Origin of the sequence: Thalassospira sp. MCCC 1A03138 (assembly GCF_002115785.1) — a bacterium.
In the GTDB taxonomy this organism is placed as follows: domain Bacteria; phylum Pseudomonadota; class Alphaproteobacteria; order Rhodospirillales; family Thalassospiraceae; genus Thalassospira.
This window is the reverse complement of the sequence record NZ_JFJY01000003.1, coordinates 229,847-287,517: the sequence shown is the minus strand read 5'-3', so window position 1 is coordinate 287,517 and position 57,671 is coordinate 229,847. Positions and strand designations below refer to the sequence as shown.

At 54.1% G+C, this 57,671-nt stretch carries 52 protein-coding genes and 3 tRNA genes (2 of these 55 running past the window's edge); 45 read left to right on the top strand and 10 right to left on the bottom strand.

Annotation, left to right across the window (positions count from 1 at the left end):
- The 4 genes from speB to pgi form a co-directional block, all read left to right on the top strand.
- Positions 1-146, top strand: the 3' portion of a protein-coding gene (gene speB / locus TH468_RS09160) for an agmatinase (RefSeq protein ID WP_007089376.1). 826 nt of this gene lie to the left of the window's left edge; 146 of the gene's 972 nt are visible here — the last part of the coding sequence; the start codon falls outside the window, past its left edge; the stop codon is at positions 144-146.
- Between the two features lie 112 nt (positions 147-258).
- On the top strand, positions 259-843 hold the full coding sequence (locus TH468_RS09155; protein ID WP_085643427.1) for a tyrosine phosphatase family protein: 585 nt from the start codon (positions 259-261) through the stop codon (positions 841-843).
- A 152-nt stretch (positions 844-995) separates the two neighbouring features.
- Complete coding sequence (locus tag TH468_RS09150) at positions 996-1,967, top strand: PfkB family carbohydrate kinase (protein ID WP_085643425.1); 972 nt, start codon at positions 996-998, stop codon at positions 1,965-1,967.
- A gap of 142 nt (positions 1,968-2,109) precedes the next feature.
- A complete protein-coding gene (gene pgi, locus TH468_RS09145) occupies positions 2,110-3,756 on the top strand; it encodes a glucose-6-phosphate isomerase (protein ID WP_085643423.1) in 1,647 nt (548 codons plus the stop codon).
- A 24-nt stretch (positions 3,757-3,780) separates the two neighbouring features.
- On the opposite strand, the gene TH468_RS09140 is transcribed toward pgi, so the two are convergent.
- The gene (locus TH468_RS09140) at positions 3,781-3,978 is read right to left on the bottom strand and encodes a DUF2256 domain-containing protein (RefSeq protein WP_085643421.1); all 198 of its coding nucleotides are present in this window, start codon (positions 3,976-3,978) and stop codon (positions 3,781-3,783) included.
- 6 nt (positions 3,979-3,984) lie between these two features.
- Complete coding sequence (locus tag TH468_RS09135) at positions 3,985-5,010, bottom strand: NAD(P)/FAD-dependent oxidoreductase (RefSeq protein ID WP_085643419.1); 1,026 nt, start codon at positions 5,008-5,010, stop codon at positions 3,985-3,987.
- Positions 5,011-5,182: 172 nt separating this feature from the next.
- Here TH468_RS09135 and TH468_RS09130 point away from each other — a divergent pair, with 172 nt between their 5' ends.
- The 3 genes from TH468_RS09130 (at position 5,183) to TH468_RS09120 (ending at position 9,207) form a co-directional block, all read left to right on the top strand.
- Complete coding sequence (locus TH468_RS09130) at positions 5,183-6,781, top strand: choice-of-anchor I family protein (protein ID WP_168177106.1); 1,599 nt, start codon at positions 5,183-5,185, stop codon at positions 6,779-6,781.
- Between the two features lie 147 nt (positions 6,782-6,928).
- On the top strand, positions 6,929-7,687 hold the full coding sequence (locus TH468_RS09125) for a response regulator (protein WP_240478846.1): 759 nt from the start codon (positions 6,929-6,931) through the stop codon (positions 7,685-7,687).
- An 11-nt stretch (positions 7,688-7,698) separates the two neighbouring features.
- Complete coding sequence (locus TH468_RS09120; protein ID WP_085643417.1) at positions 7,699-9,207, top strand: ATP-binding protein; 1,509 nt, start codon at positions 7,699-7,701, stop codon at positions 9,205-9,207.
- A gap of 90 nt (positions 9,208-9,297) precedes the next feature.
- Here TH468_RS09120 and TH468_RS09115 read toward each other — a convergent pair whose 3' ends face one another.
- The 4 genes from TH468_RS09115 to TH468_RS09100 all read right to left on the bottom strand — a co-directional run bounded on the left by TH468_RS09115 (position 9,298) and on the right by TH468_RS09100 (position 13,565).
- Positions 9,298-10,410 (bottom strand): ABC transporter ATP-binding protein, encoded by a 1,113-nt coding sequence (locus tag TH468_RS09115; protein ID WP_085643415.1) that lies wholly within the window; start codon positions 10,408-10,410, stop codon positions 9,298-9,300.
- A 4-nt stretch (positions 10,411-10,414) separates the two neighbouring features.
- Complete coding sequence (locus TH468_RS09110) at positions 10,415-11,302, bottom strand: carbohydrate ABC transporter permease (protein ID WP_007089385.1); 888 nt, start codon at positions 11,300-11,302, stop codon at positions 10,415-10,417.
- Positions 11,295-12,203: a carbohydrate ABC transporter permease gene (locus TH468_RS09105; protein WP_007089386.1), complete on the bottom strand. Its 909-nt coding sequence runs from the start codon at positions 12,201-12,203 to the stop codon at positions 11,295-11,297. Before TH468_RS09105 ends, TH468_RS09110 begins: the two co-directional genes overlap by 8 nt.
- Positions 12,204-12,302: 99 nt before the next feature.
- Positions 12,303-13,565 (bottom strand): ABC transporter substrate-binding protein, encoded by a 1,263-nt coding sequence (locus TH468_RS09100; protein ID WP_062961449.1) that lies wholly within the window; start codon positions 13,563-13,565, stop codon positions 12,303-12,305.
- A gap of 542 nt (positions 13,566-14,107) precedes the next feature.
- On the opposite strand from TH468_RS09100, the gene TH468_RS09095 reads away from it, so the two are divergent.
- Positions 14,108-14,905, top strand: a complete 798-nt coding sequence (locus TH468_RS09095; RefSeq protein ID WP_085643413.1) for a prephenate dehydrogenase — start codon at positions 14,108-14,110, stop codon at positions 14,903-14,905.
- A 280-nt stretch (positions 14,906-15,185) separates the two neighbouring features.
- The gene (locus tag TH468_RS09090; protein WP_007089389.1) at positions 15,186-15,350 is read left to right on the top strand and encodes a DUF1127 domain-containing protein; all 165 of its coding nucleotides are present in this window, start codon (positions 15,186-15,188) and stop codon (positions 15,348-15,350) included.
- Positions 15,351-15,472: 122 nt separating this feature from the next.
- Here the strand turns inward: TH468_RS09090 and TH468_RS09085 are convergent, their stop codons facing one another.
- Positions 15,473-17,047, bottom strand: coding sequence for a cryptochrome/photolyase family protein (locus tag TH468_RS09085; RefSeq protein ID WP_085643411.1), 1,575 nt, complete (start codon positions 17,045-17,047; stop codon positions 15,473-15,475).
- 282 nt (positions 17,048-17,329) lie between these two features.
- On the opposite strand from TH468_RS09085, the gene bfr (TH468_RS09080) reads away from it, so the two are divergent.
- From bfr (TH468_RS09080) to TH468_RS09060, 5 genes are all read left to right on the top strand, one after another.
- The gene (bfr, locus tag TH468_RS09080; RefSeq protein WP_037991343.1) at positions 17,330-17,806 is read left to right on the top strand and encodes a bacterioferritin; all 477 of its coding nucleotides are present in this window, start codon (positions 17,330-17,332) and stop codon (positions 17,804-17,806) included.
- Between the two features lie 21 nt (positions 17,807-17,827).
- Entirely contained in the window at positions 17,828-18,319 is a 492-nt protein-coding gene (bfr, locus tag TH468_RS09075) for a bacterioferritin (protein ID WP_085643409.1), read from the top strand.
- Positions 18,320-18,497: 178 nt separating this feature from the next.
- On the top strand, positions 18,498-20,984 hold the full coding sequence (locus TH468_RS09070; RefSeq protein ID WP_085643407.1) for a heavy metal translocating P-type ATPase: 2,487 nt from the start codon (positions 18,498-18,500) through the stop codon (positions 20,982-20,984).
- Positions 20,981-21,364 carry a Cu(I)-responsive transcriptional regulator gene (cueR, locus tag TH468_RS09065; protein WP_085643405.1) on the top strand — a complete coding sequence of 128 codons (384 nt, stop codon included), beginning with the start codon at positions 20,981-20,983 and terminating at the stop codon, positions 21,362-21,364. The genes TH468_RS09070 and cueR overlap by 4 nt, the downstream gene beginning before the upstream one ends.
- A gap of 31 nt (positions 21,365-21,395) precedes the next feature.
- A complete protein-coding gene (locus TH468_RS09060; RefSeq protein ID WP_085643651.1) occupies positions 21,396-21,872 on the top strand; it encodes a cytochrome c in 477 nt (158 codons plus the stop codon).
- A gap of 54 nt (positions 21,873-21,926) precedes the next feature.
- Here the strand turns inward: TH468_RS09060 and TH468_RS09055 are convergent, their stop codons facing one another.
- Both TH468_RS09055 and TH468_RS09050 read right to left on the bottom strand, forming a co-directional pair.
- Positions 21,927-23,039 (bottom strand): PAS domain-containing sensor histidine kinase, encoded by a 1,113-nt coding sequence (locus tag TH468_RS09055; protein ID WP_085643403.1) that lies wholly within the window; start codon positions 23,037-23,039, stop codon positions 21,927-21,929.
- 39 nt (positions 23,040-23,078) lie between these two features.
- Positions 23,079-24,329, bottom strand: coding sequence for a D-amino acid dehydrogenase (locus tag TH468_RS09050; protein ID WP_085643401.1), 1,251 nt, complete (start codon positions 24,327-24,329; stop codon positions 23,079-23,081).
- A gap of 159 nt (positions 24,330-24,488) precedes the next feature.
- On the opposite strand from TH468_RS09050, the gene TH468_RS09045 reads away from it, so the two are divergent.
- The 9 genes from TH468_RS09045 (at position 24,489) to TH468_RS09005 (ending at position 34,229) form a co-directional block, all read left to right on the top strand.
- A complete protein-coding gene (locus TH468_RS09045; protein WP_085643399.1) occupies positions 24,489-25,946 on the top strand; it encodes an NAD(P)H-hydrate dehydratase in 1,458 nt (485 codons plus the stop codon).
- A 259-nt stretch (positions 25,947-26,205) separates the two neighbouring features.
- Positions 26,206-26,290, top strand: a tRNA-Leu gene (locus TH468_RS09040).
- 114 nt (positions 26,291-26,404) lie between these two features.
- Complete coding sequence (tig, locus tag TH468_RS09035; RefSeq protein WP_085643397.1) at positions 26,405-27,862, top strand: trigger factor; 1,458 nt, start codon at positions 26,405-26,407, stop codon at positions 27,860-27,862.
- A 46-nt stretch (positions 27,863-27,908) separates the two neighbouring features.
- Positions 27,909-28,538 carry an ATP-dependent Clp endopeptidase proteolytic subunit ClpP gene (gene clpP / locus TH468_RS09030; protein WP_007089400.1) on the top strand — a complete coding sequence of 210 codons (630 nt, stop codon included), beginning with the start codon at positions 27,909-27,911 and terminating at the stop codon, positions 28,536-28,538.
- Positions 28,539-28,840: 302 nt separating this feature from the next.
- A complete protein-coding gene (clpX, locus tag TH468_RS09025; RefSeq protein ID WP_062948550.1) occupies positions 28,841-30,106 on the top strand; it encodes an ATP-dependent Clp protease ATP-binding subunit ClpX in 1,266 nt (421 codons plus the stop codon).
- 130 nt (positions 30,107-30,236) lie between these two features.
- Positions 30,237-32,648, top strand: coding sequence for an endopeptidase La (lon, locus tag TH468_RS09020; protein WP_085643395.1), 2,412 nt, complete (start codon positions 30,237-30,239; stop codon positions 32,646-32,648).
- Between the two features lie 263 nt (positions 32,649-32,911).
- Positions 32,912-33,184: an HU family DNA-binding protein gene (locus TH468_RS09015; protein WP_007089403.1), complete on the top strand. Its 273-nt coding sequence runs from the start codon at positions 32,912-32,914 to the stop codon at positions 33,182-33,184.
- Between the two features lie 110 nt (positions 33,185-33,294).
- A tRNA-Val gene (locus tag TH468_RS09010) sits at positions 33,295-33,371 on the top strand.
- A gap of 189 nt (positions 33,372-33,560) precedes the next feature.
- Entirely contained in the window at positions 33,561-34,229 is a 669-nt protein-coding gene (locus tag TH468_RS09005) for a hypothetical protein (protein ID WP_085643393.1), read from the top strand.
- Between the two features lie 760 nt (positions 34,230-34,989).
- Here the strand turns inward: TH468_RS09005 and fliG are convergent.
- Positions 34,990-36,009, bottom strand: coding sequence for a flagellar motor switch protein FliG (fliG, locus tag TH468_RS09000; RefSeq protein ID WP_007089405.1), 1,020 nt, complete (start codon positions 36,007-36,009; stop codon positions 34,990-34,992).
- 316 nt (positions 36,010-36,325) lie between these two features.
- On the opposite strand from fliG, the gene TH468_RS08995 reads away from it, so the two are divergent.
- The 22 genes from TH468_RS08995 to proS all read left to right on the top strand — a co-directional run.
- Positions 36,326-36,402, top strand: a tRNA-Asp gene (locus TH468_RS08995).
- Between the two features lie 287 nt (positions 36,403-36,689).
- Positions 36,690-37,055, top strand: coding sequence for an NADH-quinone oxidoreductase subunit A (locus TH468_RS08990; protein ID WP_007089406.1), 366 nt, complete (start codon positions 36,690-36,692; stop codon positions 37,053-37,055).
- On the top strand, positions 37,046-37,588 hold the full coding sequence (locus TH468_RS08985) for an NADH-quinone oxidoreductase subunit B family protein (RefSeq protein WP_007089407.1): 543 nt from the start codon (positions 37,046-37,048) through the stop codon (positions 37,586-37,588). The genes TH468_RS08990 and TH468_RS08985 overlap by 10 nt, the downstream gene beginning before the upstream one ends.
- An 18-nt stretch (positions 37,589-37,606) precedes the next feature.
- Positions 37,607-38,236 carry an NADH-quinone oxidoreductase subunit C gene (locus TH468_RS08980; protein WP_085643391.1) on the top strand — a complete coding sequence of 210 codons (630 nt, stop codon included), beginning with the start codon at positions 37,607-37,609 and terminating at the stop codon, positions 38,234-38,236.
- Positions 38,236-39,414, top strand: a complete 1,179-nt coding sequence (locus TH468_RS08975) for an NADH-quinone oxidoreductase subunit D (RefSeq protein ID WP_085643389.1) — start codon at positions 38,236-38,238, stop codon at positions 39,412-39,414. Before TH468_RS08980 ends, TH468_RS08975 begins: the two co-directional genes overlap by 1 nt.
- A complete protein-coding gene (gene nuoE / locus TH468_RS08970; protein ID WP_085643387.1) occupies positions 39,411-40,073 on the top strand; it encodes an NADH-quinone oxidoreductase subunit NuoE in 663 nt (220 codons plus the stop codon). Before TH468_RS08975 ends, nuoE begins: the two co-directional genes overlap by 4 nt.
- 1 nt (position 40,074) lies before the next feature.
- Positions 40,075-41,355: an NADH-quinone oxidoreductase subunit NuoF gene (gene nuoF / locus TH468_RS08965; protein WP_085643385.1), complete on the top strand. Its 1,281-nt coding sequence runs from the start codon at positions 40,075-40,077 to the stop codon at positions 41,353-41,355.
- Between the two features lie 27 nt (positions 41,356-41,382).
- Positions 41,383-43,443 carry an NADH-quinone oxidoreductase subunit NuoG gene (nuoG, locus tag TH468_RS08960; protein ID WP_085643383.1) on the top strand — a complete coding sequence of 687 codons (2,061 nt, stop codon included), beginning with the start codon at positions 41,383-41,385 and terminating at the stop codon, positions 43,441-43,443.
- A gap of 87 nt (positions 43,444-43,530) precedes the next feature.
- The gene (gene nuoH, locus TH468_RS08955; RefSeq protein ID WP_007089413.1) at positions 43,531-44,544 is read left to right on the top strand and encodes an NADH-quinone oxidoreductase subunit NuoH; all 1,014 of its coding nucleotides are present in this window, start codon (positions 43,531-43,533) and stop codon (positions 44,542-44,544) included.
- Positions 44,545-44,575: 31 nt separating this feature from the next.
- Positions 44,576-45,064, top strand: coding sequence for an NADH-quinone oxidoreductase subunit NuoI (nuoI, locus tag TH468_RS08950; RefSeq protein ID WP_007089414.1), 489 nt, complete (start codon positions 44,576-44,578; stop codon positions 45,062-45,064).
- Between the two features lie 81 nt (positions 45,065-45,145).
- Complete coding sequence (locus TH468_RS08945) at positions 45,146-45,754, top strand: NADH-quinone oxidoreductase subunit J (RefSeq protein ID WP_007089415.1); 609 nt, start codon at positions 45,146-45,148, stop codon at positions 45,752-45,754.
- Complete coding sequence (nuoK, locus tag TH468_RS08940) at positions 45,754-46,062, top strand: NADH-quinone oxidoreductase subunit NuoK (RefSeq protein ID WP_007089416.1); 309 nt, start codon at positions 45,754-45,756, stop codon at positions 46,060-46,062. The genes TH468_RS08945 and nuoK overlap by 1 nt, the downstream gene beginning before the upstream one ends.
- A gap of 7 nt (positions 46,063-46,069) precedes the next feature.
- Positions 46,070-48,067, top strand: coding sequence for an NADH-quinone oxidoreductase subunit L (gene nuoL, locus TH468_RS08935; RefSeq protein WP_085643381.1), 1,998 nt, complete (start codon positions 46,070-46,072; stop codon positions 48,065-48,067).
- Positions 48,068-48,073: 6 nt separating this feature from the next.
- The gene (locus tag TH468_RS08930; protein WP_007089418.1) at positions 48,074-49,591 is read left to right on the top strand and encodes an NADH-quinone oxidoreductase subunit M; all 1,518 of its coding nucleotides are present in this window, start codon (positions 48,074-48,076) and stop codon (positions 49,589-49,591) included.
- 11 nt (positions 49,592-49,602) lie between these two features.
- Positions 49,603-51,042, top strand: a complete 1,440-nt coding sequence (gene nuoN, locus TH468_RS08925) for an NADH-quinone oxidoreductase subunit NuoN (RefSeq protein WP_246832273.1) — start codon at positions 49,603-49,605, stop codon at positions 51,040-51,042.
- Positions 51,043-51,044: 2 nt separating this feature from the next.
- Entirely contained in the window at positions 51,045-51,803 is a 759-nt protein-coding gene (locus tag TH468_RS08920; protein ID WP_085643377.1) for a biotin--[acetyl-CoA-carboxylase] ligase, read from the top strand.
- 35 nt (positions 51,804-51,838) lie between these two features.
- Complete coding sequence (locus tag TH468_RS08915) at positions 51,839-52,621, top strand: type III pantothenate kinase (RefSeq protein ID WP_085643374.1); 783 nt, start codon at positions 51,839-51,841, stop codon at positions 52,619-52,621.
- A gap of 84 nt (positions 52,622-52,705) precedes the next feature.
- On the top strand, positions 52,706-54,382 hold the full coding sequence (locus tag TH468_RS08910; RefSeq protein ID WP_210402235.1) for a ribonuclease J: 1,677 nt from the start codon (positions 52,706-52,708) through the stop codon (positions 54,380-54,382).
- A gap of 110 nt (positions 54,383-54,492) precedes the next feature.
- Positions 54,493-54,897, top strand: a complete 405-nt coding sequence (mce, locus tag TH468_RS08905) for a methylmalonyl-CoA epimerase (RefSeq protein ID WP_062948584.1) — start codon at positions 54,493-54,495, stop codon at positions 54,895-54,897.
- Positions 54,898-54,951: 54 nt separating this feature from the next.
- Positions 54,952-55,191, top strand: coding sequence for a DUF1467 family protein (locus TH468_RS08900; RefSeq protein ID WP_062948587.1), 240 nt, complete (start codon positions 54,952-54,954; stop codon positions 55,189-55,191).
- A gap of 440 nt (positions 55,192-55,631) precedes the next feature.
- Positions 55,632-56,177 carry a hypothetical protein gene (locus tag TH468_RS08895; RefSeq protein ID WP_246832272.1) on the top strand — a complete coding sequence of 182 codons (546 nt, stop codon included), beginning with the start codon at positions 55,632-55,634 and terminating at the stop codon, positions 56,175-56,177.
- A 176-nt stretch (positions 56,178-56,353) separates the two neighbouring features.
- Positions 56,354-57,671, top strand: partial view of a proline--tRNA ligase gene (proS, locus tag TH468_RS08890; protein WP_085643370.1) — the 5' portion only. The gene runs 2 nt beyond the window's last position; only the first 1,318 of its 1,320 coding nucleotides appear in the window; the start codon lies at positions 56,354-56,356; only part of the stop codon is in view: it crosses the right edge, with 1 base visible at position 57,671.

Genomic DNA, 57,671 nt, shown 5'->3' with positions numbered 1-57,671 from the left:
GCGGTCTTGCGGGCGGTATCAACCTGATAGGGTCGGATGTCGTCGAAGTTTCCCCGCCTTATGACGTTTCAGATATTACATCGCTTGCCGGTGCGACGATTGCTTGGGAAATGCTGAATATCCATGCGGTGAACCGAAAGCCGTAATAGCAAGATCACAAAGATTTCAAAACGGGCCGGTATTTTAACAATGCCGGCCCTTTGCTTTTTGCGGCTGCTATGATGTTATTGCGCTTAATCAGTGTATTGGAGGAAAGACATGAAACCGGTTTCTATTTCGCTTTTGACGATTTGTGGCATTGATGAACTGCCAACCCATCAGACCCGATCGGTTTCGCATGTGCTTTCCGTTCTTGATCCGGAACGTCCTGACCCGGATGCCTTCGCGGCATATGCGCCGCATGAACGTACCATTTTGCGGTTCCACGATATTATCGAGGAGCTACCGGGGCAGATAGCCCCGACATCAGCCCATGTTGAAGAGGTTCTTGCCTTTGGCGAGGGGCTCAAAAATACGGTTGATGCTCGTAAGGACGGACATTTGCTGGTGCATTGCCATATGGGTGTGTCGCGCTCGACAGCAGCGATGCTTACCCTGATGGCGCAGACCCAGCCCGACGTGGCCGAAGACGAACTGTTTGCCGCTCTTCGTGCCATTCGTCCGATTGCCTGGCCAAATTCGCGCATGATTGCCTTTGCCGATGATCTGCTTGGTCGGGACGGTAAGCTGACGGCTGCCCTTAACCGGCATTATCGCTATCAGCTTGAACATGACGATCATTTCGATGAATGGATGACATCGCTTGGCCGTGCGCGTGAAGTGGCACTTGGAAGAGCTGCCTGAAGTTGCAGTATAATGCCCGGAAATCAGCCACTTTGTTCGCGAAGTGGCTTTTCCTTTGCCTGATGAATTGAATCGATTTAAAAACGTCGCGTCCCACAGCAAATGATAATGCCCGCAACCCGATTGCCGGGCGATATAAACGGAGAAACGCTATGAGCGCAAAAGCAGTTTGCCTTGGGGAATTGCTGATCGATTTTGTTCCGACCGTAACTGGCACCGGCCTTGCCGATGCGCCGGCATTTGCCAAGGCCGCAGGCGGTGCGCCGGGCAATGTGGCTGTGGGATTGCAGCGGCTTGGAATTGAAACGGGTTTTATCGGCAAGCTTGGCGATGATGCATTCGGTCATTTTCTGGTCGATACGCTCAAAGCCGACAATGTCGATACATCGGGCATTGTCCTGACCAAAGAAGCCCTGACAGGGCTTGCGTTTGTTTCGTTGCGGGCCGATGGCGAACGCGAATTTTCTTTCTATCGCAGCCCGTCGGCCGACATGCTGTTGTCGCCGTCCGATCTGAATCAGGACATGCTGAAGGGATGCGCGCTGTTTCACTATGGCACGCTTTGCATGATCGACGATGATCCGCGCGCGGCGACGCTTGCGGCCATCGACATTGCACGTGAAAACGGCGCGATCATTTCATGTGATCCGAACCTGCGCCTGCCGCTTTGGCCCAGTGCGGATGCCGCACGTGATATGCTGCGCCTTGCGATTACCAAGGCGGATGTTGTTAAAATTTCTGACGACGAAGTCGCCTTTATCACCGGCAAGGATGATCTTGAAGCAGGCGTTCGTGAATTGTGGTGCGATCACTGGAAACTGATGATCGTGACGTCGGGCCCGAAAGGCAGCCGGTTCTTTACACCTGATTTCGAAGGTTCGGCCGATCCGTTCAAGGTCACGGCTGTCGACGCGACCGGCGCAGGGGACGGTTTTACTGCCGGCTTCCTGTCGCGTTTGTTGAAAGATCCGCAATTGCTGGAATCTGCGGAAAAGGTCGAGGCAGCCTGCCGTTTTGCCAATGCGGTAGGTGCAATAACAGCCACCAAACGCGGTGCGATTGCTGCCCTCCCGACCGAAGCGCAGGTTTCGGAGTTTCTTTCTGCAAACGGATTAACCGGTTAATATCCGTGGTGATGGCAATCCTGTTCCCGCCGGATTGCCATCAAAATGTCCCACAAACTGTCCCACAAATGGTCGCATCGGCGTGTTAGTGTTTTGACATGACGTCGATACTGTTTGCTATCTGTTTGAAGCCGAGGGTGGAATGTCCACAGAAAATCTGACGACCTGTTGGGAAAAGCTTGATCGACTGGGCGCGGAAGTTTCCAAGAACCTTAATTTACGCAAAGCCTTTGCCGATGATCCGGCGCGGTTTGCGCGTTTCCATGTCACGCAGGACGATCTGTTTATCGATTATTCGAAAAATCTGATCACCGATGATGTGATGGCCGCATTACGTGAATTGGCGGAAACTGCCAATGTTGAAAACTGGCGCGAACGGATGTTTGCCGGTGATCGGATCAATATCACCGAAAATCGCGCTGTTCTTCATACGGCACTTCGCAATCTGGATGGCAATCCGGTGATGGTCGATGGCAAGGACGTTATGCCCGATGTCAAGGACGTCTTGGTACGCATGAAACGCTTTGCCGCGCGTGTGCATACCGGCGACTGGAAAGGCCATACCGGCAAGGCGATCACCGATGTCGTTAATATCGGGATTGGCGGTTCCGACCTTGGCCCGGTCATGGTGAACGAGGCACTCCGTCCGTATCATATCGACGGTATTCGCTGCCATTTCGTTTCCAACGTCGATGGCGCGCATATCGTTGATACGCTCAAAGACCTTGATGCGGAAACGACGCTTTTCATCATTGCATCCAAGACCTTCACAACCGACGAAACCCTGACCAATGCCTATTCGGCGCGCGACTGGCTTGTTGGTTTGCTGAAAGACGAGGGCGCGGTTGCCAAGCATTTTGTCGCGGTATCGACTGCCTTGGACAAGGTTGCTGAATTCGGTATTGATACAAACAATGCGTTCGGTTTCTGGGACTGGGTCGGTGGGCGGTACAGCCTTTGGTCGGCTATCGGCTTGCCGATCATTCTGGCGGTTGGTTACGAGAAATTCGAAGAATTGCTGCGCGGCGCGCAGGCGATGGATAATCATTTTCGTTCAGCCCCGCTTGAGTGCAACATTCCGGTGACGCTGGCATTGATCGGCGTGTGGTATCGAAATGTTCTGGGGGCCTCCAGTCAGGCAATCCTGCCTTATGACCAGCATCTTTCACGCCTGCCAGCCTATTTGCAGCAGGCCGATATGGAAAGTAATGGCAAGTCGGTTACCCGCGATGGCAAGCCGATCTATTACGAAACGGGCCCGATCATCTGGGGTGAACCGGGTACCAATGGCCAGCATGCCTTTTATCAGCTGATCCATCAGGGCACGGAACTGATCCCGGTTGATTTCATCGTTGCGGCGAATGCCCTGCATCCATTGGCAAACCATCATGACAAGTTGGTGGCGAACTGCTTTGCCCAGGCCGAAGCCCTGATGCGCGGCAAGACCGAGGCCGAAGTACGTGACGAACTTGCCGGTGGCAATCTGACCCCGGCGGAAATTGATGTGCTGGCACCGCAAAAGGTCTTTGCCGGGAACAAACCCAGTACCATGATCCTTTACAAGCAGCTTGATCCCTTTACGCTGGGACGTCTGGTTGCAATGTATGAACATAAAATCTTTGTTCAGGGGATTATCTGGAACGTCAATTCCTATGACCAGTGGGGTGTTGAGCTTGGCAAACAGCTTGCCAAGGAATTGCTGCCAATGGTTCAGGGGAATGAAACTGCCGATGGCCGTGACGCTTCAACCGCCGGTCTGATCCATCAGTTGCATGTCCTTCGGGGTTAATTTTGATCCGACAAATCTGTGGATTTATGGGGCGGTGTCAGACTGACTGGCACCGCCCTTGTTCTTTGCGCGATGATCCCGACAACGGGCAGAGCAATATTTGACATCGTCCCAGCAATTACGCCATTTGCGCCTCCAGGCAAACGGTCTATTACAGGTCAGGCAGGTTTTGTGTGGCAGGTCTGATTTTGTCGGCTTTTGACCATTGGCATTTCGGCGCATCCCAAATTACCCGATCAGTGTCTCGATCATGGCATGGGCCGCGCATTTTCCGCTGCGCCATGCGACTTCCACCCTTGCACCAAGACACCAATCGCCCGCGGCAATAACGCGCCCGTTCATGCCGCTAAGATGACTTTTTCCAAGCGGTTTGATCGTGCGGGCATATCGCCAGCGATGCGTGTTTATGGACAACACATCGGGAAGCTTTACACCGCTAGCTTTATGCAGTTTTTCAAGCAGAAGGAATGCGATGCGTTCCTTGTCTTCTTCCAGATTATCACGTGACCATTCCGGACTTGCGTGCAGAACCCAAAGATCAGGTGAAGGTCGATGGATCAGATCACGGTGGTCGCCATTGCGTGCCGCCCAGCTGATCGCAGGATCGGGATGGATCATGGCATCAAATGCAGTGGGCAACGGTTTGGCAAATGCAATCATTGCTGCCCAGCACGGTGCCATTTCCACATCCGCAATGGGATCAAATCTTGGGGCAAGTGGTTGCAGAAGCTCTGCGGTTTGCGGGGCAGGGGCGGTAACAATCACACCGTCAAATGGCCCGAATTCACCATCCAGATCGTCATGCAGGATAAAGCTGCGTGGTCCGGCGGTTTCGATTGAGGTAATACGGTCTTCTTTGCGGATTTCAAACGGATCAAGCAGCGGGGTGATCAGTTTGTTCATTTGCGGTGACCCCTGATACCAGATATCTGCGGCCGTATTTGTACGTTTCAAAGCCGATGCCGGTGCCCCAGCGGTTGCGTTTTCACCACGAAGGAGATGTGGTTGCCATTTCCTAACGGATTTTTGATGTTCGGCCTGTTGCAGGAATGATTGAAATTCCGGATGCAGCGCCGTGACATATTGGGCGCCATGATTGAAATTGCCCAATTCGGTACGACGTGTTGCAAGTCGCCCTCCGGCGCCACGGCTCTTTTCAAAAACCGTCACACAAAAGCCAACTGCGTGAAGTGTGGCCGCCGCCCGAAGGCCGGCCATTCCCGCACCGATCACGGCAATATTCATTGGGGCCATTTTATTGTTCCTGTTCGAACCTTGTGAACCTTTTCCTCCTTACGTCAGAAGTCGTTGTTTGGAGCATCAACACCCCGAAGATATTTATGAAACTGTCATCGTCTGGTCATTAAACCGTTACGCATTGTCCGCAGTTTGTCTGCCACGGTTCATCCAGTTTTCAGGGGGAAATATGCGTTATTCTTTGATGGTCACGGTGGCATTTTCGGTTATGCTCGGTGCCTGCGGCACCTCGACAACGTCAAAAAACATGGTAATGGCCGTTGATACGGCGTCGCCTGCCGCCAAGCCGCTTTCAATCGTGCCTATGGGCGATTATCGCACCGGCATGTTTGACGAAGGGGCCGCGGAAATTCCGGCTTTTGACCCGGTGACCAAACGCATATTCGTGGTCAATGGTGGCGACAAGTCGATTGATATTCTTGATATGTCGGACCCTGAAACACTTGCAAAAATCGGTTCGGTCAAGCTTTCGACATGGGGTAAGGCGGCAAACAGCGTTGCCGTTCATGGCAATATTGTCGCAGCGGCTGTCGAGAATGACGACAAACAGGCACCGGGCAAGGCCGTGTTCTTTAACACGGATGGTGATTTCATTGCGGCTGTAACTGTCGGTGCATTGCCCGACATGATCAAATTTACTCCGGATGGCAAGCACGTTCTGGTCGCGAACGAAGGTGAGCCGAACGACGCATTCGATAATGACCCGGAAGGCAGTGTTTCGATTATCCCGGTATCGGGAAATCTCGCCGATCTGTCAGATGCCAATGTTCGCACGGTAAACTTTGGCTTCCTGAATGATGTGGACCTGCCTTATGGCATGCGGACATCAAACCCGGGAACGTCGACCGTGGCACAGGATGTCGAGCCGGAATATATTGCCGTCTCGAAAGACAGTAAAACGGCTTATGTTTCACTTCAGGAAAACAATGCGGTGGCGATCATTGATATTGAAACCGCAAACGTTGTCCGGGTTGCCGGTCTTGGCTTCAAGGACCATTCGGTCAACGCATTTGATGCCAGCGACAAGGACGGCAAAATCAACATCCGTACATGGCCTGTGATGGGCATGTATATGCCAGACACCATCGATGCGATCGAAATCGGCGGCAAAACCTGGGTCCTGACGGCAAACGAAGGCGACTCACGCGACTATGACGGCTACAGTGAAGAAACCCGCGTCGGAAAACTGACCCTCGATCCGGTCGCCTTCCCGAATGCCGCAACCCTGCAAAAAGATGAAAACCTCGGTCGCTTGAAAACAACCACTGCGCAGGGCGATACGGACGGCGATGGCGATTTCGATGTGATCTACAGCTATGGCGCACGTTCGTTCTCGGTCCTGAATGCGAATGGTGACATGGTCTTTGATAGTGGCGACAAGTTCGAACAGTTCATGGCGGCCAATTACGGGAGAGTTTTCAACGCATCGAACACCGAAAACTATAGCCGCGATAACCGTTCGGATGACAAGGGCCCGGAACCCGAAGGTCTGGCAACCGGCTACGTTAATGGCACACCTTATGCCTTTATCGGTCTGGAACGTCAGGGCGGATTTATGGTCTATGATCTTACAAATCCGACTAATCCGCAATTTGTCACCTATCATTCGGATCGTCGTTTTTCCGGCAATCCGGAAGCCGACACCGCAGGCGAACTTGCCCCGGAAGGCATGCTGTTTGTCGAAGCAAAGGATAGCCCCTCCGGCAATGCCATGCTGATCGTATCAAGCGAGGTATCGGGCAGCACAAAAGTTTATGACCTGAAATAGGTTTTTAAGCTGCTGTATATAAAGAGATTTTACCTGAAAAGCCGGGGATTTTGTCCTCGGCTTTTTCAATTGTGTCCAGTGCTTGGTAAAATGGTTCAATCCTGTGACAATATGCACTAAACTCCGCGCCACGGTCCGGTCACGGGCTTGTCGACCGAAGGGAGGCGGAGACTGAGTACGCGACGTGAACCCCATATTCTGGTTGTTGATGACGATCAGGAAATCCAGAAGCTCCTGAAAAAATTCCTGCTCCAGCACGGGTTTCGTATCACCACCGTTTCCGACGGAGCGGAGATGCATCGTGCGCTTCGTGACTGGAATATCGATCTGGTGATCCTTGATATCATGTTGCCCGGCGAGGATGGTTTTGCGCTCTGCCGCGATGTGCGCCGCAATTCCAAGGTGCCGATTGTCATGCTGACTGCGGTGGGCGAGGATACAGATCGTATTCTTGGTCTTGAACTGGGTGCAGATGACTATCTGACCAAGCCGTTCAATCCGCGTGAATTGCTGGCCCGTATTCGTGCCGTTTTCCGCCGTTTTGAAACCGGTACCGTGACACAGGTCCATCACGAAGAAACCAAAACCCAGAAAATCCTGTTTGCCGACTGGACGCTCGATATCGGATCACGTGAATTGCGCGATCTTGATGATGTGGCGGTGCATTTGTCGACCGGGGAATTTTCTCTGTTGCTGGCGCTGGTCAAGCATAACAAGCGTGCGCTTTCGCGTGAACAGCTTGTTGATATCGTACGCGGGCAAAGCTCTATCCCGTTTGATCGCAGTATTGATATCCAGATCAGCCGCCTGCGCCGTAAAATTGAAAAAGATGCCAAAAATCCCAAACTGATCAAAACGGTGCGCGGGATCGGCTACCAGTTCTGTGCCGATACGAGGACCGTCTAGGAATTCGATCCATGACAGATCAGATTGGTGCGTTTTCCGAATATATGCGGCGGTTCAAGCCCCGCACGCTGGGCGGACGCATCTTTATGATCATGATGGTCGGCGGTGTCATTATCGCGGGCATCAGTTCAATCGCATCGAAATACATCATCGAACGGAGCGAGCGGATCAGCCGAGCCTATACTCTGGGCTTTACCATTCGCGAATTGATCCTGATTGCCGAAAGCCCGGAATTACAGGGAAATATTGTTGATATAGCCGCGCGTGATGGGCTTTCTGTTCGTGTTCTGCCAGCTGACGATATTGGTACCATCCTTTTGTTTTCGCGCCCGGCGCAGCACATCGCAATGCCAGCGCGTCTGGCCGATACAGGCTGGCCGACATCGGTAAAGGTCCATTTTCGGCGCGGGCGTCTCGGCGCGGAACAGCGCGACCTGATTGAAACCGCCGAAAATCCCAGTCTGTTTTTTGCCGGCCTATCGCGCGAAATAGCGCGTCAGGGACTTGAGGCTCGCGTTGAAATCATGTTGCCATCCGGCATGCGAATGCTGCTGTCTCATCCAGTGCTGTGGTCCGACTATGCATCGCCATCCATGGTTTTTCTGATCTTTCTGGTCGGAGTTGTTGCCGTGTTGGCGGTGTTTGCCGCTTTGGCCGATCTTCTGGCAGGTCCCTTCAAGAATTTGACCGAGGCGATCATTCGCCAGGGCGATGAAGTTGAAGGCCCCCCGGTAGAGGAGCGCGGCCCGACCGAAGCCCGGTCAATGGCCGCGGCATATAATGGATTGCGGGAACGGATTTCACGCATGCTGGGGGATAGAACCCGTATGCTTGCCGCAATTTCACACGATTTGCGTACGCCCAGCACGCGCCTGCGTCTGCGTGCAGAATTTATAGACAATGAAGAATTGCGCGAAACCGTGCTGCGCGATCTTGACGAAATGGACGGGCTTCTCAACGATGCACTCGATTTCCTTGGTGACTGGATTAGCAAGGAAGAAGAGCGTACAGTTGACTTCACATCGGTTCTCGAAGCGATTTGTGACGATTACGCCGATCTTGGCCGTCCGGTAAGTTTCGAGGGACCGCAGCCGCTTCGGTTCAGTTCGGTTCATACGGTTTTTGGTGGCGGGGACGAGGCCCATTCATTTGGCGACAAGCGCAGCATCCGTCTGACCTGCCGGCCCGGAACATTAAAACGTGCCTTCACCAATCTGATCGAGAATGCGCTGAAATACGGTTACAGTGCCTATGTCAGTCTGGATGCGACGGCCGATACGGTTCTGGTTTCCATTCGGGACGAAGGACCGGGCATCGCCGCGGAACATCAGGAGGATGTCTTTCTGCCGTTCTTCCGCGTCGAAGGATCACGCGCACGCACCACCGGTGGCAGCGGCCTTGGTCTGTCGATTGTGAAAACGGTCATCGATGCCCATGATGGGACGATACGATTACGCAATCTGCCCCGACGCGGGTTGGAGGTCACGATTGCTTTGCCGCGGCGCGTCGACAAAGGTTGAAAACAAAACGACCCGGGAATTCCGGGCCGTTTTAAGAATCCTATAAAGACAAGAACGGCGGGCGGCCCCCAGAACCGCCCGCCGATCAGATCAGATCCGAAGTTCCGTTACCGGATCAAACAGACTGATCTGAGACATGTCGGCCGAGAATGTCATGATCTCGCCCGGTTGCGGTGCCCGGTCAGGCCGGACACGTGCAACAATTTCCTTCCCGCCGATTTCGACAACGGTCATGGTGTCAGCACCGGTCGGTTCAATAACTTCGACCTTGCAGTCGAAATTGACATACTGGCTGCCCGGTTCATCAGAACCGGTACGCTTGTGCGTCAAACCTTCCGGACGGATGCCGAAAACGACATCTTTCCCGACATAGCTCTGATAGCTTTCTGGCGCATCTTTCAGCGGCAGAATGATCGGGGCGTTATCGCGTTTGATCGATACGGCAAGATTGCCGTTGTCATTGATCAGGGTTGCGTTGATGAAGTTCATCGACGGCGAACCAATAAAGCCAGCAACAAAGATGTTGTTTGGGCGTTCATAGATGTTCTGCGGCGTATCGAACTGCTGCAGGATACCGTCTTTCATGACAGCAATGCGCGAGGCAAGGGTCATGGCTTCGATCTGGTCGTGGGTCACGTAAACGATGGTCGCACCCAGACGCTGATGCAGTTTCTTGATTTCGGTACGCATATCGACGCGCAGCTTGGCATCAAGGTTCGAGAGCGGTTCGTCGAACAGGAATATGTCCGGATCACGAACCAGTGCCCGGCCCATTGCAACGCGCTGACGCTGACCACCCGAAAGCTGGGACGGTTTGCGGTCCAGCAGGGCTTCGATCTGCAGCAGTTTGGCAACATCGGCAACCGCCTTGTCGCGTTCTGCCGCCGAAACACCACGGATCTCAAGACCGAAGGTGATGTTCTTGCGAACGGTCATATTCGGGTAAAGCGCGTAGGACTGGAACACCATTGCGATGTTGCGGTCCTTGGGGTGGACATCGTTGATCACGCGATCACCGATGCGGATTTCCCCGTCGCTGGAACCTTCAAGACCTGCGATCAGGTTCAGAAGGGTGGATTTGCCGCAACCCGACGGGCCGACCAGAACCAGGAACTCGCCGTCTTCAATAGCAATATTGATTTCTTTGAGAACCTCGACAGGACCGAAGGCCTTGCGAACTTTATCAAGGGTGAGTGATGCCATTTGCTTATCCCTTCACCGAACCGGCGGTCAGGCCGCGGACGAAGTATTTTCCGGCCAGAACATAAACAAGTAGCGTCGGCAGGCCGGTCAGCAGGGCTGTGGCCATATCGACATTGTACTGTTTCACGCCGGTTGTGGTGTTGACGATATTGTTGAGTGCGACAGTCATCGGCGCATTATCGCCAGAGGCGAAGGAAGCACCGAAAAGGAAGTCATTCCAGATCTGGGTAAACTGCCAGATGACCGACACCACGATGATCGGTGTCGAAATCGGCAGAATGATACGCCAGAAAATGGTGAAGAAACCTGCGCCGTCGATGGTGGCTGCCTTCACCAGTTCATCCGGGATCGAAACGTAGTAATTGCGGAAGAACAGGGTGGTGAAGCACAGGCCGTAAACGACATGTACGAGAACAAGGCCCGTGGTAGAACTTGCAAGACCAAGTGACCCCAGAACCTGTGACATCGGCAGCAGCACAACCTGGAACGGAATGAAGCAACCAAACAGCAGCAGGGCAAAGACGATATTAGCCCCTTTAAAACGCCATTTGGTCAGGGCATATCCGTTGATCGCACCAAGGAAGGTCGAAATCAGAACCGCCGGAACCGCCATTTTGACCGAGTTCCAGAAGTAAATTTTGATGCCTGAACATTCAACGCCAACACAGGCTTCATTCCAGGCATAGGTCCAGGCATCGAACGTGATGACGCGCGGCAGCGAAATGAGTGAGCCTTCCCGGATTTCATCGAGCGACTTCAACGAGGTCGAAATCATCACGAAAAGCGGGAACAGATAGTAGGCGGCAAACAGGATCAGAACGAGATATAGCAACCCGCGCAGTATGGTATGTTTCCAGCCTGCGTCGTGGCTGTAATGCTGAATATCAGCCATTTTTCTTGCCTCCGCGCAGTTCGGAATACAGATACGGCACAATGATCGCCATCACGGTCGCCAGCATCATCATGGCACTTGCTGCACCAACACCCAGCTGGTTGCGCTGGAAGGCCATTGTGTACATGAAGGTTGCCGGAAGATCGGACGAATAGCCGGGGCCGCCACCGGTAAGCGCAATGACGAGGTCGAAGCTTTTAACGGCCAGATGGGCCAGAACGACAATGGCACTCAGGAAAACGGGGCGGATCGACGGAATGATAATGCCGAAATAGATGCGGGGCAGGCTGGCGCCATCCATATAGGCTGCGCGAATGATGTCCTGATCGACGCCGCGCAATGCCGCAAGGAACATTGCCATTACAAAACCCGATGCCTGCCAGACGGCTGCGATCACGACCGTGTAGATCGCCATGTCCGAATTGACCAGCCAGTCGAACTTGAAGCTGGTCCAGCCAAGGTCATGCATCATGCTTTCCAGACCAAGGCCCGGGTTGAGAAGCCATTTCCAGACGGTGCCCGTCACGATGAAGGACAGGGCCATCGGATACAGGAAAATCGTGCGAAGTACGCCTTCTGCGCGGATGCGCTGATCAAGAAGAACTGCAAGCAGGCAGCCTAGAAACAGGCAGATAACAATAAAGAGACCGCCGAAAATCAGCAGGTTCTCGATGGCAACATGCCAGCGTTCCATTTGCCACAGACGTTCGTATTGCCGCAGACCGGCCCAATCCCAGACCGGAAGCATGCGCGATTTCGAAAACGCCATATAGCCTGTCCACAGGATGAACCCGTAGACGAAAAACAGGGACGCAGCAAAGGACGGTGCAACAACGATCTTGGAAAGATGACGCTGGATGCTGGCCGTCAGGTTGCTTTCGGTGCTTGAAGAAGCCCCCATACCCTTTGCCTCAAACAATTAAAGTAGCGGGAATCCGGCCCCGGATGTATCCGGGGCCGGCGCGTTGTCAGTCAGTGTGACTGCACAGGTCAGATGAGATTAGTCTTTGGCCAGTTCAACTGCTTCGACAAGACGCTCGACGGCTTCGTCGGACGACATATCGGAGTTGAAGTGGGCGGTCACGACGTCAACGATCGCACCCGAAAGGTGACCGCGAAGCGCCATGCCGTGTGCCATGGACGGCAGGAAGCCACCAGCATCCTGTGCTGCCAGAAGGTCAGCTTCGGATTTCTTTGCGCAATCATCGAATTTGTCGAGCGCTACGCCAAGACGTGCCGGAATCGAACCTTTGAGAAGGTTGAAGGTTTCCTGGAATTTTTCACCAACGATCAGTTCTGCAAGCAGTTTCTGACCTTCGACCTTGTCATCGCCGGAAACATTGAACATCGCGAAGCTGTCAACGTTGAACAGGTAACCGTGTTCAGACGGGGTTGCCGAGCAGATGAAGTCTTTGCCCGGGACTTTACCCGCTGCAAGGAATTCGCCTTTTGCCCAGTCACCCATGATCTGCATGGCGGCATCGCCATTCATGACCATTGCAGTTGCAAGGTTCCAGTCACGGCCCGGGAAGTCGGCATCGACATAACCGCGGATTTTGCGCATCTGGTCGAACACGGCTTTCATCGTGTCGGATTTCAGCGCATCTTCGTCGAGATCAACCAGGGCTTGCTGGTAGAATTCCGGACCGCCAAGACCAAGAACGACGGTTTCAAAGACGGTTGCGTCCTGCCACGGCTGACCACCATGGGCGACTGGCGTGATGCCGGCCGCTTTCAACTTATCAGCAAGGGCGTTGAATTCGTCCCAGGTTTTCGGCGCTTCAGTGGCACCAACTTTGGCCAGCAGTTCCGGGTTTGCCCAGATCCAGTCAACACGGTGAATGTTTACAGGAACGGCAACATAATCGCCTTCATACTTCATGACGCTCTGAATAGCTGGCGGAATGACTTTGTCCCAGCCTTCTGCTTCGGCAACGTCATTCAGATCGGCAAGTGCACCCTGTTCCGCCCAATCCTGGATCGCCGGGCCTTTAAGCTGAACAGCGGCCGGGGCATCGCCGGACAGAACGCGCGAACGCAGCACGGTCATGGCTGCGTCACCGCCGCCACCGGCAACCGGGCTATCAACCCATTTGCCACCATGTGCTTCGAAATCTTCTTTAAGGGCTGCCACGGCTTTGGCTTCGCCGCCCGATGTCCACCAATGCAGGACTTCGGCAGTCGGTTCGGCATGTGCAAAGCTTGCAGTCGCGAGAGCAGAGAACGCCACACCGGTGGCGAGAATGGTTTTGCGCAGATTCATTTAGGTTTCCTCCCTGGCTTTAAACCAATTGCAGCGACAACATGCTGCCAAGGGGAACCCTTTGCACTCACAAAACTGTAACAGGGCGTTTCCAGAATGCGAACTGAAACAAACTGTTACAAAAATAGCATCATATCTTTGGATTTTATTGCACGGCAGCAAAGATGATTAGCGTATTTCGCCGCAAGACAGTTATTCCAGTGATGCACAATTCGCTCAAATGTGCTCGAATTTGTAACAGCCATAGAACAAAACGGGCAGGTTTAACTTAATACGGGACCTTTAGGCTGGCCGTCATATACGGGGCAGGAAGAGCCTAGCATCAAATGGATGCCGCTTGAATTGCTGCTATCAAGATGCCTTGACATCAAATGGTTTGGCACTATTAATCGCAATCATGAAAAACGTTATTTGCCTGTTTGCTGATTTCTATTACGGCCCTGCCACATAAGGCGGGAGCGTTTTTCTATGTTCAACCGCTGCGTCGTCGGCGGTTGATTTATAAGGCAAGCACCGGCATCGCAGCTCCTCGGAGACAGACGATGCCTTTTTTATTTCCAGATCACCCGACCATCGGGATTTTCGGGTTCGGTGCCTTTGGCTGTTTGACAGCCCGGCATTTGTCGGATCATTTTCCGGTTTTTGTACATGATGTTAATCCTGATGCTGTTTCGGCATACGTGTTGGAAGCAGAGCATGGAAACATTCGGGCGGCTGATATTCTAAGTGTGGCGAAATGCGATATCCTCATTCTCGCCGTTCCCGTTACGGAAATGAGGTCTGTAATCGCGACGATTTCACCATATTTGCGTACGGGGGCGATTGTTCGGGATGTCGGGTCCGTGAAAATGGAACCGGCGCAGGCAATGCTTGAAGGGCTTCCCGATCATGTCGAGATCATCGGTACCCATCCGTTGTTTGGTCCGCAAAGTGCGCGGGACGGTATTTCCGGGCTTAAGATCGCGATATGCCCTGTGCGGGGATACAAATTTCGCCGGATTGCCGCGTTCCTGCGCCATATTCTGCGGCTCAAGGTTTTTGTTGTTACTCCGGAGGTCCATGACCGCGAGGCCGCGGTCGTGCAGGGTGGAACGCATCTGATTGCTAAGGTTCTTGCCCGGATGGATCCATTGCCTGTGCGCATGACAACGGCAAGCTTTGACTTGCTGGTCAAGGCCACCGAAATGGTGCGTTACGATGCGCCAAGCGTTTTCTGGGCGATTGAAAATGCGAACCCTTATGCCGGTGCGGTGCGGGAACAGTTCTTTGAATTGGCAATGGGCGTGCGTGACCTGCTTGCCGGTGATAAATGTGATGTGGTTGCGGTAACCTCAGAATGAGTGGGAGCTGGTTAGGTTGGTTATGCTGCGTTGCCGCATATGTGGTCCGGACTGAAATGCATGATTTATTTCAATTTTTCTTTCGGCATGGGCTTTAAGTGTCACAGTTGAACCCATTCAATTGTGACGTTTTGGAATAGATGATATGCAATCTTTGGCGGTTGAGATATATGGCACTTGGGATCATATTGCATTGCAGAAAGCGAAGTGATGAACGCGCCGACCAAAAGCGGAAGACCCGCAGGCTAGCGTTCTTATTCTTAAACCAAGGAGGTTCAACATGTTCCTGTCCAGTATTCTCGTTGCTGTTCGCCGTTGGGCCTATGCACGCTCTGTCGCGAACGAACTCTACAATCTCGACAAGCGTGATCTGGATGATGTCGGGATTTCCCACTGGCAGATCAAAGACGTAGCGCGCAAAGCTGCTCGTGACGCGATCGCTTAAGCCAGACTGAATTTCGACAGCGCCAGTTTGTAGGCAGCTGTGTAAGCAGAAGCCGGACATTTCGTCCGGCTTTTTGTTTTTCTGTCTTCTGAACATGCCGCTGTTTTTTTAGAGGGTCCCGGCTACAACAGGCTTGCCTGATGTGATGGCTTGGGGATTTTTCCCGTATCCATCTGTGTCAGGAAATGTTCGGCCTGTTCGATTAGTGCCGTTTTACTGTTCCCATTCATACGCGACCAATTGCGATATGGCATAGCAAGGCGCGGATTTTTGCCGAGTTTATCGACGTTACGATCCAGGAAGTGCCAGTAAAGTGCGTTAAAGGGGCATGCATCGGGCCCTGTGTTCTTATTGGGACTGTATTGGCAAGCCGTACAGTAATCAGACATCCGGTTGATGTATTTTCCACTCGCAGCATAGGGCTTGGACGCCATTTTTCCGCCGTCGGCATAAAGGGCCATGCCAAAGGTGTTGGGAAGTTCGACCCATTCAAATGCGTCGATATAAACTGCCAGATACCATTCACAGACTTCCTTTGGATCCAGACCGGATAGAAGCGCAAAGTTGCCAATCACCATCAATCGCTGAATGTGATGTGCGTAGGCATTGTCCAGCGTTTCGGTGATGGCGTGATGCAGGCAGTTCATCCCAACATTCCCATCCCAGAAAAAGGCGGGTAGGGGGCGTCTGGCATCGAAATAACTGCCTTTTCCGTGATCGGGCCCCATATGCCAGTAAAGCCCGCGCACATATTCGCGCCAGCCAAGGATCTGACGAATAAAGCCCTCGGCGGCGTTGATTGGTATCTTGCCGACGCGATAGGCATTTTCAGCGGCACGGCATACTTCATCGGGGAGCAAAAGGCCGACATTGATATAGCCGCTTAGAAGAGAGTGATAAACAGTGCTGCTTTTTACAGTCATCGCATCCTGATAGTCACCAAATATCGGCAATCGATGTTCTATAAAGTGATCAAGGACTGTAAGCGCATCGCGTCGGGTGACCGCCCAGCCGAAACTTTCGTGATCCCCGCAGGCATTCGGGAAATCCTGTTTAACCCGGTTGAGCAATGCCTGCGTGATGCTATCCGGTTTGAAAGTCAGGGGGCTTGGCGGCCTGTGATCATCGGGAAGGCGTTTGCGATTATCGTGATCAAAATTCCACTGACCGCCAACCGGTTTGCCATCCGGTTCCATCAGGATACCGGTTGTACGTCGCAGTTGCCGATAGAAATACTCCATACGGAGTTCCTTGCGGTTTTCAGCAAATTCCGCAAATACCGAAAGTGGGGCAAAGAAACGATCATCGTCGCGAACATCAAGGACGATACCGAACTTGTCCGCCCATGTTTCGATTTCCGTGCGTATCCGCCATTCGCCGGGCTCTGTAATGATTACCTGTTTTACCGGATGATTTTTCAATGCCAGTTTCAGGGCATCGGTAAAGCTATTGGTCGGCTGGTTCTCATAATCGAAATAACAAACCGCGAGACCCTTTTCACGTAATTCCTGAGCGAAATGGCGCATCGCAGACAGAATGAAGACAATTTTCTGCCTGTGATGGGCGACATAGTTTGCCTCGCTGTTCGGTTCCGCCATTACAATCAAGTCGTGATCAGGATCGGCATCCCTTAAACTTGCCAGTGAAACAGACAGCTGATCACCAAGTATGAAACGGATCGATTTGATGGCAGACATTTAACGGGCGACCTCCGGCAGCGAAAATCATATTTCCGACTCGTACGCGAAAAAAGGTCCCAGAGATTGGTTGAAGCAAACAAAAATAACCGAAAACGGGCGGACCGATTTTCATTCGCAATGGTTGCTGCGCGAATGATTTTTACTTGTGTGCCATGATCTGAAAATTTGCAAAAAAATCGGCTAAATTATTGATAATGGTAATCAAAGGCGCGGTTTTCCCTTGAAAAGGGGAATGGTCGATCCCACTATTTGGACAGCCCAATCATCAGGAGTGCCACCATGAAGGGTGATCCCAAGATCATCAGTTATCTTAATCGCGTGCTGACCAACCAGTTAACGGCGATTAACCAGTATTTCCTGCATGCCCGTATGCTCCGCGACTGGGGCGTGGAAGAAATGGGCGAGTACGAATACAAACTTTCGATCAAGGAAATGAAACGTGCCGATGACACCATCGAGCGCATTCTGTTCCTTGAAGGTCTGCCCAATCTTCAGAATTTGAACAAGCTTATGATCGGCGAGAATGTCGAGGAAATCGTTTCCTGCGACATGAAGTTCGAGTTGGCAAGCCTGCCGCTTCTGCGCGAGGCGATTAGCGCCTGCGAAAAGGCCGAAGACTTTGTAACCCGCGATCTGCTGGTCAAATTCCTTGAAGATCAGGAAGAACATGTCGACTGGCTGGAAACGGAGCAGTGGCAGATCGAAAATGTCGGTATGCAGAATTATATTCAAAGCCGTTCTGGCGACGGCGACTAACACATCAGGAGCTTAAACGCCATGAAGGGTAACAAGAAGGTTATCGACGCGCTGAACAAGCAGCTTACGGCTGAATTGTCCGCCGCCGACCAGTACAACACCCATGCCGAGATGTATCTCGATTTGGGTTTGCATGCACTTTATGCTCGTATGCATCATGAAAAGGACGAGGAACTCGAACATGCAAAACGCCTGATCGAACGTATTCTGTTCCTTGAAGGTGTGCCCGATACCGCGTCGCGCAGTCCGATCAAGATCGGCAAAACCGTGCCTGAGATGATGAAAAACGATCTCGAACACGAATATCATGTGATCGATCTTCTGAAAAAGGCGATTAAACTTGCCGAGAAGGAAGAAGATTATCAGACGCGCAATATGCTGACCACGCTGCTGGATGACAGCGAAGAGGACCATGCATATTGGCTTGAACAGCAGATCCGTCTGATCGATATGATGGGCTTGCCGAACTATATCCAGTTCCGCGCTGTTGGCGAGCCGAACCCGCACGGTTAAGGTTGCCAAATGTCATTTGAAAACCCCGGTATTGTCCGGGGTTTTTTTATTTTTATCAGATATTTGCGGGTGAATTGATAACGCAAAATCAATCCGCCCGTTTTATGCTTGACCTTCCAGTTGCTGGAACCTCTATGGTCACCCATATCAAGTTATTGATCATGGAATGGTGACCTAAATGGACAGGCGATCAGAACCCGACATCCCTGAAATTCGTGGCAATGGTGCCCCCGGTTTGAAAAAACCGACGGACGAAGGGGCGCGTGGCGAAGTGACCCTGCAAATCGGCGGGATGACTTGTTCATCCTGTGCCGGTCGGATTGAAAAGGCATTGGGCAAGCTGCCCGGTGTATCGTCCGAGGTGAACCTTGCGCTGAATTCTGCCCATGTCACCTTTGATCGTGATCAGACATCAGTTAGCAAACTGGCCGATACCATCCGTTCCGCGGGCTATTCTGTTGCCGAGGAAAGCCGGTCTTTTGATATTGATGGCATGACCTGTGCCAATTGCGCGCTTCGCGTCGAAAAGGCATTGAGCAAACTGCCCGGCGTTACGGAAGCCAGTGTCAATTTCGCACTGGAGCGGGCCGATATTCATACCTTACCGGGACAGGTTGGTGACGCCGATGTCATCGCGGCTGTTGAAAAGGCCGGTTATCACGCTGTTTCACGAGGCAAATCCGGTCAGGAAAACGGGCAGGATCCCGCAGACCAAAAGAATTCCGACAAGTCGCTTTGGTGGCTGGCGGCTTCGATTGTCCTGACCGCGCCGCTGGTGGCCCAGATGATCTGGATGTATCTGGGGGTCGATTTTCATTTGAGCCCGTGGGTAGAACTGGCGCTGGCGACCCCGGTGCAGTTCCTGATCGGTTGGCGGTTTTATCGCGGCGCCTGGATGGCGTTGCGTAACGCCAGTGCCAATATGGACGTGCTGGTCGCACTTGGTACGTCGGCCGCCTATTTCCTGAGCCTTTATAACATGATTGTGGCTGGTCATGACGGGCAGACGCATCTTTATTTCGAGGCATCCGCCGCGATCATCACCCTGATCCTTGCCGGTAAAATCATGGAAGAACGCGCCAAACGCGGTGCGTCGGCGGCTATTCGTGAACTGATGGCGCTACGTCCGCGCCGTGCGCGTAAACTTGACGAAACCAAAGGCGAAATTGAAATCGATATCGCCCAGCTTGTTATCAGTGACACCGTCAGGGTTTTGCCAGGTGAACGTGTTCCCGTTGATGGCAAGGTTTCAGCAGGTGAAAGTGAGCTTGATGAAAGCCTGATCACCGGAGAAACACGCCCGATCGCGCGTGTGGCAGGGGATATGGTCGTTGGTGGTGCTGTCAATGGTACCGGGCGGCTTGATGTCGAAGTCACCGCAATCGGCGAAGATACAACACTGTCGCGGATCATTCGGCTGGTTGAACATGCCCAGACCGGAAAGGCACCGGTTCAGAGACTGGTCGATAAAGTTTCCGGGATTTTTGTGCCCGTGGTCGTCTTGATTGCCTTGGTTACCTTTGGCGGATGGCTTTTATTCGGTGCCACGATGGAAGCATCGATTGTGGCCGCTGTTTCGGTTCTTGTTATTGCCTGCCCCTGTGCATTGGGGCTTGCGACACCAACCGCACTGGTGGCGGGCACGGGGGCCGCGGCGAAAAGCGGTATCCTGATCCGGAACTTCGATGCGCTGGAACAGGCACACAATGTTGATACCGTCATTTTTGATAAAACCGGTACCCTGACCGAAGGCAAGCCAACAGTTCGAGACATCAAACCCGCAGAGGGCACAGATGAAGCCGAACTGCTGCGTATGGTTGCCGCCGTGCAGGCCGCAAGCGAACATCCGCTGGCGCGTGCAATCGTCAATGCCGCACGCAAACAGGAAATTAAAATTCCTGACATCACTGATTTCAACAGCAAAACCGGTGCCGGTGTTCAGGCAAAGGTTGAAGACCACAATGTCGTTATAGGCAATGAGGCAATGCTTGCCGATCTTGGTATTGGATTGCCAGATGGTGATCTTGGCAGCCAGATTGCCGATTACGAAGGGCGCGGCCAGACCGTCATTCTGGTTGCGATTGACGGCAGGTTCGCCGGGTTCATCACGCTGGAAGATCGGATTCGTGCGTCGGCAAAGCAGGCGATAGCCGATCTGAAAGCGCGTGGGATCAACAGCATCATGTTGTCTGGAGACGGTGAAGATGTTGCTTCCTATGTTGCAGAGCAGCTTGGTCTTGAAGAAGGCCGCGGTCGTATCCGGCCGCAGGACAAGGCGCGCGAGGTCGAAAAACTGCGCAAGGCTGGCCGTCATGTTGCCATGGTCGGCGATGGTATCAATGATGCGCCAGCCTTGGCTGCGGCGGATGTCGGTATTGCGATGGGGGGCGGTACCGATGTGGCCATGGAGACGGCGGGCATTACCCTGATGCGGTCTGACCCGGCACTTGTCGAGGGGGCAATTGATGTGTCGATCGCAACACGGCGCAAGATCGCCCAAAACCTGTTCTGGGCGTTTGGTTATAACGTGATCGGCGTGCCCTTGGCGGCGTTCGGTATCCTGAGCCCCGCGATTGCGGGGGCTGCGATGGCGTTGAGTTCGGTTTCGGTCGTCAGCAACTCGCTGTTGCTGCGCGGTTGGAAAGTCCGCGGAGAAAAACCATGAATATTTCCGATGCATCCCGCGATAGCGGTCTTCCGGCGAAAACCATCCGTTATTACGAGGATATCGGACTGGTAAAGCCCGGTCGGCTTGAAAACGGCTACCGGGACTACAGCGACGATGACTTGCACAAATTGCGCTTTTTGCAGCGTTCCCGGGGGCTTGGCTTTTCGGTAGAGGATTGCCGGGTGTTACTGTCGCTGTACGAGGACCGAAACCGCGCTTCGGCGGATGTGAAGCAGATTGCCAAAACGCATCTTGTGGAAATCGAACGCAAGATCGCGGAATTGCAAAGCCTGCAAAAGACCTTGTCGCATCTGGTTGACGCATGCCAAGGCGACCATCGGCCGCATTGCCCCATTATCAATGATCTGGCTGGATAGCCTGTTCAGTATGAAAGAAGGAAGAAACTCGGTGAAAAAGAAATCGATTTTCGCCATCGGCGGAGCTGTATCTGTATTCATCCTCATTGGCTTGGTCTTTTATGGTAAAAGCCAAACCGAAGATGCGGCGCAGGTTCGTTTGCAACCCGATAATTTGCAACTGGTGGCAATGGGTAAGAAAATCTATGATGCCAATTGTGCGTCCTGCCACGGTCGTGATTTCAAGGGAGAGGCAAACTGGCGAGAACGGCGCGATGACGGATTGCTGCCTGCACCACCGCATGATGAAACCGGTCATACCTGGCATCACCCGGATGATTTGCTGTTTGCATTGACCAAATATGGTCCGGCGAAAATGATCGGTGATGGTTATCAGTCTGCGATGCCCGGCTTTGAAAAAGTTCTGACGGATGAGGAAATCATAGCATCCCTGTCCTATATCAAAAGCCGCTGGCCCAAAGAAATCCAGATGCGTCACGATCAGATGAACAAGTCGGCCGACCAATAAAGCACAAGGTCTGGCAATGTTCTGCCGGGCCTTCATGTTTTTACGACATAAAACCTAAACGCGGGGCAGGGTGATTCGTACTGTTGTGCCCTTGCCAAGGTCGCTTTCGATGCTTAGTCGTCCACCGTGCAATTCAACCAAAAGCTTGGCCAGCGGCAAACCAAGTCCCGTTCCGGCACTTTCCTTGACCCCTGATGGGTGCAATTGGGAGAACCGGGCAAGCGCACGTGGAATGTCGTTCGGACTCATGCCGACACCATTATCCTGAATGGCAAAACAGATTTCGTCGTCCAAGACCGTCAATGTTACGGAAATCTCTCCCTTGTCGGGGGTGAACTTGGCGGCGTTGCTGAGGATGTTTATCAGGATTTGCTTCAGTTTCAGGCGATCACATGGCATCAACAATGGTTTTTGCGGCAAATTCAGGATCAGTTTGTGATGCCGTTTTTTGATGTCGTCGCTGACTAGTTTTGTTGCTTCCTGCGTTACAGAAACAATATCGTCTTCTGCCAGTTGCAAAGCCATCGAGCCATTCGAAAGCTTCGAGACATCAAGAACATTGTTCACGAGTTCAAGCAGATGCGTTCCGGCCTCGTACACGTCGCGCGCGCAGTCACGATAGCTGTCGGAAATATCGCCCAGTACGCCTTCGGCGATCAATTCGGAATTGCCGATAATCGCATTAAGCGGGGTGCGCAGTTCATGCCCCATATTGGCAATGAAGTCGGATTTTGATGCATTGGCGTCCGAGCGTTCGCGATTCTGTTCCATCAAGGTGCGCTCGGCCTGTTGCTGCCTGTCATTTTCAAGCAGCGTCATCAGAACAGCTGTGCGTGTTTCGTTTCCGCGGAAATATTCCAGCGGGGCGATGGACAGATCGCACATGTGGCTCTCATCGCTGGCATTGACCAGCACGATATCGCCGCGCCATGTCCGACCGGATGCAAAGACATCATCAATGTCATTGAGAAGTCCGGCAGACAGAAAGCCCGCCTTGCGCCCGATCATGCGGTCGCGGGCAACACCGATCAGGTTCGCCATGGCGTCATTGCACTGCAAAACCTTGCCGCTACGCTCGCAGATGACGGCGGCATAGGGCAGTGCGTTCAGAACGACTTGATCTGCCAATGGCACGGTTTCCGCGTCAATAAGGGAGTCTGTGGTCATGTCGGCCCTTGGTCCCATCGTTATCCAGTAATCAATCGTTTAAAAACGGTCGATACCCAGTCCAAGAAGCGAGATATCGGGTTTGCGTCCGTCAATGAGATCGGCAACAGCCTTTCCAGAACCACAACTCATCGTCCACCCCAAAGTCCCGTGCCCCGTATTAAGATACAGATTATCATATTTGGTATCACTAATAACAGGGGCAGAATCAGGTGTTACAGGACGAAGTCCCGACCAGAACTCGATTGTTGAACGATCACCGGAATTTGGAAACAATTCGAATGCCTTATCGGCAATCATTTTTTGGCGTCGTTCCGACATTCTAAGATTATAGCCGTCCAGTTCCGCCGTTCCCGCGGCGCGGAGCCGGTTTCCAAGCCGCGAATAGACCATCTTCACACTGTCATCAATCAGGGCCACCCGGGGGGCACCGTTATGGCCGGTGGTATCGATGCTGATCGAGTATCCCTTGCACGGGTAAACCGGCAAATGGATGCCAAGCGGCTTTAACAGAAGCGGGCTGTAACTGCCCAGACACATCAGATAACGATCACCGGAAATATCGCCCTGATCGGTGCTGACGGCGGCAATGCGGCCCTGATCCTGTTTAAGTCCGGTGATGGTTGTGTCGAGCCTGAAGATGGCACCGCGTTCACGGCAGCGGTCTGCCAGAAGTTCGGTAAATTTTCGCGCATCCCCGCTTTCATCGTCGGGGGTAAAGCTGCCGCCGATGATTTTGCCATTGCTGTCGCGCAAGGCTGGTTCGATTTCAAGGCATTCGGTGGCACTGACCATGCGGCGGTTCAGGCCAAATTCCTGCATCTGGCGGGTTGCCTTTTCGACCGTTGCCAGTTCGTCTTCGTTTCGACAGACGTGAAGAATACCCTGTTCGAGATGGTCATATTCAAGGCCAAGGCTGCTGCGCAGGTCTTTCAGGCAGGCGCGGCTGTATGTCGCAACGCGCAGTGCCTTTTCAAGGTTCACGCGTGCCCGTTTATCGGTGCAGTTGCGCAGGAACCGGAGAGCCCATGAAAACAGTTGCGGATCCCAGCGCATCCGGAACAACAGCGGCGCTTCTTCGCGGCCAAGCCATTTCAGTATCTGTGCGGGGGTATGTTCATTTGCCCACGGTGTGGCATGGCAGGCGGAAATCTGGCCGCCATTGGCAAAGCTGGTTTCCTGACCTGCGGCGTGCTGTCGGTCAATTACCGTAACCTGATGGCCGTTTTCCAAAAGATACCAGGCCGCCGTCGTCCCAATGACGCCAGCGCCCATCACGACAACATGCATACCGGAAAAGCCTCGTTACGGATCGTTAAGTACGCGTTAGTCTCTGACTCGCGATTGCGTTTGCAATATACTGATCGGGAAAACAAATAGCTACCGGTGTCTGTTCGTTTTCCGGATGATCCGGCAAGCACGCCAATGTACCGAATGTGACAGGTGAAAATGTTCGAAGTCCTCACCACTGAACAGATGTACGAAGCCGACCGCAAAACCATTGAGGCTGGCACATCTGGCGACGTTTTGATGGAAAATGCCGGTGCGTCTGTTGTTGCCGAAATCGTGTCGCGGTGGACGGCGCGTGCCGCAACGGTGTTATGCGGGCCGGGGAACAATGGCGGCGATGGCTTTGTTATTGCCCGCCTTTTACGCAATGCGGGGTGGTCAGTACGGTTGGGGCTGCTTGGCGATGTTGAAAAGCTGACCGGGGATGCCGCCCTGAATGCGGGACGCTGGGAAGGGGCGGTCGAGCGGCTTTCGCCTGCATTGCTGGTCGGGGCCGATCTGGTGGTTGATTGTCTGTTTGGTGCAGGGCTTGCGCGGCCAATTGAGGGCGATCTTGCCAGTCTGGTGCAGGCTGTAAACGATTCCGGCGTGCCGGTTGTTGCAGTGGATGTGCCAAGCGGGGTTGATGGCAATTCCGGCGAAGTTCGCGGTATTTCGGTCAAGGCGAACGTCACCGTGACATTCTGCCGTCCGAAGCCGGGGCACTATCTTTTGCCCGGTCGCATTCTGTGTGGTCAGCTGATTGTGCGTGACATCGGTATCGCCGATCAGACGATCCGCGATATCCGTCCGATGCTTGTATGTAATGAGCCCGGTGTGTGGCGGGCGGGCATCAACTGGCCCGGTGTGGATGGGCATAAATATCATCGGGGGCATTTGCTGGTGATTGGCGGGGCGACCATGACCGGGGCAGGCCGGCTGGTGGCAAGGGCGGCGCGCCGTGCCGGGGCAGGGTTGCTTACAGTTGTGGCAGAACCCGCAAGCCTTTCGGTTTATGCCGCGGATAGCCCCGGCATCATGACGGCACCGATTGCGACCCTTGATGACCTGTTAAAGGATTGTCGTCACAACGCATTGGTGATCGGGCCGGGATTCGGCGTTGGGGATGAAACATGCAGCCGGATCATTACGTTGCTGCATTATTGTCGGTGCACGGTTCTGGATGCCGATGCGCTGACCAGTTTCGCCGAACAGCCCAGCACGCTGTTTTTTGCCATTCAGGGGCCAACGGTGTTAACGCCACATGAAGGCGAATTTGTCCGTCTGTTTCCTGATATCGAAGGCGACAAGCTAAGCCGTGCGCGGGCCGCAGCCAAGCGAAGCGGTGCGACCGTCCTGATCAAGGGGGCGGATACGGTTGTTGCCGCCCCAGATGGCCGGGCGGCAATCAACACGATCGATGCGCCGTGGCTGGCAACAGCCGGATCGGGGGATGTCCTGGCCGGGATTATCGGCGGGTTGATGGCACAGGGGATGGAAATGTTTGATGCTGCCTGCATGGGGGCGTGGCTTCATGCGCGTGCCGGGGGGGATATTGGTCCCGGTCTGATTGCCGAGGATATTCCGCATCATCTGCCGGTTCTGCTGGGGCAGCTTTGGCGTGCCGCGTCCAAGTGATGTCTGGATGAGGCGCTGGTTCTATCGCAAATTGGCTGCGTTCGGATACCTGAAGCCGGTGTTTGATGGGCGAAAATGCTTTTTCGGGCAGTTTTTCGAACCTTCCAACAATCTTGTGAAACGCAGAAAACCGCCCCGTTTCAAATTAATTTTCCACCTGAATGCATCTGTCTAAAAGGCGATGCTTGCATGACATGATCGAAGTTTGTATTAAGGCGCACCCACACCGGTACTTCCGGTGTGTTTGGTATGCTTGTGTGCGGGCGTGGCGGAACTGGTAGACGCGCTGGATTTAGGTTCCAGTGGAGCAATCCGTGGGGGTTCGAGTCCCTTCGCCCGTACCATAAGCTGACCATAAATTAAGACCAGGATACATATTCGTTTAGTCATATTGACTTTCTGAGGTCCGGACTGCGTCGCGTAACGGACATTATTCGAACCAAGCAAAAGAGTTATCTATGCAGGTTACTGAAACCAAAAACGAAGGCCTGGCGCGCGAGTTCAAAGTCGTTGTGCCCGCCGCTCAGATTGAAGAAAAAGTCGTCGCCAAACTCGACGAGATCAAAGACCAGGTTCGCCTGCCGGGATTCCGTCCGGGCAAGATTCCTGCGAAACTGCTGCGCCAGCGCTATGGCCAGGCTGTCATGGGCGAAGTTCTCGAAGCCGCTGTAAACGAAAACACCGGCAAGGTTCTTAACGACAATGACCTGCGTCCGGCCGTTCAGCCGAAAATCGAAGTGACCTCGTTTGACGAAGGCAAGGACCTTGAGTTCGCCATTGCTGTCGAAGTCATTCCGGCTATCGAACCGATGGACTTCAAAAAGCTGAAACTGACCCGCGAAGTCGTTGAACTTGACGATGTGAAAGTCAACGAAACGCTTGACCGTATTGCAGCAGCGCAGGGCACCACCGAGCCGCTCGCACGCAAGCGCAAGTCGAAAGCCGGTGACGTTGTCGTCATCGACTTCCTTGGCAAAATCGGCGGCGAAGCTTTCGAAGGCGGTAAAGCCGAAGATTACGAACTCGAACTTGGTTCGGGCTCGTTCATCGAAGGTTTCGAAGACCAGCTGACCGGTGTTAATGCTGGTGACGAAGTTGTCGTCAAGGTGAAGTTCCCGGAAGCCTATGGTGCGGCTGAACTTGCTGGCAAAGATGCCGAGTTCGACGTAACCGTCAAGGAAATCAAGGAAAAGAAACCGGCTGCTCTTGACGATGAACTCGCCAAGAAACTCGGTCAGGAAAGCTTTGACGCCCTCAAAGACGCAATCCGCAAGGATTTCGGTCGCGAGTACGAATCGGTTGCCCGTCAGAAACTGAAACGCCAGCTGCTTGATGCATTGGCCGAAAACCACAGCTTCGAACTGCCGACCAGCCTGGTCGAGAACGAGCTGGAAGGCATCATTGCCCAGATCAAACAGGCACGTGATGCGGGTCAGGAAGATGACGAGACCAAAGGCAAGTCCGAAGAAGAACTGACCGACGAGTTCCGCGAAATCGCAGAACGCCGTGTTCTTCTTGGTCTTCTGCTGGCAGAAGTCGGCCGTAAAAACGAAATCCAGGTTACCCAGGAAGACGTGAACAAGGTCCTTGTTGCCGAGGCCCAGAAATATCCGGGTCAGGAACAGCAGGTTATTGAATTCTACAAAAATAACCCGCAGGCCTTGCAGGCGCTTCAGGGGCCTGTATATGAAGACAAGGTCGTGGATTACATCGTCGAACTCGCCAAGGTAGAAGACAAGACCGTTTCGGTCGAAGATCTTCTGAAACCGGAAGAGGAAGACGAAGCTCCGAAGAAGAAATCGGCTGCCAAGAAGGTACCGGCTAAAAAAGCTGCAGACAAAGAGGCTCCGGCCAAGAAATCTGCTGGCAAGAAGCCGGCTGCCAAGAAAAAAGCCGATAAATCGGAAGAGAAGTAATCCGTCCGACATACCGGTTTAGGATGCAGCAAGGAGATTGCAGTCGATGATTGAAGCACAGATGAACTCGCTCGTGCCGATGGTGGTTGAACAGACCAGCCGTGGTGAACGGGCCTATGACATCTTTTCCCGTCTTCTCAAGGAGCGGATCGTCTTCATCAACGGCCAGGTTCATGATGGCATGTCGTCACTGATCTGCGCGCAGTTGCTGCATCTCGAATCGGAAAACCCGGACAAGGATATCTCGCTTTATATCAACTCCCCGGGCGGGGTTGTGACGTCGGGTCTGGCGATCTACGACACCATGCAGTACATCCGTTGTGATGTTTCCACGGTGTGCATGGGGCAGGCGGCTTCCATGGGGTCGCTGTTGCTGATGGCCGGTGCAAAGGGCAAGCGTTACTGCTTGCCGAATGCGCGCGTCATGATTCACCAGCCGTCCGGCGGGTTCCAGGGGCAGGCATCGGATATCGAAATCCATGCCCGCGAAATTCTGGCATTGCGTCAGCGTCTTAACGAGATTTATGTCGAACATACCGGCCGTGATCTCAAGACGATTGAAGACGCGATGGAGCGTGATAACTTCCTTACCCCGGATCAGGCCAAGGAATTCGGCCTGATTGACGAGGTGGTTACGTCGCGTCCGAAGCCGGAGTCTGATGCGAAAAAAGATTGATCGTTGCATAACGATCCGATGAAAACGCCCCGGTGTTTTGCCGGGGCGTTTTTTTATGGCTTGCGCCCATTCATCCTCTGGTCATAGACAGGGGGTATAAGTAGGTTCTGTGACATTGTTTGGAACATGCGAAATTCCATAACGTTCAGGTGATAATGAACAGGGGTTTCGCATCCTTGGGTGCGCTCCCATATCAAACATGTGGCCATATGGCCGATAAGCGCAGATTAAACGTTGAGATCGGTATCGTTTACCGGCTAACATGGCGATAAAAGATAACGTCAAACGTAATTGGGGTTTGTATGAGCAAATCGAATAGCGGGGACTCCAAGAACACTCTGTATTGTTCTTTCTGTGGAAAGAGCCAGCACGAGGTTCGCAAGCTCATCGCCGGTCCAACCGTATTCATCTGTGATGAATGCGTAGAGCTTTGCATGGACATCATCCGCGAAGAGCACAAAACCCATCTCGTCAAATCGGCTGACGGGGTGCCTTCTCCGCAAGAGATTTGCAAGGTTCTTGACGATTATGTGATCGGTCAGGGCCATGCGAAGAAAGTTCTCTCTGTCGCGGTTCACAACCACTACAAACGCCTGCATCATGCCAGCAAGAACGAGGATATCGAACTTGCCAAGTCGAACATCATGCTGGTCGGTCCGACCGGCTGTGGTAAGACGCTTCTGGCGCAGACGCTTGCGCGCATCCTTGATGTGCCTTTCACTATGGCTGATGCCACGACCCTTACCGAAGCAGGTTATGTCGGTGAGGACGTCGAGAACATCATTCTCAAGCTGCTTCAGGCGGCTGACTACAATGTCGAGCGTGCACAGCGTGGCATCGTCTATATAGACGAGGTCGACAAGATTTCGCGCAAGTCCGACAACCCGTCGATCACGCGTGACGTGTCGGGCGAAGGTGTGCAGCAGGCCCTTCTGAAGATCATGGAAGGTACGGTTGCATCGGTTCCGCCGCAGGGCGGCCGTAAACACCCGCAGCAGGAATTCCTGCAGGTCGACACCACCAATATCCTGTTCATCGTGGGCGGTGCCTTCGCTGGTCTGGATAAGGTGATTTCGCAGCGTGGCAAGGGCAGTGCGATCGGGTTTGGTGCGGATGTCCGCAGCCCCGAAGACCGTCGTACCGGCGAAGTCCTGCGCGAAGTCGAACCCGAGGATCTGTTGAAATTCGGCCTTATTCCCGAATTCATCGGTCGTCTACCGGTTCTGGCAACGCTTGAAGACCTCGACGAGGATGCGCTGGTCAAGATTCTGACCGAGCCAAAAAACGCACTTATCAAGCAGTATCAGCGTCTGTTCGATATGGAAGACGTGAAACTGACCTTCCAGCCTGATGCGCTGGTGGCGATTGCCAAAAAGGCAATCGAGCGTAAAACCGGTGCGCGTGGCCTGCGGTCAATCATGGAAGGTATCCTGCTTGATACCATGTTTGATCTGCCGACCCTTGAAAGCGTCGAGGAAATCGTGATCAACCGTGATGTCGTCGAAGGAAAGGCAAAACCGTTGCTGATCCATGCCGAACGACGTGAAGGTGTCGAACACAGTGCCTGATTTCTGATCCCGCACCGGCATCCTATTGCGGTGCGGGAATTTCAGATTATCTTTTGAATGTTCGCGTTACTGGCGGGGCCTATGGCAGGACCCCAGCAACGTTTTGGCTCAGAATAGGGAATAGAACATAATGGTTGAATTGGCGCGTGGCGAAATTTACCCGGTACTGCCGTTGCGCGACATCGTAGTGTTCCCGCACATGATTGTTCCGCTGTTTGTCGGACGTGAAAAATCAGTGCGCGCACTTGAAGATGTGATGCGCGAAGACAAGCAGATTCTGCTTGTTACCCAGAAAGACGCGGGTCTTGATGATCCGTCGGTCAAGGATCTGTACGAAATCGGTACTGTCGCAACCGTGTTGCAGCTTCTGAAGCTGCCGGACGGGACGGTCAAGGTGCTTGTCGAAGGTGGCAAGCGCGCAGAGATTTCCGGCTTCATTGATAATTCTGAATTTTTCCAGGCTTATGCCGCTGTTCGTGAGGAAGCAGATGAGGACGATAGCGAGCTTGAAGCGCTTGCGCGTTCCGTCGTGACCCAGTTCGAACAGTATATCAAGCTGAACAAGAAGATACCTCCGGAAGTTCTGGTATCGGTTAATCAGATCGAAGAGCCTGCGAAGCTTGCCGATACGGTGGCGTCGCATCTGTCTCTCAAGATTTCCGAGAAACAGGAACTTCTGGAAACCACCCTTGTCGGGGATCGTCTGGAACGCATTTTCGGTTTCATGGAATCGGAAATCGGCGTCTTGCAAGTCGAGAAAAAAATCCGCAACCGCGTCAAGCGCCAGATGGAAAAAACCCAGCGCGAGTACTATCTGAACGAGCAGCTTAAAGCCATTCAGAAGGAACTGGGCGAGGGCGAAGATGGCAAGGATGAAGCTTCTGAAATCGAAGAGAAGCTGAATAAGGCCAAGATGCCGAAGGAAGCCAAGGAAAAAGCCCAGGCCGAGCTTAAGAAACTGCGCAATATGAGCCCGATGTCCGCCGAGGCCACCGTGGTGCGCAACTATCTTGACTGGATGGTGTCTATTCCGTGGAACAAACGTTCGCGGGTTTCGCTTGATCTGAAAAAGGCCAAGAAGGTGCTCGACAAGGAGCATTACGGTCTTGAAAAGGTCAAAGAACACATCCTTGAATATCTTGCCGTTCAGGCGCGCGTCAAAAAAGTCAAAGGCCCGATTCTGTGCCTTGTCGGTCCTCCGGGTGTTGGTAAAACCTCGCTTGGGAAATCGATTGCCAATGCGACCGGTCGTACGTTCGTGCGCATGTCGCTTGGCGGGGTGCGTGACGAGTCTGAAATTCGCGGTCATCGCCGGACCTATATCGGTTCCATGCCGGGCAAAATCATCCAGGGCATGAAAAAGGCGAAATATTCCAACCCGCTTTTCCTTCTCGACGAGATTGAAAAAATGGGTTCGGATTTCCGCGGCGATCCGGCTTCGGCGTTGCTTGAAGTTCTTGATCCGGAGCAGAATTCTACCTTTAACGACCACTATCTTGAGGTCGATTACGATCTTTCGGATGTGATGTTCGTTACGACCGCCAACAGCCTGCGCATGCAGCAGCCGTTGCTCGACCGTATGGAGATCATCCGGATTTCGGGTTACACCGAAGATGAAAAGGTTGAAATCGCCAAGCGCCACCTGATCCCGAAACAGATCAAGGAAAGCGGCCTGAGAAAAGGCGAGTGGAGCATTTCGGACGACGCATTGCGTGATCTGATCCGGTACTACACCCGAGAGGCCGGTGTGCGTAGCCTTGAGCGCGAGCTGGCAAAGCTTGCCCGTAAGGCGACCAAGCGCATCATGCTTGAGAACCTGAAAACCGTTCGCGTAACGCCGCGCACGCTTGGCAAATATGCCGGGATTCGCAAGTTCCGTTATGGCGAAACCGAAGGCGAAGATCAGGTCGGTGTTGTTACCGGTCTGGCCTATACTGAATTCGGCGGCGATCTGTTGCAGATTGAATCGGTCACCGTACCGGGCAAGGGCAACATGAAAACCACCGGCAAGCTCGGCGAAGTCATGACAGAATCGATTCAGGCGGCAACCTCGTTTGTCCGGTCGCGCGCCACCCAGTTCGGGATCAAGCCGACCCTGTTCCAGAAACGTGACATTCACGTTCACGTTCCGGAAGGGGCGACACCAAAAGACGGTCCGTCGGCTGGTGTTGGCATGGTGACGTCGGTGGTTTCGGTTCTGACTGGCAATCCGGTTCGCAGGGATGTCGCGATGACGGGGGAAATCACGCTTCGCGGTCGTGTGCTTGCGATTGGTGGTTTGAAAGAAAAGCTTCTTGCGGCATTGCGTGGCGGTGTCAAAACCGTCCTGATCCCACAGGAAAATGAAAAGGATCTGGAAGACATTCCGGACAATGTCAAACGTGGCATGGAAATCATTCCGGTTTCCCATGTTGACGAGGTTCTCAGCCATGCGCTGGTCAATCCGCTGGTTCCCATCGAGTGGGAAGAAGAAGTGGATGACGTCGCTGTCAAAACCAAGGACGGCGAAGAATCGGAAGTCGGTGGTGTTACCACGCACTGATTGACGTCAAAAAGGTCTGAATTCAAGGGGGGATGGCGCTGTCATCCCCCCTTTTCTGTGGATAACTTTGGCCAAGAATCGGCAATGATCCACAGCCGTGTTGCTGTAAAGGCGAAAAAAATCAAAAAAACGTTCGAAACCGCAGAAAACTGCGACTGTCGCATTGACGGGATGTTGGCTACCTGCTTACACTGCCGATGCAACAGGTTTGGGGCAAACCAAATTTCCTCATAACTCCGAACGTCCAATAAGGGGGCCAGGAAGTGAATAAAAACGATCTCGTTGGAAGTGTAGCTGCTAAAGCCGATCTGTCCAAAGCAGACGCTGCTAAAGCCGTTGACGCTGTTTTCGATTCCATTACCGAATCTCTCAAAGGCGGTGACGAAGTTCGTCTCGTCGGTTTCGGTACCTTCGCTGTCGCTGCTCGCGCTGCTTCAAAAGGTCGCAACCCGCGCACCGGTGAAGAAATCGACATTCCGGCATCGAAACAGCCTAAATTCAAGGCTGGCAAGGGTCTTAAGGACGCCGTCAACTAAGTTTGACGATGTTCTGAAAAAAAATGCCGGTGACGAGCGTCACCGGCATTGCTTTTTCAAAAAAGCATGTTATGTTCCGCCCGCTTCCGCAAAACGGGGCATCAAAATACGGGTGATTAGCTCAGCTGGTTAGAGCATCTCGTTTACACCGAGAGGGTCGGGAGTTCGAATCTCTCATCACCCACCATTCTTGCAAAAGTCGGCTTCGTGCTGGCTTTTTGCATTTTTGGGCAATTCGATTTTCTTTTTGCGAATCAGCGCGCTATTGCAGTGCACCGCGAATCGTTTTCAGGAATCGAACCGCGATGCAGTGGTTGACGCGATAACGCCTGACAGGCAAGCTTGATCAGGTAACACCAGTCAGGAAGACGCCGCGATGACCATGATTTCCAAAATCCCGTTTTCCGCGCTTGTGGCGTCATTGTGTACGTTTGCTACCCATCGGGGTCGGTCAATTGCCCGTGGGGCTCTGGTGGTGGTTATAGCGCCGCTGATGCTGGTTAGCTGTTATCTGCCCGAAGCCTTTACTATTGATCTTAATGTTGAGCAGAATGGCGATTTCCGCTTCAGCTATCGCGGACTGCTGGTGCAGCCGACCATTACCGAGGCCCTTCTGAACAAAGAAATTGATGCCGACGAGGAAGAGGAACGGGTTGCCAAGGTTCTAGCCGACCTGAAACGCGATTCCGGAGTCAAGCAGTTGACCTATCAGGGCAATGGCATCTTCAACATTGTCTATGAACGGCGTAGCAATATCATGCGCGACAAAAGTTTTGTGTTTGTCAGGCGCAATTCGCGAATCCTTGAAATGTTTTTCCGCGCAGATTCGAACACCGTTGAAATACGCGGCGGCTTTGTTCCCGATCAGTATGAAGAACGTCTGACCGCACTGGGCTACCAGATGACCGGCAAGATCGAATTGCGCACCACGGCCGGCATTCGCAGCCATAACGCCGCCGAGTTCATTGAGACAGGCGGGCAGAACAGGCTGCGCTGGGAAATCAGATCGATTACTGATCCGGTGCCGAATGTGATCATCGGATAGAGTTGCTGAGTAAAGTATCGGGCAGAGTAGTCGGGAAGGGTGATCGGATCCGAAAGGTCGGAAATTTTCATCGGCTGGAATGCAGCGGCTACATTTTTCAATGGCCCTGTTTTCCTGATAGAAATCGATCATCGCACCTGCACACTACAATGGCCTTGTATCCTGCCTTTGTTATTGCTCCTTAGTTTTGTTCTTTATTTGTTCTTTTTGTTATGGCAAAGATATTTTATCAACTTGATAATTGCGCCTGAATCGCGGGCGAGAGGGGCTGGAATTTTCTGATTTCAGGCTTCTGAATAATTTCCCAGACAATTCCGGCATGAGGCCGTCACAGGATGTTTGCAGTGCAAACGGAACGGACGGCGCATGTGTTGTTCCAAAAGGAAAGAGGGCCATGATCGCGAATGTCGATGACGAAGGGCCGTAATGCCTATCAGGGCACTGGCCGAGGCGTGGGGCAGGCGGGATGCCTGTTGAACCTGCGTTACGAATCCGGCGGGCATGAAGATTTCATGCAGCGGTATATTGGACTGTTATGTGAGCGGAGGAAGATAAAGTCACGGCGCGATGCCAGCCGTCATTCAAGGCATCCGAAACAGTGGCCACAAGCCCGAAAATGGCAAAAGTCATTACGGAAGTAGTTTGTCAAAATCACAAAATGAAAGACAAAAAAACGGGACGGCAATCTGCCATCCCGTTTTGGGGGGCGAATTTGGTTCGGAGCCCGGACTAAATGCCGGGGCACCGGAGGTCTCTTGGGTCAGAAGACCATTTCGTCTTCACCACTACCTTCGGAGATGACGATCTGTCCCTGTGCGGCGAGTTCCTTGGCGAGCTGGACAATCATCATCTGGGATTCCTCGACATCCGAAAGGCGGACGGGGCCGAGTGCTTCCATGTCTTCGCGCATCATCTTGCCGGCACGTTCGGACATGTTCTTGAAGAACAGGTCGCGCATCGCATCGGTCGAGCCTTTGAGGGCCAGTGCGAGTTTGTCTTTTTCGACCTGACGCAGCAGCGTCTGAACACCGTTGTTGTCGAGACGGGCCAGGTCTTCGAAGGTGAACATGAGTGCCTTGATCTTTTCCGCAGAGTCGCGGTTGCGTTCCTCGAGGGCGGTGAGGAAGCGATCCTGGCTTTGGCGATCCAGGCTGTTGAAGATATCAGCCATCAGTTCGTGGTTGTCGCCGCGCGAGCCGCGCGCAAGGTTCGACATGAACTCTGTACGCAGGGTTTTCTCGATATTGTCGAGGACCTCTTTCTGGACGGCCTCCATGCGCAACATACGCATGATGACCTCCATCGAGAAGTTTTCCGGCAATAGCGACAAAACGGCAGCAGAGTGGGACGATTTCAGTTTCGAGAGCACCACGCCAACGGTCTGCGGATATTCGTTTTTCAGATAGTTGGCGAGAACGGCTTCGTTCACGTTGTTCAGCTTGTCCCACATGGTGCGACCGGCGGGGCCGCGAATCTCTTCCATGATGCCGTTGACACGGTCTTCGGGCAGGACTTTGGACAGCAGGCGTTCGGTCGTATCAAACGACCCGACAAGCGAGCCGGTTGAGGAAAGCTGATCAGCAAATTCGACAAACAGACGTTCAACGATGTTCGAACTGATGGTGCCAAGGCCTGACATGGTCTGGGAAATCTCTTTGATTTCCTCGTCATCCATCATGCTGAACATTTTCGTGGCGTGTTCTTCACCAAGTGCCAGCATCAGAATCGCGGCTTTTTCGGGTCCGGACAATGACCTGTATTCTTCTTTAACGCGCCCCACTGGTGGTCTTCTCCGTCACTGCGTTTATTCGTTTTACGCGAACATGCCTGTCCCCAGGGTACTGCCCCTAGCGGTCGAGAATATATTCTAATTATCAACAATTCTATAAAACCCGTGCACAGGATGCAAAGGTAACCGGCGAAACCATGCATGGAAGTGATTGGAAAAACGATATTTGTCGAAAATCCGGGGACTGTGACATGTTTCACAGGGTGATGATCTCTGGTGCAATTGACGAGATGGTTGAAAACGCTGGTATCAGCTTGACTTGGCATAGGTGCTGGTCTAACAAAGGCGCGCCAATAGCTGGTCATTTGGGGGCGTAGCTCAGTTGGTTAGAGCGCCGGCCTGTCACGCCGGAGGCCGCGGGTTCAAGTCCCGTCGCTCCCGCCATGATCACCTATCTGCTGTCTTTCGTCGGGCGTTTCGTCCTTTCCGCGATCGCTTTTTCCTGCGCAGCCTATGTTGCTTTGCAGGAAAGGGACTTGATCATGGCGTTGCGCGGTCCGATATCGGAGAGCAGGGAGTGGCAAAAAGATTAGGAAGTTTCCGGCCTTAGGCGGTGTTAAAACCGCTTACGGGGCTGGAACTTGTGCGGTGCATACGTTATGGTGCGCCGGTATAGGCTGGGTGGGGACCTGGTCGGGTCAAAAGAGGCCTGTTCTTGAGAGGTCAGAGAGATGCAAGAGCTTCTTTCGGAATATCTTCCGATCCTGATTTTTATCGGGATCGCCGTCGGTCTCTCGGCGGTTATCGTCATCGCGTCGCTGGTTCTGGCCAAGCAGGCTCCTGATGTTGAAAAACTGTCCGCATACGAATGCGGATTTGCGCCGTTTGAGGACGCGCGCATCAAGTTTGACGTCAGGTTCTATCTGGTCGCCATCTTGTTCATCATTTTCGATCTCGAAGTTGCGTTCCTGTTCCCGTGGGCTGTGACCCTTGGTGACATTGGCACCTTCGGTTTCTTTTCTATGGTGATTTTCCTGGCTGTGCTGACGGTCGGATTTGTCTATGAATGGAAGAAGGGAGCTTTGGAATGGGAGTGAGCACCAATACAGGCGCACCCCTGGCACCCGGTCAGGATCAGGATACCCTGCTTAAAGGCGTGTTCGACGAGATGAATGACAAGGGCTTTGTCCTTGCCAACCTCGACAAGCTGGCAAGCTGGGCGAGCACCGGTTCGCTGTGGCCGATGACGTTCGGTCTGGCCTGCTGTGCTGTGGAAATGATGCATGCCGCCGCATCGCGTTACGACCTTGACCGTTATGGTCTTGTGTTCCGTCCGAGCCCACGTCAGTCCGATGTGATGATCGTTGCCGGTACGCTGACCAACAAAATGGCACCGGCACTGCGCAAGGTTTACGACCAGATGGCCGAGCCGCGCTGGGTGATTTCGATGGGTTCGTGCGCGAATGGTGGTGGGTATTATCACTATTCCTATTCGGTGGTGCGCGGTTGTGATCGCGTTGTGCCGGTGGATGTATATGTTCCCGGGTGCCCGCCGACAGCCGAAGCGCTGATTTACGGCGTGATGCAGTTGCAAAAGAAAATCCGCCGTACCGGTGTCCTGACACGCTGATCCTTATAGGGGGCTTGCATGAGCGAAGTGCTCAGCGATAACAGCGCCGCGCTGAAAGATCTTAAAGATCTAGTGGTGTCCCAGTTTGCCGACAAGGTTCTGGAAACCCAGTACCGTTATGGCGAGCTGACCATTGCGGTCAAACGCGATGCTATTCTTAAAGTTCTGACATTCCTTCGCGATGATGCGGGCTGTCTGTTCAAGCAGCTTGTTGACATTTGCGGGGTTGATTATCCTGAACGCGCCGAGCGTTTCGACGTCGTGTATCACCTGCTGTCGCTCAAGCATAACCTGCGTGTGCGCGTCAAGATCAGCACCGACGAAGATACCCCGGTGCCAAGTGCCGTTTCCGTTTACAGCGCCGCCAACTGGTTCGAGCGCGAAACGTGGGATCTGTTCGGCATCTTCTTTGATAATCACCCGGACCCGCGCCGTATCCTGACGGATTACGGTTTTGAAGGTCATCCGCTTCGCAAGGATTTCCCGCTGACCGGTTATGTCGAGGTTCGCTATGACGACGAGAAGAAGCGCGTTGTATACGAGCCGGTGAAACTGGTTCAGGATTTCCGTAACTTCGATTTCGAAAGCCCATGGGAAGGCATCCAGCATGTTCTCCCCGGCGATGAAAAGGCGGAGGGCAAGGCCTGATGTCGGAACAGAAAATCAAAAACATGACCATGAACTTCGGCCCGCAGCATCCTGCGGCGCACGGCGTTCTGCGTCTGGTTCTTGAAATGGACGGCGAGGTTATCGAACGCGCCGATCCGCATATCGGTCTTCTGCACCGCGGTACGGAAAAGCTGATCGAATATAAAACCTATATTCAGGCGACGCCGTATTTCGACCGTCTCGACTATGTCGCGCCGATGAACCAAGAACATGCCTACTGCCTGGCCATCGAGAAGCTGATGGGTGTCGAGGTGCCGAAACGCGCCCAGTATATCCGCGTCCTGTATGCAGAAATGGGTCGTATCCTGAACCATCTTCTGAACCTGACGGCCTTTGCGCTTGACGTTGGTGCGATGACCCCGCTGCTGTGGGGTTTCGAGGAACGTGAAAAGCTCATGGAATTCTATGAGCGTGCGTGCGGTGCGCGTCTTCATGCCAACTATTTCCGTCCGGGCGGCGTTGCTGCCGATCTTCCGGCCGGGTTGCTGGCCGATATTGATGCCTGGTGCGATCAGTTCCCGAAATTCGTCAAGGATTTCGACCGCATCCTGACCGGAAACCGTATCTTCAAACAGCGTACTGTTGATATCGGGATCGTTTCGCCCGAGGAGGCCCTTGACTGGGGCTTTACCGGACCGAACATCCGCGCATCGGGCATGGCGTGGGATCTGCGTAAATCGCAGCCCTATGACTCGTACGAAGATTTCGATTTCGACATTCCGATAGGCAAGAACGGCGACTGCTATGATCGCTTCCTGGTGCGTTTCGAAGAAATGAACCAGTCGCTCAAGATCATGAAGCAGGCCATCAAGGAAATGCCCGATGGTGCTGTTATCGTTGAAAATAACAAAGTGGCGCCGCCGTCGCGTTCAGAAATGAAACGCTCGATGGAAGCCCTGATCCATCACTTCAAACTCTTTACCGAAGGGTTCCACGTTCCGGCGGGCGAATGCTATGCCGCGGTCGAGGCACCGAAGGGTGAGTTTGGCGTGTATCTCATTTCGGATGGCTCGAACCGTCCGTATCGCTGCAAAATTCGCGCACCCGGATTCCCGCACCTTCAGGGCATCGACTTCATGTCCAAGGGCCACATGCTGGCCGACGTCGTTGCCAATATCGGGTCGCTTGATATCGTGTTCGGTGAGATTGACCGATGAGCCATTTGAGAAGACCAGCTCCGAGAGAGCTTCAGCCTGTCAGCTTCGCGTTTTCCCCGGAAAACATGGAGCGGGCAAAAAAGATTATCGCCAAGTATCCGGAAGGCCGCCAGCAGAGCGCGGTCATGCCGCTGCTTGATCTGGCACAGCGTCAGACCGAGGGTAACTGGGTTCCGACAGTTGCAATGGATTACATTGCCGACATGCTCGAAATGCCGGCCATTCGCGTCTATGAGGTGGCGACGTTCTATACGATGTATAACCTTGCCCCGGTGGGCAAGAATTTCATCCAGGTCTGCACCACGACGCCTTGCTGGTTGCGCGGTTCGGCCGATGTTGTCGATACCTGCAAGAAGGAGCTGGGCATCGGAATCGGTGAAACCACCGAAGACGGCCAGTTTACCCTGATCGAGGTTGAATGCCTTGGCGCGTGCGTTAACGCACCGATGATGCAGATTAACGACGATTATTACGAAGACCTGACTGCCGATAGCACCAAGTCGATTCTTGATGCCCTGAAAAAGGGTGAAAAGCCGAAAGCCGGTCCGCAGATCGGTCGTCGCGGCTGCGAGCCGATCGATGGTCCCAAGGTTCTGAAGGCATTCTGTGGCTGCGGCGCTGCCGATCAGTCTGCTGATGCAAGCGAAGGGGAGGCCTGAGATGCTGCAGGATAAGGATCGTATCTTTACCAACCTGTACGGTTTTCAGGACTTCGGTCTTAAAGCGGCACAGGCACGTGGCAACTGGGACGGCACCAAGGCCCTGATTGAAAAAGGGCGCGACTGGATCATCAACGAGATGAAGGCATCCGGTCTGCGTGGTCGCGGGGGCGCTGGCTTCCCGACCGGCCTGAAATGGTCGTTCATGCCCAAGGAATCCGATGGTCGTCCGAGCTATCTTGTGGTCAATGCCGACGAGGGTGAGCCGGGCACCTGTAAAGACCGCGAGATCATGCGCAATGATCCGCACACCCTGATTGAAGGCTGCCTTCTGGCCAGCTTCGCGATGAATGCCCATGCAGGATATATCTATATCCGCGGCGAGTTTTATCACGAGGCATCGAACCTTCAGCGCGCAATCGACGAAGCCTATGAAGCCGGGTTGCTTGGCAAGAATGCCTGCGGTTCGGGCTGGGATTACGACCTTTATCTGCATCTTGGTGCAGGGGCGTATATCTGTGGCGAGGAAACCGCGCTGATCGAAAGCCTTGAGGGCAAAAAAGGCCAGCCGCGTCTGAAGCCGCCATTCCCGGCCAATGCCGGTCTGTATGGCTGCCCGACGACGGTGAACAATGTCGAATCGATTGCTGTGGTGCCGGAAATCCTGCGCCGTGGCGGTGCATGGTTCACCGGTTTTGGCCGTGAAAACAACCACGGTACCAAGCTGTTTGCAATTTCCGGTCACGTCGAAAAGCCGTGCACGGTCGAGGAAGCCATGAGCATTCCGCTGCGTGAGCTGATCGAAAAGCATTGTGGCGGGGTTCGCGGCGGCTGGGACAATCTTCTGGCGGTTATTCCGGGCGGTTCGTCCGTTCCGCTGATGACCAAAGACATTTGCGACGATGTGCTGATGGATTTCGATGCCCTGCGCGAAGTGGGATCGGGCCTTGGTACGGCAGCGGTGATCGTGATGGATAAGTCCACTGACATCGTTTACGCCATCGCGCGTCTGTCGGAATTCTATCAGCATGAAAGCTGTGGCCAGTGTACGCCGTGCCGTGAAGGTACGGGCTGGATGGCGCGCATTATGGCGCGCATGGTCCGGGGACAGGCCACGCTTGATGAAATTGATCTGTTGTGGGATGTGACCAAACAGGTCGAAGGCCACACCATTTGTGCGCTTGGCGATGCAGCCGCATGGCCGATCCAGGGTCTGATCCGTCACTTCCGTCCCGAAATGGAACGGCGGATCAAGGAATATCGCGCACGGATCGCGGCCTGAGAGGGGCCTGTTGAGAGGGATTGAGACATGCCGAAACTGACAGTTGACGGTATTGAAGTTGAAGTAGAAGCCGGGGCGACAGTCCTTCAGGCCTGTGAAGAGGCCGGGAAGGAGATTCCGCGTTTCTGCTATCACGAGCGCCTGTCAATCGCCGGCAACTGCCGTATGTGTCTGGTCGAAATGGAACGCGCTCCGAAGCCGGTCGCGTCCTGTGCCATGCCTGCGGCAGATGGAATGGTGATCAAGACGGATTCCGATCTGGTCAAGAAAGCACGCAATGGCGTGATGGAATTCCTGCTGATCAACCATCCGCTGGATTGCCCGATCTGTGACCAGGGCGGTGAATGTGACCTTCAGGATCAGGCGATGGCCTATGGTTTTGACGCGTCGCGCTATGCCGAGAAAAAGCGTGCGGTGAAGGACAAGGAACTGGGTCCGATCGTCAAAACGATCATGACCCGTTGCATTCACTGCACCCGTTGCGTCCGTTTTTCCGAGGAAGTCGCAGGTGTGGGCACCATGGGTGCGGTTTACCGTGGCGAGGATACCGAGGTCGGACCGTATATCGAAGCATCGATCAATTCCGAACTTTCAGGGAACCTGGTCGATCTTTGCCCGGTTGGCGCGCTGACGTCCAAACCCTATGCGTTTACCGCGCGTCCGTGGGAATTGAAAAAAACCGACAGCATCGATGTGATGGATGCGGTCGGATCAAACATCCGTATCGATTCCCGCAGTTCCGAAGTCATGCGCGTTCTGCCGCGTACCAATGACGACGTGAATGAGGAATGGATTTCGGACAAAACCCGTTACGCGATTGACGGCCTGAAACGCCAGCGTCTGGATCGTCCGTATGTCCGTGTCGATGGCAAGCTGAAAGCGGCCACCTGGGACGAGGCATTTGCCGCGATCAAGGCGAAGGTTTCCGGACTTGACGGCAAGAAGATTGCCGCGATTGCCGGTGACACGGTCGATTGTGAATCGATGACGGCCCTTAAGGATCTGATGGGGACCCTTGGGGCGCCGAACCTTGATTGCCGTCAGGACGGATCGAAAATTGGCGGTCCGCGTGCGTCCTATATCTTTAACACCACGATTTCGGGCATTGATGATGCCGATGCCTGCCTGATCGTTGGTGCCAATATCCGCGCCGAAGCGCCGATCATTAATTCACGTCTGCGCAAGCGCTGGCGTGCGACGGCCGGTGATTTCAAGGTTGGCATCATCGGCGAAAGCTGGGACCCGACCTATAAGCACGACTATCTTGGCGCAGGTGCGGAAACGCTTTCTGCGGTTCTCGATGGCAAGAACGATTTCGCCAAGGTTCTGAAAGCTGCCGAAAAGCCAATGATCATTGTTGGCATGGGCGCGCTTAACCGCGAGGACAGCGATGCGGTGCTGGCGACCGTCCGGGCGATTGCCGAAAAATACGGCATGGTTTCGGGCGACTGGAACGGTTTCAACGTTCTGCACACCGCCGCATCGCGCGTCGGTGGCCTTGATCTGGGCTTTGTCCCGGGCGAGGGCGGTCTTGCGACCAATGACATCCTTGATGCCGCGGCAAAAGGCGATGTCGAGGTTGTTTACCTTCTGGGTGCCGATGAAATCGACATGTCGAAACTTGAGAAGGCCTTTGTGGTCTATCAGGGGGCGATGGGCGATGCCGGTGCGCAGGCTGCCGACGTGATCCTGCCCGGTGCTGCCTATACCGAAAAGAACGGTACCTACGTCAATACCGAAGGCCGCGCCCAGCAGGGTTGGCGCGCTGTTTTCCCGGTTGGCGAGGCCAAGGAAGACTGGGCGATTGTCCGTGCGCTTTCAGGCGCACTTGGTCAGGCCCTGCCGTATGACAACATTGATGCCGTGCGTTCGCGCATGGTTGAACTCAGCGCGACTTTCGCCTCGCTGAATGCTGTCACCAAGGCAGAGTGGACCGATTTCGGCAAGGCAGGCGATATGAAGTCTGATGGCTTTACCTCGCCGGTTCGCAATTTCTATATGACCGACCCGATCAGCCGTGCATCGGTGACGATGGCCAAATGTACAGAGGCCTTTGTCAAGGATGCGGCTGCCGAGAAGGTTGCCTGAGTTTGGGGGGCGGCGATGACATCGTCGCCCGTCCCGCAAGGGGGTGTCCCAATTCAGGGACGAAACGCAAAAGATACGGTTTGACCGATGGAACTTCTTTGGGACGGATATATTGAACCGCTGGTCTGGATCGTCGCCAAGATTTTGGCGATTGTTGTCCCGCTGCTGGTTGCTGTCGCCTATCTGACCTATGCCGAGCGCAAGGTCATCGGTGCGATGCAGTTGCGCAAAGGCCCGAATGTTGTGGGGCCGTTTGGTCTTCTGCAACCGCTGGCCGATGGTCTGAAACTGTTTCTGAAAGAAACAATCGTTCCGACCAGTGCCAACAAGGGCGTGTTTATCATTGCCCCGATGCTGACCTTCATTCTGGCGATCATTGCCTGGGCGGTTATCCCGTTCGACGAGGGCATGGTTCTGGCCGATCTGAATGTCGGCATTCTGTACCTGTTCGCGATTTCATCGCTGGGTGTTTACGGCATCGTGATGGCCGGTTGGGCGTCGAACTCGAAATATGCCTTCCTTGGTGCGCTGCGTTCCGGTGCCCAGATGGTGTCCTACGAGATTTCGATTGGCCTGATCATCATTTCGGTTCTGCTGACCACCGGGTCGCTGAACCTGAGTGATATCGTTCGCGGTCAGGTTGGCGGCATCTGGGAATGGAACTTCATCTATCACCTGCCGATGTTTGTGGTCTTCATCGTGTCGATCCTGGCTGAAACGAACCGTGCGCCGTTTGACCTTCCGGAAGCGGAAGCCGAACTGGTGTCAGGTTATAACGTCGATTATTCGGCAATGACCTTTGCGCTGTTCTTCCTGGGTGAATACGCGAACATGATCCTGATGAGCGGTCTTTGCGCCGTTCTGTTCCTGGGCGGCTGGACCGCGCCGCTGCCGGTGCTGGAATTCATCCCGGGGGCGATCTGGTTCATTCTGAAGATCTGCTTCGTTCTGTTCATTTTCCTATGGGTGCGTGCGACATTCCCGCGTTACCGCTATGACCAGCTTATGCGTCTGGGGTGGAAAGTCTTCCTGCCGCTGTCATTTGCCTGGGTCATGCTGGTCGCCACGTTCCTGGTTGCTTTTGATAAGGTCCCGGCCTGATCGCCGCGCATCGGAGAGAGAGAGGTAAACGATGTCATTTATTGATCGGACGGCCCGGAGCTTCCTGCTGGTGGAACTCGTTTCCGGTATGGCGCTCACCCTGAAATACATGTTCAAGCCCAAGGTGACGCTGAACTATCCGTATGAAAAGGGTCCGCTGAGCCCGCGTTTCCGTGGCGAACATGCGCTGCGCCGTTATCCCAACGGGGAAGAACGTTGCATTGCGTGCAAACTTTGCGAGGCGATCTGTCCCGCGCAGGCCATCACCATTGAGGTTGAGCCGCGCGACGACGGTTCGCGTCGTACGACGCGCTACGATATCGATATGACGAAATGCATCTATTGCGGTTTCTGCGAGGAAGCCTGTCCGGTGGATGCCATCGTCGAAGGTCCGAACTTCGAGTTCGCAACCGAAAACCGCGAGGAGCTTCTCTATGACAAGGATAAGCTTCTGGCAAATGGCGAGCGTTGGGAAGCCGAGCTTGCTGCACGATTGGAGGCAGACGCACCTTATCGGTAAGTGTCGCGTCTGATCGTATAAAGAGAGTTCATGGGCCGCTTTCTGCTGTTGGGGCAGGGCGGCTCGCCAAGGGGGTACCTTATGGTCGTACAGGCTTTGGCTTTTTACCTGTTTGCTACTGTCGCGGTTCTGTCCGCGACTGCGGTTGTGACCGTTCGCAACCCGGTGCATTCGGTACTGCTGCTGATTTTGACATTTTTTAACGCAGCCGGGCTTTTCGTCCTGCTGGGTGCTGAGTTTCTCGCCATGCTGCTCGTCGTCGTTTATGTCGGCGCGGTCGCGGTTCTGTTCCTGTTCGTCGTCATGATGCTCGACATCAACTTTGTCGAGATGCGCGAAGGTTTCCTCAACTATCTGCCGATCGGGGTTCTGATCGCGCTGGTGCTGTTTGTGGAACTGGCCTTTGTCGGCGCGGGCTGGGCTTTGTCAGATGACAAGATCGCCGTTCTGGCGCATCCGACGCCCGCCGGACTGACCAATGTCGAGGCGCTTGGCCAACTGATCTACACCGATTACGCATACATCTTCCAGGCTGCCGGTCTGGTGCTGCTTGTTGCGATGATTGGCGCAATTGTCCTGACGCTGCGTACCCGTGAAGGTGTCCGCCGTCAGAAAATCTCCGAGCAGGTCAAACGCGATCGCGCTGACACGCTTGAAGTCAAAAAAGTTCCGGTCGGTAGGGGGATCTGATGGAAATCGGTCTTGCACATTATTTGACCGTCGCGGCGATCCTTTTCACGCTCGGGATCTTTGGCATCTTCATGAACCGCAAGAACGTCATCATTATCATGATGTCGATTGAGCTGATGCTGCTGGCAGTCAATATCAACCTTGTCGCGTTCTCGTCGTTCCTTGGCGATCTCGTCGGACAGGTCTTCACCATCTTCGTCCTGACCGTTGCCGCCGCCGAGGCAGCGATCGGTCTTGCGATCCTGGTGGTCTATTTCCGTAACCGCGGCACGATTGCGGTTGAAGACATCAACATGATGAAGGGGTAAGGCAGATATGTATCCTCTGATTGTATTCCTGCCCCTGATCGCTGCCACGATTGCCGGCATCATCACGCTGGTCGGCGCCATGTCGTCCGCGTCCGGTGCCGAGCATGACAGCAGCCATCATCATGGTGTTTCGACGTCTGATCGCATTTCCCAGCTGATTACGGTGGGCGGTGTCGTTACGGCCTTCATCATTTCGATTTTCGCCTTTGTTGATGTTGCGCTTGGCGGCAACCCCGTGACGGTTCAGCTGTTTACCTGGATTTCTTCGGGTAACTTCACGGCTGAATGGGCGCTTCGTTTTGATACGCTGACCTGTGTCATGCTGATTGTTGTGACCGGTGTGTCGTCGATGGTGCATATCTATTCCATCGGTTACATGTCGCACGATCCCGACAAGCCGCGTTTCATGGCGTATCTGTCGCTGTTTACCTTTGCCATGCTGATGCTGGTGACTGCCGACAACCTGATCCAGCTGTTCTTTGGCTGGGAAGGGGTGGGGCTTGCATCCTATCTTCTGATCGGTTTCTGGTATTCCAAGCCGTCTGCATCGGCAGCTGCGATCAAGGCGTTTGTCGTTAACCGTGTCGGTGACTTTGGCTTTGCGCTGGGTATCTTTGCGGTTTATGTCCTGTTCGATAGCGTTCAGTTCGACGTGATTTTTGGCAATGCCGAAGAAGTTGCCGGAACGACGCTTTTGTTCCTTGGTCATGAGTTCTCCGCGCTTGAGATCACCTGTTTCCTTTTGTTCATCGGTGCGATGGGCAAATCGGCACAGCTTGGCCTGCATACTTGGCTGCCCGATGCGATGGAGGGCCCGACGCCGGTTTCCGCCCTTATTCACGCGGCAACCATGGTGACGGCCGGTGTGTTCATGGTCGCGCGTCTGTCGCCGATCTTTGAATATGCCGAAACCACGCTTGCGATCATTACCGTTGTCGGCGCATCGACTGCGTTCTTTGCAGCGACGATTGGTTGCGTTCAGAACGACATCAAGCGCGTGATCGCCTATTCGACCTGTTCCCAGCTTGGTTACATGTTCTTTGCGTGTGGCGTGTCGGCCTATTCGGCGGGCGTGTTCCACCTGATGACGCATGGTTTCTTCAAGGCGCTTTTGTTCCTTGGTGCCGGTTCGGTCATCCATGCGATGTCTGACGAGCAGGACATGCGCAAGATGGGCGGCATCTATAAGATGGTTCCGCTGACCTTTGCGGTGATGATGGTTGGTACGCTTGCGATTACCGGTTTCCCGGGGCTTGCGGGCTTCTATTCCAAGGACCTTGTCATCGAAAGCGCGTTTGCGGCTCATACCGCAGTCGGGACCTATGCCTTCTGGGCCGGTATCCTGGCGGCACTGATGACGTCGTTCTATAGCTGGCGCCTGATCTTCATGACCTTCTTTGGCACCCCGCGTGCGGACGAGCGGACCATGGCCCATGTCCATGAAAGCCCGGCTGTCATGACGCTGCCGCTTCTGTTCCTGACCATCGGTGCGATCTTTGCCGGTTGGTTCGCCAAGGACTGGTTCGGTGGTGGTGACTATGAAGAAATGCTGGCGTTCTGGAACGGCGCGATCTTCATGGCCGAAGGTCATCAGGCTCTTGAACATGCGCACCATGTTCCGGGTTGGGTCAAGCTGGCACCGTTTGTTGCCATGGTTTCGGGCTTTGTCATCGCCCTTGTGATGTACAAGCTGGTTCCGTCGCTGCCGCGTCAGTTGGCCAATACCTTCAATGGTCTGTACCGCTTTGCGCTGAACAAATGGTACTTCGACGAGCTTTACGACAAGATTTTCGTCAAGCCGGCCTTCTATCTTGGCTATGGCTTCTGGAAATCGGGCGATGGCGCGCTGATCGACGGTGTCGGTCCGGATGGTGTCGCCGCAGCATGCCGTAACATTGCGCGTCGTGTCAGCGCCCTTCAGAGCGGTTTCGTCTATCACTATGCGTTTGCGATGCTGATCGGTATTGCCGCCTTGGTGTCTTACACAATTTGGAAGATGGGTTAACGGGCGATGAGCGATTATCCAATTCTTTCGATCGTCACCTTTTTACCGCTGATCGGCGCACTGTTCGTGCTGCTGATCCGCGGGGAAGAGGCGAATGTCGCCCGCAACTCCCGATGGGTTGCTTTGTGGACGTCGGGTTTCACCTTCCTGGCATCGTTGATGCTGTGGGTGAATTTCGACAGCACCACGGCCGATTTCCAGTTCGTTGAAAAAGCCGACTGGATGCCGGGCCTGAACATTTCCTATCACATGGGCGTGGATGGCATTTCGATGCTGTTCGTGCTTCTGGCGACCTTCCTGACGCCGATCTGCATTCTGTCGGCATGGGAAGCAATCCAGAAACGTGTCAAGGAATACATGATCGCGTTCCTGATCCTGGAAACGATGATGGTCGGTATGTTCAGCGCGCTTGACGGTCTGCTGTTCTATCTGTTCTTCGAAGGCGTTCTGATCCCGATGTTCATCATCATCGGTGTCTGGGGCGGTCAGCGTCGTGTTTATGCAGCCTTCAAGCTATTCCTTTACACGCTGCTGGGGTCCGTCCTGATGCTGGTCGCGTTGCTTGCGATGTATTTCGAAGCCGGCACGACCGACATCCCGACCCTGATGGCGCACGGGTTCAGCTATAACATGCAGCTTTGGCTGTGGCTGGCGTTCTTTGCATCCTTTGCCGTCAAGGTACCGATGTGGCCGGTTCACACCTGGTTGCCCGATGCCCACGTTGAGGCACCGACGGCAGGTTCGGTGATCCTGGCCGGTGTGCTTCTGAAAATGGGTGGTTACGGCTTCCTTCGGTTCTCGTTGCCGATGATGCCGCTGGCGTCGGAAACCTTTGCCCCGCTGGTGTTCACGCTGTCGATTGTCGCGATCATCTATACGTCGCTGGTCGCCCTTGCACAGCAGGACATGAAAAAGCTGATTGCCTATTCGTCGGTCGCCCATATGGGTATCGTCACGATCGGTGCATTCACCTTTAACCAGCATGGTATCGAAGGTTCGATCTTCCAGATGCTGAGCCATGGTGTGGTTTCCGGTGCATTGTTCCTGTGTGTTGGTGTGGTTTATGACCGCATGCATACCCGCGAGATCGATGCGTATGGCGGTCTTGTGCACCGCATGCCGGGTTATGCCGTCATCTTCATGTTCTTTACGATGGCGTCTGTCGGTCTTCCGGGGACGGGTGGTTTCGTTGGCGAAATCCTGGCATTGCTGGGGGCGTTCGAAGCCAATACCTGGGTGGCATTCTTTGCCGCAACCGGTCTGATCCTTGGTGCGGCTTATGCGCTGTATCTCTATCGCCGCATCGTGTTCGGGGCTCTTACCAAGGAAAACCTTAAATCGATCCTTGATATGAGTCCGCGTGAATGGCTGATCTTCGCACCGCTGGTGATCATCGTTCTGTGGATGGGGGTTTATCCGGTCTCCTTCCTCGACATCATGCATGTTTCGGTTGAACACCTCGTCAACCAGGTCGAAACGGCGCAGGCTGCCGCAGCTCAGGCTGCCCAGCTGGCGGCGAATTGAGGGGAATGAACATGGGAGTTTCTATGCTCAACCTCGGGGCGGCATTGCCCGAAATCTTTTTGGCCGTTTCGGCCCTGGCCCTTCTGATGCTTGGCGTGTTCGCCGGTAAGGACAAGGCTTTCCGTACCGTTTCATGGCTTGCCGTTGCAGCCCAGATCGTCGCCCTTGTGCTGGTGGTTCTGGGTGATGGCGGGGTGGCGTTCTATGGTCAGTTCACGGCAGATGCCTTTGCCAAATTCACCAAGGTGATGATCCTGATCGGTTCGTCACTGGGTATCGTGATGGCGATGAATTATGCCGAACGCGAAAACATGGCCCGGTTCGAATTCCCGATCCTGATCACGCTTGCCACGCTTGGCATGATGGCGATGGTATCGGCGACCGACATGCTGTCGCTGTATCTTGGCCTTGAGCTCCAGTCGCTGGCACTTTACGTGGTTGCGGCGATCCGCCGCGACACGGTGCGGGCAACTGAATCGGGCTTGAAATACTTCGTTCTGGGGTCGATTGCATCGGGCATGCTGCTGTATGGCATGTCGATGGTGTATGGCTTTACCGGTTCGACGAACTTCACGGTTCTGGGCGATGTGATCAGCAATGGCGGCCTTTCGGTCGGAACGCTGGTTGGTCTGGCCTTCATGTTTGCCGGTCTGTGCTTCAAGGTTTCTGCGGTTCCGTTCCATATGTGGACCCCGGACGTCTATGAAGGTGCACCGACCCCGGTTACGGCGTTCTTTGCCGTCGCGCCGAAGATTGCCGGTCTGGCGCTGTTCGTTCGCGTTGCGGTTGGCCCGTTTGCCGGTGTTGTCGAAGACTGGCAGCAGATCATCGTTCTGGTATCGATCCTTTCGATGGCATGGGGTTCGTTCGCAGCGCTTCGTCAGGACAATATCAAACGTCTGATGGCCTATTCATCCATCGGTCATGTCGGTTTCGCGCTGGTCGGTCTTGCGGCCGGTACGGCCGAAGGTGTGCAGGGTATTCTGGTTTATCTGGGTATTTACCTTGTGATGAACCTTGGCACCTTTGCCGTGATCCTGTCGATGCGTCGTAATGACCGCATGGTCGAGGAAATCACCGATCTTGCTGGTCTGGCCAAGACCAAGCCGCTGATGGCTGCTGTTACCGCGATCCTGATGTTCTCGATGGCCGGTATTCCGCCGCTTGCAGGGTTCTTTGGTAAGTTCTATGTGTTCAAGGCAGCGGTTGATGCCGGTCTTGTGACGCTGGCGGTGATCGGTTTGGTGACCTCGGTCGTCAGTGCCTATTACTATCTGCGGATCATCAAGGTGATGTATTTCGACGAGCCGGTCGAAGCGTTCGACAAGAACGGCACCGAGATGAACCTGATCATGGCAGTTGCAACGGTCATTCTTCTGGCTTTCGTTTTCTTCCCGAACCCGTTGATGGATAGTGCCGGCGTTGCCGCGACGGCCTTGCTCGGGCAGTAAGGATGACCAAGCCGACGATCCGGCTTCCTGAAGGTTTTTATCTTCAGGAACTGGAAGTGATCGACAGTACGAACGAAGAGGCGAAACGCCTTGCTGATAAGGGCGCCCCAAGTGGCGCCCTTATTTGGGCCCGCCAACAGACATCGGGCAGGGGACGGCGCGGCCGCGCTTGGACATCCCCGGTTGGCAATCTTTATTCTTCCCTTTTACTGCGTCCGGACTGCACGCTTTTTGAAGCGGCGAAACTGACATTCCTGATTGCGGTTGCCCTGGCCGAGGCGATAGAGCTGATCACAGGCAACCGTGTCAGACCGGATTGCAAATGGCCCAATGACCTGATGGTCAATGGCCGCAAGATTTCGGGTATTCTTCTGGAAAGCGCATCGAACAACGGTTCGGAAACCGATTATCTGGTGATCGGGGCCGGGGTGAATGTTGCGTTTTATCCCGATGATTCCGAACGCCCGGCGACGTCGCTTTCAGCCCTTGGCGCGCCGGTTTCGGTGGGCGAACTGATTTCAGCCTATGTCGGGCGGGTGGCAAGCTGGTTACCGGTCTGGGAGGCGCAGGGCTTTGCCCCGGTGCGTGAGGCGTGGCTGACGCGAGCATATGGTATTGGGGCGCCGGTTGTGGCGCGCCTGACCGAAAGAACGCTTGAGGGGACGTTTGTCGGGCTTGATGATGATGGATCACTTGTTCTAAGAGAAGCAGGCGGAACCGAGCATCGCGTCGGGGCTGGCGAAGTGTTCTTTAAAGCATAAATAAACACGGGACGATAACGGGGAGACGAAACATCATGTTGCTGGCGATTGATGCCGGGAATACCAACATCGTTTTCGCGGTGTTTGACGGCGATACGATCAAGGGGCAGTGGCGCTGTTCAACGACGGTTGAACGCACGGCAGATGAACTTGGCGTATGGCTGCATCATCTGTTTACCCTGTCGGATGTGCCAAAAGATGCGATTACGGGGGCGATCATTGCAACTGTGGTTCCGGCAGCCGAATTCAGCCTTAAAACCCTGTGCCGGCGTTATTTCAATGTCGAGCCGATGGTGGTGGGCGATCCGGCAGTTGATCTGGATATGAAGATCATCATGGACCGGCCAAGCGAGGTGGGGGCCGACCGACTGGTCAATGCGGTTGCCGCCCACAAGCTTTTTGGCGGGCCGCTTGTGGTGCTTGATTTCGGAACGGCAACCACGTTTGACGTGATTGATGAAGAAGGCAATTACCTTGGCGGTGTGATTGCGCCAGGCGTGAACCTTTCGATCAAAGCGCTGCATATGGCAGCGGCCCAGTTGCCGATGGTCGCGATCGAGGCACCGCGCAACGTGATTGGCAAGAATACGATTGAGGCGATGCAGTCCGGGGTTTACTGGGGCTATGTCGCGATGATCGAAGGACTTCTGGCGCGCATTCGCAAGCAGCAGGGCGTTGATAACATGAAAGTTGTCGCGACCGGCGGGCTGGCGCCACTGTTTACCAAGGCGGTTGACGAGATCGAACATCTGCATGGCGACCTGACGATGCTGGGGCTTTTGATGATTTATCGCCGCAACAGCGAAAAATCGAACTAGACTGTTACCGACATTGACTGTGAAGTGACGCGGGTGCGCCCCGTGATCGTGTTTCTCACCGCTGAAAGACAAGGGTGATCATCCGTGGATTTGTATTTGCCTAAAGACGAATTGCTGTTTGTGCCGCTGGGGGGATCTGGCGAAATTGGCATGAACCTCAATTTGTACGGATATGACGATCAGTGGCTGATGGTTGATATGGGCGTTTCCTTTGGCGAGGAAGGTTTGCCCGGTGTCGACGTTGTCATGCCCGATCCGTCCTTTATCGAGGAACGCAAAGACAAACTTCTTGGCCTTGTTCTGACGCATGCGCATGAGGATCACCTTGGCGCGGTGCCATATCTTTGGCCGCGACTGAAATGCCCGATCTATGCCACCCCGTTTGCCGCCGAGTTCCTGAAGGCCAAACTGGCGGAAACCGATTTTGCCGATCAGGTGCCGATCCATGTGATCGAGCTTGGCGGACGGTTCAAAAAGGGGCCGTTTGACATCGAATTCGTCACCATGACCCATTCGATCCTTGAACCCAATGCGCTTGCGATCCGCACCCCAAAGGGGCTTGTGGTGCATACCGGCGACTGGAAATTTGACCCCGAGCCACAGATTGGCGAGGCATCCGACGTCAAGAAGCTTGAGGCGCTTGGCGATGAAGGGGTCATGGCGCTGATTTGTGATTCCACCAACGTCTTTTCCGAAGGCAAAGCCGGATCGGAAGGCGATGTAGCCAAGAACCTGTCAAAACTGTTTGCCGAAACGCCGCAGGGCCGGATTGCGGTTGCGTGCTTTGCGACCAACGTTGCGCGGTTGCAGTCGATTGTTGAAGCGGCACATGAAAACAACCGCTGTGTCGGGTTGGCCGGGCGGTCATTGAACCGTGTGACCGAAGCCGCACGCGCGGTTGGCTATCTTACATCCTATCCGAACCTTCTGACCGATGAAGACGCGATGGAGGTCCCCAAGGATCAGGTTTTGCTGATCTGTACAGGGTCGCAGGGCGAACCGCGGGCGGCGATGTCGCGCATTGCCAAAGGGGACCATCCGACCGTGCAGCTTGATCCGGGCGATACGGTTGTATTTTCGGCACGTGAAATTCCGGGCAATGAAAAATCCATCGGTTATATCCAGAACCTTTTGATCAGGCGCGGTATCCGCGTGATTACCGCGCGTGATGAACCGATCCATGTTTCGGGCCATCCGGGCAGGCAGGACCTAGCGCGGATGTATCAGTTGACCCGCCCCAAAATCCTTGTGCCGGTGCATGGCGAAACCCGCCATCTGTGCGAACAGGCAGCCCTTGGCGCGGAATGCCAGATTCCTGAACAGGTGATCCCGCATGACGGGACGGTCATTCGCCTGTCGCCGGGCAGTGCGCATGTGATTGGCGTTGCCGAAAGCGGCGTGCTTTGCCTTGATGGCGGGCGGTTGCTGAAACGGGATTCCGATACCATCCGCAACCGCAATCGCATCGTCTGGAACGGTGTGATGTTTGTGACCGTGGTGCTGAACCAGTTTGGCGAGATGGTCGGTGAACCGATGATTACGGCACCAAGCCTGTTTGACGAGGATGGCGATGATGTCCGCCTTGACCATTTTGCCGCCGAGATTGGCAACCGGGTCGATCAGCTTGACGATGACGAGGTGCTTGACGACGCTGCGGTGATCCTTGCGATCCGGCAGGCATTGCGTCGCCCGGTGCGCCAGCGGCTGGGCAAGCGGCCATTGATCGAGGTGCATCTGGTGCGGGTGAACGAGAAGAACTAATCGGTTTGGCAATCCGGGTCGGCGCATACGACCAAATGGGCAGTTGTCTTTGTCGTCATGCGCGGCCTAGATTGGCGGTGATCGGGCAGATCACATTGCAGGAGTAGAACATGATTGGACGGCTGAACCATGTGGCGATTGCGGTGCCGGACCTTGAGGAAGGTATCCGGCTTTACCGCGATGTGCTGGGTGCGAAGGTTTCCGAACCGCAGGACGAGCCTGATCATGGGGTGACAGTGGTATTTGTCGAACTGCCCAACACCAAGATCGAATTGCTTTATCCGCTGGGCGAGGGATCGCCCATTCAAGGGTTCCTTGACAAGAATACATCAGGCGGCATTCATCATGTCTGCTATGAGGTCGAGGATATTTTGGCCGCGCGCGATCAGCTTTTGAAAAATGGCGCGCGCGTGCTGGGCACGGGGGAGCCCAAAACCGGGGCGCATGGCAAGCCGGTTCTGTTCCTGCATCCCAAGGATTTCAATGGGACGCTTGTTGAGCTTGAACAGGTTTAAGTTTCTTTCCCGCCGTATCGGCCCTTATTTCCGCAACCACGAAAAGAGTGCAGCATGAACTGGTTTTCCGCGATCCTTGTTTACATCGTGATCTGGTGGCTGGTGCTGTTCATGGTGTTGCCGGTTGGCGTGAAGCGCGAGGAAAATGTACAGCCCGGCCACGATAGCGGCGCACCGCAAAAACCGCATATGTGGAAGAAGGTTCTGGCGACCAGCCTGATTTCGGCAATTTTGTGGGTGGTCGCGTATTTCGTGATCACCAGTGGCATGATCGAAGTCCGTCCGCCGCAATGAGTTTTGACGCAGGCCGGTAAAAACAAACCCCGCACATTTGTTGCGGGGTTTTTGTTTGCAGGGCTGCACAAAAATCACGGGAAAGGGAAGACGGGCAGGGATGCGGACAAAAAAAAGCAAGATCACAAGGATCTTGCTAAGATGCTATTTTTATAGCTGTTTTCCCGTAATCTTTTTTTGCTTCCTCCTAAGACCTGGGCACTTGGCACAGGTTTTATTTCGACGTCGCGCCTGCTTCTTGTATGCTTATTGGCAACAAAGCCTCCCGCAATTTTATGAGCGGCTGCGATACGTCTCCCGCAACGATCTTGCGCCGTTAGCGGAGGATCAAAAAGCCACATATTTCACTTTTGTGCAAGATGTTTTGACCAATATTCACAGATGATTCGATGCTGCACCGCACATAAATAGGATGGACCGGCGATATGAAGAGTTTTATAATGACCCGCCCTATGAAAATCGGGATTTATCCTGTGAAATTCATGGTTTCGCTGTTTGTTGCTGGTGCGATGATTGCCGGGGCGGGCAGCGTTTTGGCGCAAAGCGACTCCCCCTTGCCAGCGCCGGTGTCGGGGGAAAATGCCGCGCCGGACGCAAATGATGTCCAAGCTGGCGCAAGCGGCGCCGAGGCAAAACCGACCGTCACGGTGACGCGATCGGCCTGTCAGCAATTGGTCAGCCATGTGCCCGATGACGATGTAGCCTACAAGCCCGGTGTGGATGTGTATGGTAACAAGGTCGCCCCGGCCGATCTGGATGGTGGCAGCCCGATCCTGGATGCATTGCCCAAGGAAATCGAATTTCCGGTGACGATTGATTTCTTTGAATATGCCGGTATTTCCGTGCCGGACGGGATCAGTGGCGAGTCCAATATCGGCAGGATCACCTACCGCAACGGGCGGGTGTATTTCAATGATATCCCGCTTGGCAACGAGGCAGGACAGGATGAATTGGCGGCGGCATGCCGTGCGGCAGGGTTCCGTTAAGGTTGTACCTGAAAAAGCCCGTGTGTTTTCGCAAACCTGCCACGATTGTCGGCTAGATCACCTGTTCCCGATATAAAGCAAGTTCCGGCTTGCGTTTCGGGCTGTGCTGTCGCATTTTCCGGGCAAGGTCTTTTGTATACCTGATATTTTTCAGCTTTGATCATCACGAGGCATTGATGCGTCTTTCCCAGTTCTTTCTGCCGACCCTCAAGGAAACGCCGGCAGAAGCACAGATCGCTTCCCATCGACTGATGCTGCGTGCCGGTATGGTACGTCAGCTTTCGGCGGGGATTTATTCCTGGCTGCCGCTTGGCTATCGCGTGCTTAAAAAGATCGAGCAGATCGTGCGCGAAGAGCAGGACGCGATTGGCTTTAACGAATTGCTGATGCCGACCATCCAGCCAGCCGAACTTTGGCAGGAAAGCGGGCGTTACGAGGATTACGGCCTTGAGATGCTGCGCATTACCGACCGTCATGATCGCAATATGCTGTTTGGCCCGACCAACGAGGAAGCGATCACCGATATCTTCCGCAAGGATGTCCGGTCCTATAAGCAGCTTCCGCAGATGCTCTATCACATTCAGTGGAAATTCCGCGACGAGATCCGCCCGCGCTTTGGCGTGATGCGCGGTCGCGAATTCCTGATGAAGGATGCGTATTCGTTCGATATCGATTACGAAAGTTCACGGCACGCCTATAACAAGATTTTCCTGGCCTATTGCCGGACCTTTACGCGCCTTGGCGTGAAGGCAATCCCGATGGTGGCTGATACCGGCCCGATTGGCGGCGACCTTAGCCATGAATTCATCATTCTGGCGGAAACCGGCGAAAGCGAAGTGTTCTGCGACAAGAAGTGGCTGGACAAGGACCTGACCGGCAAGGGTGTTGATCTGAATGATCGCACCGGGCTTGAAAACTGGGTCCAGACGACGCTTGAAGATTACGCCGCGACCGAAGAAAAACATGATCCGGCCAACAGCCCGATTTCCGGCGATGACATGATCGCGACGCGCGGGATTGAAGTTGGTCATATCTTCCATTTCGGGACCAAATATTCCGAACCGATGGGTGCGACCGTTCTTGGCCCGGATGGCAAGGAAGTGCCGGTTCAGATGGGGTCGTATGGCATTGGCGTTTCGCGCCTTGTCGGCGCATTGATCGAGGCATCGCACGACGAGAACGGCATCATCTGGCCTGAATCGGTTGCACCGTACAAGGTTGGCCTGATCAACCTGCGTACGGGTGACGATGAATGTGATGCGGCGTGCGAAGATGTTTACGCCAAACTGAACAACGCCGGTATCGACGTGCTGTATGATGACCGCGACATTCGCGCGGGCGGCAAGTTTGCCGATATGGACCTGATCGGTCTGCCGTGGCAGATCGTGATTGGCCCGAAAGGACTTAAAGCCGGTGTGGTCGAACTTAAAAACCGTAAATCCGGTGAGCGGACGGAAGTCACGCTTGAAGCTGCACTTAACCAGATCGGCGCCT

Coding starts and splice junctions, on each gene's coding strand:
- TH468_RS09090 (WP_007089389.1), top strand. CDS start 15,186: ATGTTCCTGTCCAGTATTCTCGTTGCTGTTCGCCGTTGGGCCTATGCA.
- tig (WP_085643397.1), top strand. CDS start 26,405: ATGCAGGTTACTGAAACCAAAAACGAAGGCCTGGCGCGCGAGTTCAAA.
- TH468_RS08915 (WP_085643374.1), top strand. CDS start 51,839: ATGTTGCTGGCGATTGATGCCGGGAATACCAACATCGTTTTCGCGGTG.
- TH468_RS09100 (WP_062961449.1), bottom strand. CDS start 13,565: ATGAATCTGCGCAAAACCATTCTCGCCACCGGTGTGGCGTTCTCTGCT.
- nuoG (WP_085643383.1), top strand. CDS start 41,383: ATGCCGAAACTGACAGTTGACGGTATTGAAGTTGAAGTAGAAGCCGGG.
- nuoN (WP_246832273.1), top strand. CDS start 49,603: ATGGGAGTTTCTATGCTCAACCTCGGGGCGGCATTGCCCGAAATCTTT.
- clpX (WP_062948550.1), top strand. CDS start 28,841: ATGAGCAAATCGAATAGCGGGGACTCCAAGAACACTCTGTATTGTTCT.
- clpP (WP_007089400.1), top strand. CDS start 27,909: ATGATTGAAGCACAGATGAACTCGCTCGTGCCGATGGTGGTTGAACAG.
- nuoI (WP_007089414.1), top strand. CDS start 44,576: ATGTCATTTATTGATCGGACGGCCCGGAGCTTCCTGCTGGTGGAACTC.
- TH468_RS09115 (WP_085643415.1), bottom strand. CDS start 10,410: ATGGCATCACTCACCCTTGATAAAGTTCGCAAGGCCTTCGGTCCTGTC.
- nuoH (WP_007089413.1), top strand. CDS start 43,531: ATGGAACTTCTTTGGGACGGATATATTGAACCGCTGGTCTGGATCGTC.
- TH468_RS08945 (WP_007089415.1), top strand. CDS start 45,146: ATGGTCGTACAGGCTTTGGCTTTTTACCTGTTTGCTACTGTCGCGGTT.
- TH468_RS09095 (WP_085643413.1), top strand. CDS start 14,108: ATGCCTTTTTTATTTCCAGATCACCCGACCATCGGGATTTTCGGGTTC.
- TH468_RS09085 (WP_085643411.1), bottom strand. CDS start 17,047: ATGTCTGCCATCAAATCGATCCGTTTCATACTTGGTGATCAGCTGTCT.
- TH468_RS08930 (WP_007089418.1), top strand. CDS start 48,074: ATGAGCGATTATCCAATTCTTTCGATCGTCACCTTTTTACCGCTGATC.
- TH468_RS09110 (WP_007089385.1), bottom strand. CDS start 11,302: ATGGCTGATATTCAGCATTACAGCCACGACGCAGGCTGGAAACATACC.
- TH468_RS08920 (WP_085643377.1), top strand. CDS start 51,045: ATGACCAAGCCGACGATCCGGCTTCCTGAAGGTTTTTATCTTCAGGAA.
- TH468_RS09045 (WP_085643399.1), top strand. CDS start 24,489: ATGTTCGAAGTCCTCACCACTGAACAGATGTACGAAGCCGACCGCAAA.
- TH468_RS09140 (WP_085643421.1), bottom strand. CDS start 3,978: ATGCGCCGAAATGCCAATGGTCAAAAGCCGACAAAATCAGACCTGCCA.
- nuoK (WP_007089416.1), top strand. CDS start 45,754: ATGGAAATCGGTCTTGCACATTATTTGACCGTCGCGGCGATCCTTTTC.
- TH468_RS08895 (WP_246832272.1), top strand. CDS start 55,632: ATGACCCGCCCTATGAAAATCGGGATTTATCCTGTGAAATTCATGGTT.
- TH468_RS09135 (WP_085643419.1), bottom strand. CDS start 5,010: ATGGCCCCAATGAATATTGCCGTGATCGGTGCGGGAATGGCCGGCCTT.
- TH468_RS09005 (WP_085643393.1), top strand. CDS start 33,561: ATGACCATGATTTCCAAAATCCCGTTTTCCGCGCTTGTGGCGTCATTG.
- cueR (WP_085643405.1), top strand. CDS start 20,981: ATGAATATTTCCGATGCATCCCGCGATAGCGGTCTTCCGGCGAAAACC.
- TH468_RS09155 (WP_085643427.1), top strand. CDS start 259: ATGAAACCGGTTTCTATTTCGCTTTTGACGATTTGTGGCATTGATGAA.
- bfr (WP_085643409.1), top strand. CDS start 17,828: ATGAAGGGTAACAAGAAGGTTATCGACGCGCTGAACAAGCAGCTTACG.
- TH468_RS08980 (WP_085643391.1), top strand. CDS start 37,607: ATGAGCGAAGTGCTCAGCGATAACAGCGCCGCGCTGAAAGATCTTAAA.
- pgi (WP_085643423.1), top strand. CDS start 2,110: ATGTCCACAGAAAATCTGACGACCTGTTGGGAAAAGCTTGATCGACTG.
- nuoE (WP_085643387.1), top strand. CDS start 39,411: ATGAGCCATTTGAGAAGACCAGCTCCGAGAGAGCTTCAGCCTGTCAGC.
- TH468_RS09105 (WP_007089386.1), bottom strand. CDS start 12,203: ATGGGGGCTTCTTCAAGCACCGAAAGCAACCTGACGGCCAGCATCCAG.
- bfr (WP_037991343.1), top strand. CDS start 17,330: ATGAAGGGTGATCCCAAGATCATCAGTTATCTTAATCGCGTGCTGACC.
- nuoF (WP_085643385.1), top strand. CDS start 40,075: ATGCTGCAGGATAAGGATCGTATCTTTACCAACCTGTACGGTTTTCAG.
- TH468_RS09130 (WP_168177106.1), top strand. CDS start 5,183: ATGCGTTATTCTTTGATGGTCACGGTGGCATTTTCGGTTATGCTCGGT.
- TH468_RS09050 (WP_085643401.1), bottom strand. CDS start 24,329: ATGCATGTTGTCGTGATGGGCGCTGGCGTCATTGGGACGACGGCGGCC.
- TH468_RS09070 (WP_085643407.1), top strand. CDS start 18,498: ATGGACAGGCGATCAGAACCCGACATCCCTGAAATTCGTGGCAATGGT.
- nuoL (WP_085643381.1), top strand. CDS start 46,070: ATGTATCCTCTGATTGTATTCCTGCCCCTGATCGCTGCCACGATTGCC.
- TH468_RS09055 (WP_085643403.1), bottom strand. CDS start 23,039: ATGACCACAGACTCCCTTATTGACGCGGAAACCGTGCCATTGGCAGAT.
- TH468_RS08990 (WP_007089406.1), top strand. CDS start 36,690: ATGCAAGAGCTTCTTTCGGAATATCTTCCGATCCTGATTTTTATCGGG.
- TH468_RS08900 (WP_062948587.1), top strand. CDS start 54,952: ATGAACTGGTTTTCCGCGATCCTTGTTTACATCGTGATCTGGTGGCTG.
- TH468_RS08985 (WP_007089407.1), top strand. CDS start 37,046: ATGGGAGTGAGCACCAATACAGGCGCACCCCTGGCACCCGGTCAGGAT.
- lon (WP_085643395.1), top strand. CDS start 30,237: ATGGTTGAATTGGCGCGTGGCGAAATTTACCCGGTACTGCCGTTGCGC.
- mce (WP_062948584.1), top strand. CDS start 54,493: ATGATTGGACGGCTGAACCATGTGGCGATTGCGGTGCCGGACCTTGAG.
- TH468_RS09120 (WP_085643417.1), top strand. CDS start 7,699: ATGACAGATCAGATTGGTGCGTTTTCCGAATATATGCGGCGGTTCAAG.
- TH468_RS08975 (WP_085643389.1), top strand. CDS start 38,236: ATGTCGGAACAGAAAATCAAAAACATGACCATGAACTTCGGCCCGCAG.
- TH468_RS09150 (WP_085643425.1), top strand. CDS start 996: ATGAGCGCAAAAGCAGTTTGCCTTGGGGAATTGCTGATCGATTTTGTT.